This is a genomic window from Achromobacter ruhlandii, from assembly GCF_002082135.1.
Classification (GTDB): domain Bacteria; phylum Pseudomonadota; class Gammaproteobacteria; order Burkholderiales; family Burkholderiaceae_B; genus Achromobacter; species Achromobacter ruhlandii.
Genome location: NZ_CP017433.1, coordinates 218304 through 272929, shown reverse-complemented (window position 1 = coordinate 272929; position 54626 = coordinate 218304). Strand labels below are relative to the sequence as shown.

Below are 54626 nucleotides of genomic sequence, written 5' to 3'. Positions count from 1 at the left end.
GCGGCCTTGCGGGCGGGCTTGGCGACCGTCTTGGCGGCCTTGGCCGCCGGGGCGGCCGCGGCCTGCGGCCCGCCCGGCTTGGCCTTGGGTTTGTCGGCCGCGGGGGCAGGCTGGCTGCCCGGCATCGATGCGGCCGTGGCCGCCGCGATCTGGTTGAACTGCTGTTGCAGCAGGTCCCACCAGGCCTTGGAGGCCGACTGCGCCGCCGCGCCCATCTGCTCGCTCATGCCGGGCTGGGCACGGGCATCGCCGCCTTCGGCCTCGGACGCCTTGGCCTCGGCCTGCGCCGCGCCCGCCGAATCTTGCGACGCGCCTTTCGGCGCGCTCTTGGCGGCCGGGGCCGGCTTCAGGCCCAGCACCACTTCCAGCGGCGACGCCGCGCCGCTGTCGCGCACCGCGCCCAGGTCCAGGTTGGCGGCCGAATCGACAAACGCGCGCAGCGTGCTGATGGTGGAGCGCTGCACTTCCATGCCCTGGATCGTGCTGGACAGCATCGACAGGTTCATGCGCAGCCAGTTCTCCACGGAGCGCAGCTCGGCGATACGGCGATCCAGGTCTTCCAGGTTCATGGGCGGCGCCATCGGCAGGCTGCACGCCAGCCCGCCCGGCCCGGTCAGGCCTGCCCAGGCCTGGCGCATCATTTCCATGCTGGCCAGCAGCGGGTTGCCCGACAGGTCGGAATTCTGGCCCATGCCGGGCAGGACGAACGGGTTGGTGTGTTGATCGCTCATTCCTGTCTTCCCATAGATCCCAAAACGCTGCCGGCCGGCACGGTCATCCCGGCAGCAGCTGATTATTCTCCACGCGCACGTGGTCGCCGGACGCAAAGGCGAACGGCTGCGCGCTGCGGAACTGGCGCGTGCTGCCGTCGTTCATGCGTACCGTGAGCTCGTAGTGCGTCACCGTTTGTTGCTGCCTGATATTACGCTCAACTTCACGGCCTGCCAAAGCACCGCCCACCGCGCCCAGCACGGTCAGCGCCGTCTTGCCGTTGCCGCCGCCAAACTGGTTGCCGACCACGCCCCCGGCGACGCCGCCGGCGATAGTGCCGACCAGATGGTCGCTATTGTCCTTGACCGGCACCTGCACCTGGCGAATGGTTTCCACCACGCCGCAAGTGCGGCAGCCCTGCGCGGCCGGCGCCGGCGCGGGCGCTGGCCGGCCCTGCGCCTGGGCGGGAGCCTGGGCCTGGGCCGCCGGCGGTCGCGCGCCCGGCGCCTGCGGCTGGCCGGGGGCTCCAAGCTGGGCCGGGGCCAGGTTGGCGCCCTCGGGACCGGCCTGGACCAGCGCCGGATCCTCGGGGTGCGGCGTGGCCGACGGCGTCGGCAGCCAGCCCATCACGGCGGCCACGCCGACCGAGCACATGATGATCACGGCAATGGCGGCGGCCGCGAACAGGGGATGCAGGCCACGGCGGGGAGATTCGGTAGGGGCGGGATAATTCATGACGATGCTCCATCGTTACTAACCGGCAGTGGTATAGCACCCGGATGCGGTTTCGGCATGTTGCGATGGTGACGCTTCATTGCTGCACGCGTGCGGTTGGACAGGCCGCGCCATTCGTGGAAAATAGGACCATGAATGTCATCACCATGCCTCAGATCGAAGCGGCCATCAACTATTGGCGCAATCTCTCGCCCTCGACCGGCGACGAATCCCGCCTGTGCCCCGAGGCGGCCGCGCTGGCGGCGCCCTATGCCTTGATGATCATGTCGCACCGCCGCGAAATCCCGGCCGGGGAACTCGGCGACAAGGCGCGCGCCGCGCTGGCGGGCTGGATCGCCGCCGGCGGCGCCTGAAAACCGCGCCGGGCGCGGCCCCCGGCCGCTGGTTCAGCCCTTGAGCAGGGCCTGGATGTCGTGCACCAGGGCATCGACCCCGATGTTGTTGTTGGCCAGCACCCGCGATTCACCCTTGCCGTCCAGCAGGTAGAAGGCCGCGGTGTGGTCCATGGTGTAGTTGCCGTCCTTGGTCGGCGCCTTGGCGTAATAGGCCTTGAACGAGGCCGCCGCCTTCTTCACCTGGTCCGGCGTGCCGGTCAAACCCAGAAAACGCGGGTCGAACGCGGTTACGTATTGCTTGAGCACTTCCGGCGTGTCACGCTCGGGATCCACCGTGATCAGCAGCACCTGGACGCGGTCGGCGTCCGGGCCCAGCTTCTTCATCACTTCGGTCAGTTCGGCCAGCGAGGTCGGGCAGACGTCCGGGCATTGCGTGAAACCGAAGAACACCACCACCGCCTTGCCGGCGAAGTCCTGCAACGTACGCGTCTTGCCGTTGTAGTCGGACAGCTCCAGGCCGCGGCCCAGCTGGGTGCCGCTGATGTCGCTGCCCTTGAATTGGGGCGCATTGTCGCCGCAGGCGGCCAGGGCGGCGGTGAACGCGGCGGCCGTGGCCAGGCGCAGGGCCAGGCGCCGGCTGGCGGAAAATACGGACATCGACTCTCTCCAGGGGGTCAGATCAGCGCGACCCAGTGGTCCACCAGCAGGGCGCCGAACAGCAGCGCCAGGTAGAGAATGGAAAAACGGAACATGCTGCGCGCCAGCTCGTCGCTGTAGTTGCGGTACAGCCGCCAGGCGTACGACACGAACATGCCGCCCAGCACCAGCGCCGACGCCAGGTACAGCGCGCCGCTCATGCGGATCGCGGTGGGCAGCAGCGTGGTGGCGACCAGCGCGATGCTGTAGAGCAGGATCTGCAGGCGGGTGAACTGCTGGCCATGCGTCACCGGCAGCATCGGCAGGCCGGCCTTGACGTAGTCATGGTTGCGATACAGGGCCAGCGCCCAGAAATGCGGCGGCGTCCAGATGAAGATGATCAGCACCAGCAGCCAGGCCTCGGCCGGCACGGAATCGGCCACCGCCGCCCAGCCCAGCGCCGGCGGCATGGCGCCCGACAGGCCGCCGATGACGATGTTCTGCGGCGTGCGCGGCTTCAGGATGATGGTGTAGATGACCGCGTAACCGACGAAGGTGGCGAAGGTCAGCCACATGGTCAGCGGGTTGACCAGCGTGTACAGCACGAACATGCCGGCGCCGCCCAGCAGGCCCGACAGGCTCAGCACCTGGAAGGCGGAAATGGTGCCGCGCGCGGTGGCGCGCCGCGCCGTGCGCAGCATGCGGGCGTCGACTTCCTGCTCGATCAGGCAGTTGATGGCGAAGGCGGCGGCCGCCAGCAGCCAGATGCCGAGGGTGCCGAACAGCACGCGACGCATGTCCGGCACGCCCGGCACGGCCAGGAACATGCCGATCACCGCGCAGAACACCGCCAATTGGGTGACGCGCGGCTTGGTGAGAACGAAATACTGGCGGAGCAATCCGGATTGGGGAGCGGCAAGACTGGTCATCATGCACCCTATTTTAAACGCGCACCGAATTGGGGCCGTAGCCCCCGGCCGGCGCCCCGCCCGCGGTGGACAGGCGCACCATCAGGACCACCGCGGCCAGCGTCAGGCCGGCGGCCCCGCCATTGTGCAACACCGCGATCAACAAAGGCCACTGGAAGAAGATCGTCGTCAGGCCGGTCAGCAGTTGGGCCCCCAGCAGCGCCAGCATCAGCGTGGCCGGCCCGCGCAGGCCGCGGTCGGCCCGCAGGCGCCAGGCCAGCACGCCCAGGTACGCGAACACGACGAAAGCGAAATTGCGGTGCACCCAGTGGATCGCCGTCAGCGCCGGCTGCGAAATCATTTCCCCGGACGGCAGTTCGCCCAGCCCGCGGATGATGGAATAGCCGCCATGGAAGTCCATGTCCGGCACCCACTTGCCGTGGCACATGGGGAAATCCATGCAGGCCAGCGCCGCGTAGTTGGTGCTGACCCAGCCGCCCAGCGTCACCTGGATCAGCAGCAGCACGAAGCCGCCGATCACCCACGGTTTGAAGCGCCGCGCCGCGGCCGCCACGGCATGGTGCGGACGCTCGCGCGCCGACAGCCAGGTCATCAGCGCCAGCACCGACAGGCCGAACACCAGGTGCGCCGTGACCACGGCGGGCATCAGCTTGTGGGTCACGGTCCAGGCGCCGAACGCGCCCTGCACGCATACGGCCACCAGCGTCGTCACCGCCAGGGCCGGCGAGCGGCCCAGTTCGCGGCGGTAGCGCCAGGCCATGTAGACGATGCCGATGATCAGCATGCCCAGGATCGAGCCGACGTAGCGGTGGATCATCTCGATCCAGGCCTTGGACAAGGTCACCGGCCCGAACGGCATGGCCTGCGAGGCCTCGTGGATATCGCCCATCGCCCCCAGCGGCGTGACGCTGCCGTAGCAGCCGGGCCAGTCCGGGCAGCCCAGGCCCGAGTCCGTCAGGCGCACGAAGGCGCCGAACATGATCAGGTCCAGCGTCAGGAACCAGGTGAAGAATACGAGTTTGCGATACCGCGCTTTGATGCGTTCCATGGAAATCAACGAAATACCGATTCAACCGATGCGCGAGTTATAGACCAGCTTGCTGATGTCCTTGCGCACCTTCACGCCGTCGGCGTCGGCGGGATACTGCATCATCAGGTTGCCCAGGGGATCGATCACCCAGATCGGCTGCGCCAGGCCGGGCTGGCCGGCCGCGGCATCGCGCGCCAGCAGGAAGCGCGCCAGCTGGTCCGGATCGGCGCGCAGCATGATCGTGCCCTGGTAGGCCTCCAACACCTTGTCCGGCACCGGGCCGTCGTCGGTGATGAACCAGACGCGCGCCAGGCGATCGACGTTCTTGCCCTGGCTGGCGTGGGTATTGCGGGTGATGTAGAGCTTGCGGGCGCAGCTTTCCGGGCAGGCCGCGCCGTCGGCCGCGACCAGCAGCCACTTGCCCTTCAGGCTCTGCAGGTCGAACGGCTTGCCGTCCAGCGTGGTCAGCTTGAGCGCCTCGGGCGCGGGCACGGGCCGCTGCGGCTCGACCAGCCGGCCGTAGTTGCTGGCGTCCGCCGGCCACCATTGCGGGTTCATGTAGACCACGAAGGCCGCCACGATCGGCGCCAGCGTGCACAGGAACACCAGCACCATCGGCGTCAGCGAGCGCCGGGCGGGTTGGGAAGCAGTCATGTCGCGAGCCACGTTGATTCGAAATCCTGTTGTCGGGAAGGCCGCCGTTCAGGCCGCCGGGTCGTTGGCCGCGCGTTGGCGCATGCGCTTGATGGCGCCCCCCAGCACCACCAGCCACGCAATCGCGGCGAACAAGGCAAAAGAGAACCACTCTACCGCGTAGATCGTGTTCTGCTGGAAATTCACCGACGGCTGCGGCCAGTCGTGCACCAGCCCGTCGTCCTCGCCCAGGCCAAACTGGCTCACCACCGTGGGCAGCAGGGTCAGGCCGGTGGCGCGCGCAAGGGCGTCCAGCGGCAAGTTCTGCACCTGCGGCACGACGCCACCGGCGGCCGGCAGCGTGGCAGGCAGGCTGGAGGCGTCCTGGCCGCCCAGCGACCACAGCTCGAACATGCGCGGCACGCGCGGCGACAGCTCGCCCTTGATGGTCTGTACGCCTTCAGGCGCGGCGGGCAGCACCGGAGCGCCCTGGCCCTGGATCACCCGCGGCAGCCAGCCGCGCAGCACCAGCACCGCCGTGCGCTTTTCCGCATCCAGCAGCAGCGGCGTGGCCAGCCAGTAGCCCGGCTTGCCATCGTGGTTGCGGTTGTCCAGCAGTACACTGAATTCAGGCAGCCAGGTGCCGCTGGCCTGCGCCACGCGCCACGGCTTCAGGTCGGCCGGCGCGGTCGACGGCGCCAGCACCAGCGGCGCTTGCTTGCGGCCGGCCTCGATAGCCGCCAGAATGTCGCGTCGCTCGTCGGCCCGCCGCAGTTGCCATTGGCCCAGCGAGGCCAGGATCACCACGGCGATCCCCAGCAGGAGCAAAGCGGCTACCGTGTAGCGGGTTGAATGCGGTCGGGCCATCTGTATTGAATCAATCGATTTTGTCCGGAGACCATCATGCGCGTTTTCGTCGTACTGGCCTTCATCGGTATCCTGGCCAGTCTGGCATCCGCCCTGGTCTACCTGATGCGGGACAAAGGCAGCACCAACCGCACGGTCAACGCGCTGACGGTGCGCATCGGCCTGTCGGTGGCCCTGTTTCTGTTCGTGCTGTTCGCCCACCACATGGGCTGGATCGAAAGCACCGGGCTTAGATAGCCCCGCTGGCCGCCGGTTCCCGGCGCGCGTCCAGCCGCCTATTGGAACACGGACCGCCGTCGAGCGAAGGGCGAGGCCCGCGGCGCCGGTTTCCCGGCGGCCCGCCAGCCTCGCCCCGTCCAGCCGCCGGCCCGGCAGCGCCGGGCTCGCGCCTCAGAACCAGTAGACGAACAGGTACAGGCCCAGCCACACCACGTCCACGAAGTGCCAGTACCAGGCGGCGCCTTCGAAGCCGAAGTGGTGATCGGGCCGGAAATGGCCGCGCATCAGGCGGATCAGGATGACCGTCAGCATCGTGGCGCCCAGGATCACGTGGAAGCCGTGGAAGCCGGTCAGCATATAGAACAGCGAACCGTAGGCGCCCGAATTGAACTTCAGGTTCAGCTCGGTGTACGCATGGTGGTATTCGGCGGCCTGGCAGGCCACGAAGATGAAACCCAGGATGACCGTGGCGGCCAGCCAGAACATGGTCTTGCCGCGATGGTTCTCGCGCAGCGCGTGGTGGGCGATGGTCAGCGTCACGCCCGAGCTCAGCAGCAGCGCGGTGTTGATCGTCGGCAGCCAGAAGGGGCCCACGGTCTGGAAGTGCTCGACCACGCCGGCCGGGCCGAAGTTGGGCCACACCGCCTGGAAATCGGGCCACAGCATCAGGCGGTGGTCCATGTCGCCCAGCCACGGCGTGGTGATGGTGCGCACGTACCACAGGGCGCCGAAGAACGCCGCGAAGAACATCACTTCCGAGAAGATGAACCAGCTCATGCCCCAACGGTACGACCCGTCGATGCGCTTGCTGTTCATGCCGGCCTCGGATTCCTGGATAGCGTCGCCGAACCAGTAGTACAGCACCACGATCAGCGCGATGAAGCCGGCCAGCACCGACCACTTGGCCCAGCTCACGCCGTTGATCCAGCCGGCCGCGCCCAGGCCCATGAGCAGCAGCGCCACCGCCGTGCGCACGGGATGCCCCGAATCGGCGGGCACGTAGTAATAGGGTGCCTCTTTACCTTGAACCGAGTGGCTTGCACTCATGGCTTTCTCCCTGGTACTGATTTATAGAATTAAGTGATTCAAGTCAGGCTGGAAACCGCCCAACGCACAATTAACACCAGCACGGTCACGAAGATCGCCGCCGCCAACAGTCCCGCCACGATCACGTGCACGGGATTGAGCCTGGCGCTGTCCTCGCGGTAGCCCGCGCCCTTGCGGACGCCGAAAAACCCCCACGCCACCGCCTTCATCGTCTGAAGAAAACTCAGCTTGCGCTGGGCGGATTCACGCAGGTCGTCGCTCATGGTTCGCTAGCCGCCGATGGCCTTGCCCGTCAACAGCGCCGAACCGCGGAATACGGTCCAGGCGAACACGGCAATGACGAATACCAGCAGAATCAGTCCTGCGATCTTGTTGCGTCGGCGCTGCTCGGGGGTCATTGCCATGCTGCCTGTTGCGGGGTTGGAATCGGCGCTCACTTGACTTCGGGCGGCGTCTCGAAGGTGTGGAACGGCGCGGGCGACGGCACCGTCCATTCCAGGCCTTCGGCGCCTTCCCACGGCTTGGCGGTGGCCTTCTCGCCCTTGCCCATGTAGCAGCGCAGCACCGCCCACAGGAAGATCAGCTGCGACAGGCCGAACCAGAAGGCGCCAATGGTGGCGATCTGGTGGAACGTCGTGAACTGCGCGGCGTAGTCGGCATAGCGGCGCGGCATGCCGGCCAGGCCCAGGAAGTGCATCGGGAAGAAAGTCACGTTGAACGAGATCAGCGTCGACCAGAAATGCAGCTTGCCCAGCTTTTCGCTGTACATGCGGCCGGTCCACTTGGGCAGCCAGTAGTAGGTGCCGGCGAACAGCGCGAACAGCGAACCGGCCACCAGCACGTAGTGGAAGTGGGCCACCACGTAATACGTGTCGTGCACCTGGATGTCGATCGGCGCCACCGACAGGATCAGGCCGGTGAAGCCGCCCATGGTGAACACGAAGATGAAGCCGATCGAGAACAGCATCGGCGTCTCGAACGTCATCGAGCCGCGCCACATGGTGGCGACCCAGTTGAACACCTTCACCCCGGTCGGGATGGAGATGAGCATGGTGGCGTACATGAAGTACAGCTGGCCGGTCACCGGCATGCCCGTCGTGAACATGTGGTGGGCCCAGACGATGAACGACAGCACGGCGATCGAGGCGGTGGCGTACACCATCGAGGCGTAGCCGAACAGCTTCTTGCGGGCGAACGCGGGCACGATAGCCGACACGATGCCGAACGCCGGCAGGATCATGATGTAGACCTCGGGGTGCCCGAAGAACCAGAACACGTGCTGGTACAGCACCGGGTCGCCGCCGGCGGCGGCGTTGAAGAAGCCGGTGCCGAAGTGGCGGTCGGTCAGCACCATGGTGATGGCGGCGGCCAGCACCGGCATCACGGCCAGCAGCAGGAAGGCGGTGATCAGCCAGGTCCAGCAGAACAGCGGCATCTTCATCAGCGTCATGCCCGGCGCGCGCATGTTCAGCACGGTCACGATGATGTTGATAGCGCCCATGATCGAGGACGCGCCCATGATGTGCATGGCGAAGATGGCCAGGTCCATGCCCGGGCCCATCTGCAGCGACAGCGGCGCGTACAGCGTCCAGCCGGCGGCGGTGGCGCCGCCCGGCACGAAGAACGAGGCCGTCAGCATGATCGCGGCCACCGGCAGCAGCCAGAAGCTGAAGTTGTTCATGCGGGCGAAGGCCATGTCGGACGCGCCGATCTGCATCGGGATCATCCAGTTCGCGAAGCCCACGAACGCCGGCATGATGGCGCCGAACACCATGATCAGGCCGTGCATGGTGGTGAACTGGTTGAACAGCTCGGGGCGGAAGAACTGCAGGCCCGGCTCGAACAGCTCGGTACGCAGCAGCAGCGCCAGCGTGCCGCCTTCGAGCAGCATGACGAACGAGAAGATGAGATACATCGTCCCGATGTCTTTGTGGTTGGTGGCGAAAAGCCAGCGGCGCCAGCCGGTGGGGGTGGCGTGGTGGTGGTCATCGTGACCGTGGCCGTGGCCCGGCGACACGTGGTCTACAGTGACGCTGCTCATGATGGACTCCTTCCTGCTGAGTGCCGGCTCCGTTCCACGGAACCGGCAGGGTATCTCTGACTAAACGGAACCAGCTCTGCGTTGGGAAGCGGACGCGATCAACGCGCGGCCGCCACGTCCTTCGGCATCACTGTCGGGTCCTGCCCCTTGCCGGCGTTGCTCCAGGCATGGCGCGTATAGCTGATGACCGCGGCGATCTCGACATCATTGAGCTGGGGACCGAACGCCGCCATGGCGGTGCCGGGCTTGCCCTTCAGCACGGTGTTGATCTGGGCGGCTTTCGGGCCCAGCACAACCTTGTCTCCATCGAGGGCGGGGAAGCTGCCCGGGATGCCCTTGCCGTTGGCCTGGTGACAGGCCACGCAATTGGCGGCGAAGACCTTCTCGCCACGGGCAACCAGTTCGGCTTCCGTCCACTCTTTATTGGGATCGTCGGCGTTTGCCGCCATCTTCTTCTTTTGGTCCTCAACCCACTTATCGTAGTCCGCTTGCGCCAGGACTTCCACGACGATGGGCATGAAGGCGTGGTCCTTGCCGCACAGTTCGGCGCACTGGCCGCGGTAGATACCGGGCTTTTCGGCGCGGAACCAGGCGTCGCGCAGGAAACCGGGGATCGCGTCCTGCTTGACGCCGAAGTCCGGGATCATCCAGGAGTGGATGACGTCGGCGGCGGTCAGGACGACGCGCACCTTCTTGTCCACGGGCACCACCATGTGGTTGTCCGTTTCCATCAGGTAGAACTGGCCCTTGGGCTCGCGGCCTTCGATCTGGGCGCGCGGCGTGGACAGGGTGGCGAGGAACTTGACGCCAGCGGCGGGGCCGTCGAGGTATTCGTAGCCCCACTTCCACTGGTAGCCGGTGACCTTGATGGTCAGGTCGGCGCTGGAAGTGTCTTTCATGGCGACGACCGTCTTGGTGGCCGGCAGCGCCATGGCGATGACGATGATGAAGGGGATGACCGTCCAGGCCACTTCCACGCCGAGGTGTTCGTGGAAGGTCGCGGCCTTGTGTCCGCGGGATTTCCGGTGCGCCCAGATGGAGTAGAACATCACTCCGAAGACGCCCACGAAAATCACAATACAGATCGTGAGCAGTAGCCAGTGCAACCACATGACATCACGCGTGATCTGCGTAACGCCTTCATGCAGGTTCAGCTGATTGACCTTCGGGCCGCCGGGCATGTCTTGCACCTGGGCAATGGCCGCGCTGCCAATCAGCAGCGCACAAGCGCCCAGTATCCCTCTCCACTTCTTCATGCTTACCTCGAAACACGGCGCGAGGGCCCTTGTCGCCTGTTGGCACGGATGTCACTGCAACAGGACTACGCGCAATTATTAGATGGCAGGGTTAGGCAGGGGGAGATAGAGCGGCCCCCGCGTTCCCACTCGAAATCACAAAGAAACTGGCGGATTATAGCGGACGCGCAAATGGATGTAAGTTTGTGCTCTTGAATTCATACCGCCCGCCCCCATCTGCGCGCGTTCGTTCACGACCCAGGGTAAACAGGGGTGGCATAAAATCGCGGACAGTCTTATTAACACCGCCTCACGATGCCCAAACAGTTGTCCGATCTGTATGCCGCCCTGAGCGCACGGGCCCAGGAGCCCGCCCCGGTTGGCGCGCACGCGCTCTATATAGCGGGGCGCCGCTGCGGCTGGGCCACGCATGCCGCCTGCGATGCCTTGCAGGGCGCCGCCCATATCGAGTCCGATGCCGACGCCTTGCACATCGGCGCGAGGCTGTCGCCCGGCCCGGCCCTGGACGCGGCGCTCGAACAGGTCGCGCAACTGTTGCGCCAAGCCAACTGCCTGCGCGGCTGGCGCGATGAACTGCTGGATGTGCTGGATGGCGATACCGCGCTGGGCGTCATCGAGCGCGCCGCGGTGCGGCCGCTGGGCCTGCTGACCAAGGCCGTGCACCTGAACGCCTGGACCCCGGATGGCCGCATCTGGATCGCCCGGCGCGCGCTCAGCAAGTCCACCGACCCCGGCATGTGGGACACCCTGGTGGGCGGACTGGCCGGCAGCGGTGAATCCCTGGAAACCGCGCTGGTGCGCGAATGCGGGGAGGAAGCCGGCCTGGACGCGCCGGACCTGACGCGGCGCACGCCGCTGCGCACCATCCTGCGCATCCATCGCCGCCTGCCCGAGGGCTACCAGGTCGAGGACGTGCTCACCAGCACCTGTGTGCTGGCGGCCGACGCCCGGCCGGCGAACCGCGATGGCGAAGTCATGGAAATCGACGCGGCCGACGTCGACACGGTCGTGCGCCGCGTGACCGAAGGCGAGTTCACGCTGGAAGCGGCGCTGGTGATCCTCGAAGACATCATGCGGCGCCGCGCGGCCGGCGAAATCTGAACCGGCGCGCCGCCCGCCGTCAGGCGCTGGCGCCCCCCGGCGCCGCGTCCGATTCACGCGTTTCAACCTGGCGCGTCTCGACCTGCCGCGGCGTGACCGACGGCGTTTCGGCCGGCTGCGTCTCGACCTGCCGCGGCGTGGCGGCATGGGTCTCGACCTGCTGCGGCACGGCCGGCCGCGCCTCGGACGCGCGGGGCGCGCCCGGTTCGGCCGCCCGCAGCGCCTGCACCGCCCGCGTATCCAGTTCGCTGTCGGCACCCGCGGCCTCGGCCGCTTCCGCCGCCTGCGCCGGCGAGGGCACCGGCGCCTGGATGGGCGCCTGCGCCTGCGCCGCATTGGCCTGCGAGAACTGCTTCCACACCTCGATGGCGCGCAGGCGCTGCTTGGCCACCACCTGGATGCGCTCGCGCAGATGTTCGTCGCGCGCCAGCAGGGCATGGAAATCGCGCGACGACAGCATCAGCAGCTTGCTGTAGCCCAGCGAGGTCACCTCAGGCGCGATCTGCTGTTCGCCCAACAGCCCGAGTTCCCCGAAGAACTCGCCGCTGCCCAGTTCGATCATGGTGTTGTCCGGCAGGTGCACCGCCACCGCGCCCGACGCCACGAAACACATCTCTTCGCCATGCCGGCCCTTGGTCAGCACGCGCTGGTCGGGCAACGACAGGCGCGGCTTGAGCAGTTTGCTGATGGCGCGCAGCGAATCGGCCGACAGCCCCTCGAACAGCGGCACGCGCTTGATCAGGTCGGCCGCGCTCATCTCGATGTCCAGCGGCGGATGCGTGTCGATGTGCGCCCAGCGGCTCTTCAACTGCGCCATCAGGTCGGCGTAGACCTCGCCGCTGATCAGGAACTGTTCCAGCATGTCGCGGTAGCGGATCCGCTCCAGCTCGCGCGCCACCCGGCCCAGATAGCTTTCCTGCAACCACTGCGCGTACGACGGATATTGCAGGTTCAGCGCCTGCATGGCGTTCTCGATCAGGTCCAGGCGGCGCTGGTGCAGCGCCACGATGCGCTGTGTGGCGGTCTCGCCCAGCAGCGGCGTGATCTGTTCGCGCGCGAACACGATCAGGCGCTGCGCCACCGACCGCTTGCTCATCAGGTTGGCGAAACGCTGGCCAAGTTCGCGCGCCAGCCAGCCCTGGAAACCGAACAGGTAGTGCACCCGCAGGGCCAGCCGGAAGCCGGTGGAATAGCGCACGTCGGCGACGATGGCGCGCTCGAAGCCCGGCACCCCGCCCATGCGGATCGCGTCCTCCAGCCGTTCGGCCCGCGCCAGCAGCGTTTCCGCCATGCGCCAGTCGACGATCTGCGCCTTGAGGATGTCGAAGAACATTTCCTCCTCGCGCTGCGCCACGATCGCCAGCCCGACGGCCACGCGCTGCTCGTCGCTCATCTGGCTGACCTGGCCGTCGTGCACGCTGGTCAGGCTGGCGTCGAACACCGCGCGGATGCGGTCGCGCACCTCGCTGCCGATATGCTCGGTCTTGGCCACTTCCTCGGTCTTGCCCTGCAGGTCCTCCAGCGCCACCGCCAGCGCCTGGTTGCGGATAGTGCGCTCGACCGGCGACAGCTGGTTCAGCCCCAGCATGCGGATCAGCGGGCGCAGGCTGATGCCATTGACGAACAGCGTCAGCAGCACGAAGCCGGTGGTGGCCACCGCGATGAACTGGCGCGCCTCTTCGGCCACGCCGGTCTGCTCGGTCACGGCCAGCGCCAGCGCCAGCGACACCGCGCCACGCAGGCCGCCCCATAGCATCACCACCTTGTAGGGATTGCTGACCTTGGTGCCCAACTTGGTCAGCCCCAGCAACGGCAGCAGCCCGAACACCACGATGGCCCGCGCCACCAGCGTCGCCACGAACACCACCGCCACCAGCACCAGTTCCTGCCAGTCGGCCGCCGCCATCAGCTTGGGGATCAGCATGGCCGCGAACAGGAAGATGAGGGAGTTGGCCCAGAAGCCGAATTGTTCCCAGGCGCTCGACAGGTACTCGAAGGTGGTGGGCGACATGCGGGTGCGGCCGGTCGACCCCACCACCAGGCCGGCGATCACCGTGGCGACCACGCCCGACACGTTCAGGTAGTGCTCGGAGATGAAGAAGGACAGATAGGCCAGCGTCAGCGTCAGCGTGATCTCGGCCGTGGGAAAGCCGCGCAGCCAGGCGAACAGGAAACAGGCCAGGCGCCCCATGGCGAAACCGGCGATGCCGCCGCCGATGAAGTGCACGATGAAATCATTGAAGATGCCGCTGGCGGTCAACTCGCCATGGCCGCCCAGCACCGCCAGCAGCACCGAGTACAAGGCGATGGACGCGGCGTCGTTGAACAGGCTTTCGCCTTCGACCAGCGTGGTCAGGCGCTTGGGCGCGCCCACCTCGCGGAAGATACCCACCACCGCCACCGGATCGGTGGTCGCCACGATGGCGCCCAGCAGCAGGCAGACCACCAGGCCATAAGGCGAGATCGCGTTCAGCGTCACGCCCACCACCACGGTGCACACCACCACGGCCACGATCGCCATCATCAGGATCGGGCCGATGTCGTCCATCAGGCGCCGCACGTTCATGGACAGCGCGGTCTCGAACAGCAGCACCGGCAGGAACACCATCAGGAAGGTCTCGGAGGAAATCTCGAATCGTTCCAGCGAGTCGAGGAAATCGCCGATCCAGCTCGGCGCCCAGCCATGGACGTGCACGATGATGCCCAGCAGGCAGCCGACGATCGCCAGCAGCACCGAGTACGGCAGCTTGAGGCGACCGGCCAGCGGCGGCATGAAGCACACCAGGGTCAACAGCCCGGCCAGGCCGAATACGAGAAAACCTACATCCATGGATAGCGCCGCGTCCCGATCATGAAGCTTGTGAGAAGTTCGACAAGAATAGCGGGTTTTCCGGTCGATTCCGGCGAACAGATTGTTCGGACGCACGTTTCGTTACCCCGATCGGGCCACGCGATACGCGCCGCGACGCGATTTTTCGGTAAGGTAGGGGGCCGTGCAGAAACTTCGCAGGAGCCGCACTTGGCACGCGTCCACACCCTGGCCCGGCGCAACGATGCCCCGGCCATGCTTGTCCAATTGACCGATTGCCATCTGTTCGGCGAGCCCGACACCGTGATGCTGGGCGTCAATACCGACGCCAGCCTGCGTGCCGTGCTGCGCCAGATCGAAGCCGACGGCAAGCACCCCGACCTGCTCCTGGCCACCGGAGACCTGTCCCAGGATGGGGAGCCCGCCGCCTACCGACGCCTGGCCGCGCTGCTGGAGGCCGCGCCCGCGCTGGAGCGCGCCCGCATCCGCTGCCTGCCCGGCAACCACGACCTGCCGTCCGCGATGCGCCAGGAACTGCCCGAATGGTCGACGCCGGTGAGCGACGTCGGCGCCTGGCGCGTGATCTCACTGGACACCACGGTGCCCGGCTCGAACGCCGGCCACCTGCCCGACAGCGAACTGGACATGCTGGAGGCTGCCCTGGCCGAAGCCCCGGGACGCCATACGCTGCTGGCCATGCACCACAACCCGATGCAGATCGACAGCCACTGGCACGACTCGATGATGATCGACAACCCGCAGGCGCTGTTCAAGCGGTTGACCCGCTGGCCGCAGGTGCGGGTACTGCTGTGGGGCCACGTGCACCACGAATTCGATCGCCGCCGCCATAACTTGCGCCTGCTGGCCACGCCGTCCACCTGCTTCCAGTTCAGCATCCGCGACGGCAAGCATGTGGTCGACAACCTCGCGCCCGGCTACCGCTGGATCAAGCTCTACCAGGACGGCTCCATGGCGACCGGCGTGCGACGCGTGCAGGACGCGCTGTGGCATGCGGCGCAGGCCGGGCCGGACAGTGCGCAGGCGGCCTGAACCGGCCGCGCGCGTTTCGCGCGCGCAATAAAAAACGGGGCACCATATGCGTGGTGCCCCGCAAGCATCCGTCTCATAGGGGAGGGGAAAGAGGAGAAGCCGAGACGGATGACAAGACTGCTAACCGAAGTTCGCGGTCTACGTGAAGTTAGGCGGCCCGAACTTCATTAAGTTTCTGAAATTGCGCGTTAATTCGAGGCGAATTTGTATCAATTTATTGGCGCGCCAGGATAGCCCCGCCTCGACGTCCAATCCGGGCGCCATGCGGCCGTCGCAAGAAAAAGGGCCGCGAATTCGCGGCCCTTTTCATGCTTGCGGCGGGGAGATTCAGGCGGCCAGGTTGCCACGCATCTTCTTCAACGCGGCGGCCTCGATCTGGCGGATGCGTTCGGCCGACACGCCGAATTCCTGCGCCAGTTCGTGCAGGGTGGCGCCACCGTCGTCCTGCAACCAACGGGCCTCGACGATGCGGCGCGAACGCGGGTCGAGCGCTTCCAGCGCGCTCGACAGCCCCGAGCTCTGCAACTGGTCGCGGGCGGCGCGCTCCAGCACGCGGGTCGGTTCCTGGCGGCCTTCGTCGGACAGGTAGGCGATGGGCGCGTAGCTGTCGTCATCGTCGTCCTGGTTCTCGAGCGACATGTCGCGGCCGGACAGACGCACTTCCATTTCGCTGACGTCTTCGCGGCGCACGTTGAGTTCGCGCGCGATGTGGTCCACCTGTTCCGGATCCAGCGTCTGGCCGTCCGGGCGCATGCTGCGCAGGTTGAAGAACAGCTTGCGCTGCGCCTTGGTGGTGGCCACCTTGACCAGGCGCCAGTTGCGGATGATGTATTCGTGGATCTCGGCCTTGATCCAGTGCACGGCGAACGACACCAGGCGCACGCCGCGCTCGGGGTCGAACCGCTTGACGGCCTTCATCAGGCCGACGTTGCCTTCCTGGATCAGGTCGGCGTGGGGCAATCCATAGCCCAGGTACTGGCGCGCCACCGACACCACCAGGCGCAGGTGCGACAGCACCAGTTCGCGCGCGGCGCCCAGGTCTTCGCTGTCGCGCAGGCGGCGACCGAGTTCGGTTTCACGTTCGGCCGACAGGACCGGCAGGCGGTTCACGGCCGAGATGTAGGCGTCGATGGTGCCGAGCGCGCCCGGATTGGCGATGGCCAACGCCAGGGCGTTGCCGGACGTGGCCAACGAGGTACTGGGTTGCTTCATTGCGGCGGTCTCCGGAAGGCGAAGGGGTAAAGACATGGATTCGATGTTAGCACTCTAGTAAAGGGAGTGCTAATTCGACTATTGCGGCGCGTCAAAGTTTCCTCCACGCAATGCGACCCCATTTTAATTTCCGACTTGTTCCCAGGGCTATGCCGCCTTCGCCGGGCGGGTCCGCCACGGAGCTGGACGCCGCTGGCTACCACCCCAGGCGCTTCAATCCCGCCGCGGTGGCTTCGCCGTCCGGGCGCACGAACAGCGCGCCGCGGGGATCCATGAACACCTGGTACTTGGCGCCGTCGAACAGGGGCATGTAGGCCGCGCTGCCGAATTGGACATCGACGAAGGGGAACCAGTTCGGGAAACTCTGCTTGAGCGAGCCCAGGTCAGGCGCCGGCCAGTCATCCAGGGCATGGACCGAGCGCGTGGCCGCGGCTTCGCGCGCGGCGTCGCTATAGCGGCCGGACAGGCGTTCCAGGCGGTACAGCGGCGGCGCGCCGGCCATCAGGGCGGGCAGGCGCCAGCGCACCACGCGAGCGTCGATCTGCCATTGGTCGCCGTACAGCACATATTGCTTGGCGCCGACCCCGGGCGCGGTGGCGTTGACCTGGTATTGGCCCTCGGCCTGCTGGCGCACCTCGATACGGGCCACGGGCTCGTCGGTGGTCAAGCGGAAGAATTGCACCAGCGACAGGGCCAGCAGCCCCGACACGCCGCCCAGCAGCAACAGCATCAGGCCGAACAGGCGCCGCACCGGGCGGAACTGGAAGGTCCGCCGGCCGCGCTCGTCGCGCGGGCCGCCCCGGCCCAGCAGCATCGCCAGGCCCGGCAGGAACACGATCACCGCGGCCAGCAGGATCCAGACGAAGGGAGCGATTCCGTTGATCAAATCAGGCGATCCTATGCAGGGAACGCCGTGGCCTGGCACCGGGCCTGCCACGACAGGCCGCCCAGTATAGAAGCGGGGCGTCAGGCGGCCGGTTTTCCAAGCCGTTCGACGTGAAACCGGATGTGATCCTCGATAAACGTCGAGATGAAGTAATAGCCATGGTCGTAACCATCCTGGCGGCGCAGTTCCAGCGGCTGGCCGGCGGTGGCGCAGGCGGCCTCGAATACCTCGGGATACAACTGCTCGGCCAGGAACTGGTCGGCCGTGCCCTGGTCGACCAGGATGCCTGCCGGAAACGGCTGGCGCAGGCCGCGCATCAGCGCCGAGGCGTCGTAGGCGGCCCAATCGTCGGGGTTGTCGCCCAGGTAGGCGCCGAACGCCTTCTTGCCCCAAGGGCACAGGCTGGGCGCCGCGATCGGGGCAAAGGCCGAGACCGAGCGGTACTTGCCCGGGTTGCGCAACGCCAGCACCAGCGCGCCGTGGCCGCCCATCGAATGCCCGAAGATGCCGACCCGGTCGGCGTCGCCGGGCAGGGCGCTGGTAACGAGGGCGTGCAGCTCGCGCGTCACGTAGCTGTCCATGCGGTAATGGGCGCGCCACGGGCCGATGGTGGCGTCCAGGTAGAAACCGGCGCCGGTGCCCAGGTCCCAGCTTTCATCTTCGCCGGGCACGTTGGCCCCCCGCGGGCTGGTGTCGGGCGCCACCAGCATCACCCCCAGCTCGGCGGCCAGGCGCTGGGCACCCGCCTTGATCATGAAGGTTTCCTCGGTGCAGGTCAGGCCGGCCAGGTAGAACAGCACCGGCACCTTGCCCTGTTCGGCCTGCGGCGGCACGAACACGGAAAAGCGCATCGGCAGGCCGATCTCGGCCGACTCGTGGCGGTAATAGCGCTGCGAGCCCCCGAAACAGCGATGCTGGGAAATGAGTTCCAGGGCGGCGGGCATGGCGGGGGTCTCCGGGTCTGAAAGTGAAGAAAATTCGGGCGGGATTAGGGTATATCCACGTTACGACGATCCGTCGCCGAATGTTAACCTGCCCGAAACGGAGTCCTTCCCACAAAAAGTATCGATTCCGTGCCCATATTGTGATCACGGGGCTTGACCAGCGTCCACCGTGGCACTATTTATATACGTGAGAGAAGACAACCCGTTCTTCTGGAAGCGCAAGCCCTGACACTATGGCCCGTCTGCCCCGTCTGTACGCCCCTGGGCTGCCCCAACTGGTGCAGGCCAACTTCATTCAGCCGCTGGCGGCGCCGTCCCAGCCCGCCCCGGCCGATATCCTCAACCAACTGGCCGCGTGGCTCGGCGAATCCGCCCAGCGGCATCGGGTGTCGGTGCACGGCTGGCTGCTGGCCAACGACCGCATCCTGCTGCTGGCCACCCCGGCCGACGAGGAAGGCCTGCCGCGCCTGATGCAGACGCTGGGCCGCAACCTGGCCGCGCGCCTGCGGGGCGGCCGCGTGTTTGCCGGCCGCTACCGCTCGGCCCTGCTCGAGCCCGGCGCGTGGGTGCTGCCGGCGCTGGTCTGGCTGGAAACCTACCCGGTGCGCAGCGGCGCTTCCCAAGACCCCGATTCCTGGCCCTGGTCGTCGGCCTCCAGCCATACCGGCAACACCACCGCCGCTCCGGCGCAGTGGCAGTCCGACCACGCCGACTACTGGGCCTGCGGCAATACGCCGTTCGACCGCCAGGCCAACTATCGCAAGCGCCTGCAGGACGGCCTGTCGCGCGAGGAAACCCAGCGCATCGATCAAGCCGTCTCGGGCCAATGGGCGCTGGGCGGCCCGAGCTTCATCGCCAGCCTGGCCCACACCGCCAGCCGGCGCGTGGCCCCTGGCCAGCGCGGACGCCCGCGCAAGAAGCCCGCCGCGCCGGCCACGGCCGACACCGATCAGGCGGCTCCGCCCTCACCGGCCCCATCGCCGGCGCCGACCAGCCCTGGCAATGGGCCCGGTACCGGCTCCGGGACCGGCAACCCCGGCTCCACTTCCTGACAGAGCGCCTTCGGGCGCTTTTTTCATGCCCGCTTCGCGCGAGCCTGCGCGAGGTGATGGCACGGCCAGCGCCCGCGGGCGGCCGTTCCTTGGTCAGCCAAAAAACATCAAAATAAATGGGGACATAAAATAGGAAAAATAGGGGTTTTACTACCCTCGGCACCCGATCTCCACACTACGCCACCGGGAAAGCCTTTATTGGCGCGGCCGTTGTTTTGTCCCCATATTTATGCTCTATGATGGTGCGCCAATTTATTTAGGGTCGCACCCCTTATATTCCTATTGCACCCTACTGCGCGCGGGGGTATTGTCCGTTCCTGCACTGCAACATTAGAACGCAGTCTTACTGCGGAGCGCGCCATGCCCCAAATCACCCCGAACGAATCCTGTCCCACCCCCAAGGCGACCCCGATCGATGCCAGCCGCATCGGCCTGCCGCCGGCCCAGGGCCTGTACCACCCCAAGAACGAGCATGACGCCTGTGGCGTGGGCTTCGTGGCGCACATCAAGGGCAAGAAAAGCCACGCCATCATCCAGCAGGGCCTGAAGATCCTGGAAAACCTCGATCACCGCGGCGCGGTGGGCGCGGACAAGCTGATGGGCGACGGCGCCGGCATCCTGATCCAGATCCCCGACACGCTCTACCGCGACGAGTTCGCCCAGCACGGCATCACCCTGCCGCCGCCCGGCGAATACGGCGTGGCCATGGTGTTCCTGCCCAAGGAAACCGCCTCGCGCCTGGCCTGCGAACAGGAACTGGAGCGCTCGGTGCGCGCCGAGGGCCAGGTCGTGCTGGGCTGGCGCAACGTGCCCGTGGACGTCGACATGCCCATGTCGCCCACCGTGCGCGACTGCGAACCCGTGATCCGCCAGCTGTTCATCGGCCGCGGCGCCGATGTGATGGTGCCCGACGCGCTCGAACGCAAGCTGTACGTGATCCGCAAGACCGCCAGCCACGCCATCCAGAACATGCATCTGGCGCACGGCAAGGAATACTTCGTGCCCTCGGCTTCGGTGCGCACCGTGGTCTACAAGGGCCTGCTGCTGGCCGACCAGGTCGGCCGCTACTACCGCGACCTGGCCGATCCGCGCACCGTGTCGGCGCTGGCGCTGGTGCACCAACGCTTCTCGACCAACACCTTCCCGGCCTGGCCGCTGGCCCACCCGTACCGCATGATCGCCCACAACGGCGAAATCAACACGGTCAAGGGCAACTTCAACTGGCTGCGCGCCCGCGAAGGCATGATGCAGTCGGCCGTGCTGGGCGACGACCTGAAAAAGCTCTACCCCATCGTCTATGAAGGCCAGTCGGACACCGCCACGTTCGACAACTGCCTGGAACTGCTGGTGAACTCGGGCTACTCGCTGGCCCACGCCATGATGATGATGATCCCGGAAGCCTGGGAACAGCACACGCAGATGGACGAAAGCCGCCGCGCTTTCTATGAATACCACGCCGCCATGATGGAGCCGTGGGACGGCCCCGCCGCGGTCGCGTTCACCGACGGCCGCCAGATCGGCGCCACGCTCGACCGCAATGGCCTGCGCCCGGCGCGCTACCTGGTGACCGACGACGACATGGTCATCCTGGCCTCGGAAGCCGGCACCCTGTCGATCCCCGAGAACCGCATCGTCAAGAAGTGGCGCCTGCAGCCGGGCAAGATGTTCCTGATCGACCTGGAACAGGGCCGCATCATCGACGACGCCGAGATCAAGCTGCAACTGGCCAACAGCCGTCCGTACCGCCAGTGGATCGAACGCCTGCAGATCAAGCTGGAATCGCTGCCGGCCCCGCGCCAGGCCGCCGTCGCCACGCAATCGTCGGTGTCGCTGCTGGATCGCCAGCAGGCCTTCGGCTGGACCCAGGAAGACTACAAGTTCATCCTGGAACCCATGGCCTCGACCGGCGAGGAAGTGATCGGCTCGATGGGCAACGACGCCCCGCTGGCCGTGCTGTCCGACCGCGCCAAGCCGTTCTACAACTATTTCCGCCAGCTGTTCGCCCAGGTCACCAACCCGCCGATCGACCCGATCCGCGAGCAGATGGTGATGTCGCTGGTGTCGTTCATCGGCCCCAAGCCCAACCTGCTGGACATCAACAACGTCAACCCGCCGCTGCGCCTGGAAGTGTCGCAGCCGGTGCTGGACTTCGCCGCCATGGCGCAGATCCGCGACATCGAGCAGGTGACGGGCAAGAAATTCCGCAGCTTCGAGCTGGACATCACCTACCCAGCCGCCTGGGGGCCCGAGGGCATCGAAGCCCGCGTGGCCGCGCTGTGCGCGCGCGCCGTGGACGCGGTGCAAAGCGGCTACAACATCCTGATCGTGTCGGACCGCCTGGTCGACAGCGAGCGCGTGGCCATCCCCGCGCTGCTGGCCACCTCGGCGGTGCACCAGCACCTGATCCGCGCCGGCCTGCGCACCAACACCGGCCTGGTGGTGGAAACCGGCTCGGCCCGCGAAGTGCACCACTTCGCGCTGCTCGGCGGCTATGGCGCCGAAGCCATCCACCCCTACCTGGCGCTGGAATCGCTGGGCAAGATGAGCGACCCGGAAAAGGCCGTCAAGAATTTCATCAAGGCGATCGGCAAGGGCCTGAACAAGGTGATGTCCAAGATGGGCATCTCCACCTACATGTCCTACACCGGCGCCCAGATCTTCGAAGCGGTCGGCCTGCAGAGCAGCCTGGTGAACAAGTACTTCACCGGCACCGCCTCCAACATCGAAGGCATCGGCATCTTCCAGGTGGCCGAGGAAGCGCTGCGCCAGCACCGCGCCGCCTTCGGCAGCGACCCGGTCCTGGCGAACGACCTCGAAGCGGGCGGCGAGTACGCCTACCGCGTGCGGGGCGAAGAGCACATGTGGACGCCCGACTCCATCGCCAAGCTGCAGCATGCCTCGCGCGCCAACAACTACCGCACGTACAAGGAGTACGCGCAGATCATCAACGACCAGAGCCGCCGTCACATGACGCTGCGCGGCCTGTTCGAGTTCCGCTTCGATCCGTCGCGCGCCATCCCGCTCGATGACGTCGAGCCGGCCAAGGACATCGTCAAGCGCTTCGCCACCGGCGCCATGTCGCTGGGCTCGATCTCGACCGAGGCTCACTCGGTGCTGGCCGTGGCCATGAACCGCATCGGCGGCAAGTCCAACACCGGCGAAGGCGGCGAAGACGAACTGCGCTACCGCGCCGAAATGCGCGAGGGCCGCAGCACCATCAAGGACGGCGACACGCTGGCCTCGGTGCTCGGTTCCGATCGCATCGAAGCCGACGTCGCGCTCAAGAAGGGCGACTCGCTGCGCTCGAAGATCAAGCAGGTGGCCTCCGGCCGCTTCGGCGTCACCGCCGAGTACCTGTCGTCGGCCGACCAGATCCAGATCAAGATGGCGCAGGGCGCCAAGCCCGGCGAAGGCGGCCAGTTGCCCGGCCACAAGGTCTCCGAATACATCGCCAAGCTGCGCTACTCGGTGCCGGGCGTGGGCCTGATCTCGCCGCCGCCGCACCACGACATCTACTCGATCGAAGACCTGGCGCAGCTGATCCACGACCTGAAGAACGTCAACGCCAAGGCCTCGATCTCGGTCAAGCTGGTGTCGGAAGTCGGCGTCGGCACGGTGGCCGCGGGCGTGGCCAAGGCCAAGGCCGACCACGTCGTGATCGCCGGCCATGACGGCGGCACGGGCGCCTCGCCGGTCTCGTCCATCAAGCACGTCGGCACGCCCTGGGAACTGGGCCTGGCCGAAACCCAGCAGACGCTGGTGCTGAACCGCCTGCGCAGCCGCATCCGCGTGCAGGCCGACGGCCAGATGAAGACCGGCCGCGACGTCGTCATCGGCGCGCTGCTGGGCGCGGACGAATTCGGTTTCGCCACGGCGCCGCTGGTTGTCGAAGGCTGCATCATGATGCGCAAGTGCCACCTGAACACCTGCCCGGTGGGCGTGGCCACGCAGGATCCGGTGCTGCGCAAGAAGTTCCAGGGCAAGCCCGAGCACGTCGTCAACTTCTTCTTCTTCATTGCCGAGGAAGTGCGCGAGATCATGGCCCAGCTGGGCATCCGCAAGTTCGACGACCTGATCGGCCGCGCCGACCTGCTGGACATGCGCTCGGGCGTCGAGCACTGGAAGGCGCAGGGCCTGGACTTCACCCGCGTGTTCCACCAGACGCAGTCCGACGCCGAAGTGCGCCAGACCGAAGAACAGGATCACGGCCTGGCCGGCGCGCTCGATCACCAGCTGATCGAGCGCAGCAAGCCGGCGCTGGAGCGCGGCGAGAAGGTCTCGTTCATCGTGCCGGTGCGCAACCGCAACCGCACCATCGGCGCCATGCTGTCGGGCGCCGTGGCCGCGCGCTACGGCCACGACGGCCTGCCGGACGACACCATCCACATCCAGTGCAACGGCACCGCCGGCCAGAGTTTCGGCGCGTTCCTGGCCCATGGCATCACCATGGACCTGGTGGGCGAAGGCAACGACTACGTCGGCAAGGGCCTGTCGGGCGGCCGCATCATCGTGCGCTCGCCCAATGACTTCCGCGGCTTCGGCCCCGACCACATCATCGCCGGCAATACCGTCCTGTACGGCGCGCTGGCGGGCGAGGCCTTCTTCAACGGCGTGGCCGGCGAACGCTTCGCGGTGCGCAACTCGGGCGCCGCCACGGTCGTGGAAGGCACCGGCGACCACGGCTGCGAATACATGACGGGCGGCACCGTGGTGGTGCTGGGCGCCACCGGCCGCAACTTCGCCGCCGGCATGTCGGGCGGCGTGGCCTATGTGTGGGATCCGGAACGCACGCTCAAGCAGCGCGCCAACCTGTCGATGGTCGAACTGGAAGCCGTGCTGCCGCACGCGGAACAGCAGGCCCAGAACAACATCGACGTCTGGCACAGCGCGCAGCGCGGCGGCGAGCGCGAGACGGATGAAGCCATCCTGCGCCGCCTGGTGGAAGACCACTTCCGCTACACCGGCAGCTTCCGCGCCCGCGAAATCCTGGGCGACTGGGAAGCCTCGCGCGGCAAATTCGTAAAGGTCATGCCGACGGACTACCGCCGCGCATTGGGTGAAATGTGGCGTGCAGCCAACCCGCAACAACTGGCTGCGTGAGGGATACCATGGGAAAGATTACCGGCTTTATGGAATACCAGCGCCTGCAGGAGGCCGCCGAGGCCCCGCAGAAGCGGCTGAAGAACTGGCGCGAATTCGTGCTGCACCTGACCGACGACCAGGCCAAGCAGCAGGCGGCGCGCTGCATGGACTGCGGCATCCCGTTCTGCAACAACGGCTGCCCGGTCAACAACATCATCCCCGACTGGAATGACCTGGTGTACAAGCAGGACTGGCGCCGCGCGCTGGACGTGCTGCACTCCACCAACAACTTCCCGGAATTCACCGGCCGCATCTGCCCGGCGCCGTGCGAGGCCGCCTGTACCTTGAACATCAACAGCGACGCCGTGGGCATCAAGTCCATCGAGCACGCCATCATCGACAAGGGCTGGGCCGAGGGCTGGGTCACGCCGCAAGTGCCGGCGCGCAAGACCGGCAAGAAGGTCGCCGTGGTGGGCTCCGGCCCCGCCGGCCTGGCCTGCGCGCAGCAACTGGCGCGCGCCGGCCACTCGGTGACGCTGTTCGAGAAGAGCGACCGCATCGGCGGGCTGCTGCGCTACGGCATCCCCGACTTCAAGCTGGAAAAGCACCAGATCGACCGCCGCATCTCGCAGATGGAAGCCGAAGGCGTGGAATTCGCGCCCTCCACCTACGTCGGCAACCCGTCCGACCCGGTGGCCGACGGCCTGACCGTGCGCACCCCCGACTCGCTGCTGGCCGAATTCGACGCCGTGGTGATGAGCGGCGGTTCGGAAACCCCGCGCGACCTGCCGGTGCCGGGCCGCGAGTTGTCGGGCGTCTATTTCGCCATGGACTTCCTGCGCCAGCAGAACAAGGCCGTGGCGGGCGACCGCCTCACCAACCAGACGCTGGCCAAGGGCAAGCATGTGGTGGTGATCGGCGGCGGCGACACCGGTTCCGACTGCGTCGGCACCAGCAACCGCCATGGCGCCGCCTCGGTCACCCAGTTCGAACTGCTGCCGCAGCCGCCCGAGTCCGAGAACAAGGCCATGACCTGGCCCTACTGGCCGCTGAAGATGCGCACCTCGTCCTCGCACGAGGAAGGCTGCGAACGCGACTGGTCGGTGACCACCAAGCTGCTCAAGGGCAGCAACGGCAAGGTCGAGAAGCTGGTCGGCGCCCGCGTCGAGTGGTTCAAGGATGAATCGACCGGCCAGATGAAGATGCGCGAGGTCGAGGGCTCGGAATTCGAGATCAAGGCCGACCTGGTGCTGCTGGCCATGGGCTTCGTGTCGCCGGTGCAGGCCGTGCTGGATGCCTTCGGCGTCGACCGCGACGCGCGCGGCAACGTGCGCGCCAACACCGACGACTACCGCACCAACGTGGAAAAGGTCTTCACCGCCGGCGACATGCGTCGCGGCCAGTCGCTGGTGGTCTGGGCCATCCGCGAAGGCCGCCAGTGCGCGCGCTCGGTGGACGCCTACCTGATGGGGTCGAGCGACTTGCCGCGCTGAGCGCGCCGCGCCGCCGCGCCGGTCGCCGACCGGCCCCCGCTTTCGCCGCCCGGCACGTCGTGCCCGGCGGCGAAATTCTTTCAGCCAGCCGACATTTCGCATTGCGTAAGATGCGGTCATCGCCCCATCGCGCTGCCTGCCATGTCCTCCGCTGACCCCGCCGTTGCCGCCCCGCCGACACTGCCGCAGATTTTCCTGGCCTTCGCCAAGGTCGGCCTGACCAGCTTCGGCGGCGGCCTGAGCGGCTGGATGATGCGCGAATTCGTGCAGCAGCGGCGCTGGCTGTCCGAAGCCGATTTCCTCAGCGGCCTGGCGCTGGCGCAGTCGTTCCCGGGGGTGAACGTGGTGAACCTGGCCATCTGGATCGGCTTTCGCCTGCGCGGCGGCGCCGGCGCGCTGCTGGGCGGACTGGGCATCACCGTGCCGCCCATGCTGGTGGCGATCGGCGCGGCCGCGCTGTTCGCCAGCATGGCGCAGTCGCAGGGCCTGCACGTGGCCATGGCGGGCGTGGCGGCGGCGGCGGTCGGGGTGTCGCTGCAGACCGGCCTGCGCGCCGCCCGGCGCGCGTTGCAGGGCTGGGTGCCGGCCGCCGTCATGGGCGTGACCTTCGCCGCCATCTTCCTGCTGCGCCTGCCGCTGCTGTGGGTGGTGGGCGCGATGGCGCCCCTGTCGATCGGCATCGCCTACGCGCGACTGCGGCGCCGGGAGCGGCAACCATGAACCTGGCCACGCTGCACGACCTGTTCTCGGTGTTCACGCCGCTGTCGTTCCTGACGGTCGGAGGCGGCCAGAGCATCCTGCCCGACATCCACCGCCAGGCGGTGGACAGCTATGGCTGGATCAGCGAATCGCAGTTCCTGGATTACTTTGCGTTGTCCCGCATCACGCCGGGCCCGGCGTCGCTGCTGGTGACGCTGATCGGCTGGCAGGTGGGCGGGTGGCTGGGCGCGATGGCCGCCTCGATCGCGATCTTCCTGCCCTGCTCGCTGCTGATCTACGCGCTGGCGCGGGTCTGGGCGCGCTACCGCCACGCCACCTGCGTCCGCGCCATCGAGGCGGGCCTGGTGCCAGTGGCCGCCGGCATGATCCTGGCCTCGTCGTGCACGGTACTGCGGGCCGCCGAAGGCGGGGCCTGGGCCTGGGGCATGGCCGCGGCCTCCACGCTGGCGCTGGTCTATACCCGCGTCAGCCCGTTTCTGATGCTGGCATTGGGCGCGCTCGTATTCCTGGCCGCGCTGGCCTGAGCCGGCGCCCCAACCAGCGCCGGACGCCGCGCGGCTAGGCGCCGCCGCGCTGCATGCGCGGCCCCGAGACCGCCGCCTGCCCCAGCCAGTACACCGCGCCCGCCACCACAAAGCTGGCCGGCGCCGCGAAGGTCGCGGCGATGCCGTTCAGGTGCATCAGCACCAGGCCGCTGGCCGCGCCCGCGAACCAGGCGCCCAGGCCGCGGCGGTTGTAGGCGCTGCCCCCGCCTGGCGCCGGCGCGGCTTCGTCCACCGCCAGGATGTGCACCAGCGCCACGGCGACCCACGCCACCACGAAGATGCCCTGGTAGGCCAGCGCCTGCAGCAGATAGGCGAACACGTCGAACAGCATCAGCGCGTATGACACCGCGCCCACGATCACCGCCCAGGCGGCCTTGGACAGGCGCGCCTGGCCGAAGCGCGCGAAGAAGGCCTGCATGTTGATGGTGGCCAGGTAGTAGTTGGCGGTGTTGATGCGGGTCTGCGTCACCCAGACGAAGAACAGGCCGCCCAGCCCCATCAGCTTGAGCAGCGCCAGCACCACCGACACCTCGCTCAGGGCGCCGTCGCCGGGAATGATGGCGACCAGGTAGATGCCGGCCACGCCGTTGAGCAGGAAGGTCACCAGGTAGAACGGCATGCCGAAGTTGTAGCGGCCGTGGTAGCGCGCGTCTTCGCGACGGCCGAAGCGCGCGTAGTCGAAGGTGAACATCATCAGGATCCACACGCCCATGTAGTACACGTAGGCGTCCCACCAGCCGCCCGCCACCGGCCCGCCAGCCGGGCCGAACGCCAGCCAGGCGTCGCTGTAGCCGTACTCGCGCGTGGCCAGCGCCACCGCCAGCAGCAGGCCGCCCAGGTAGAACGGCAGCAGCACGCCGTTGAACTTGTCGAGCCAGCGCTGCACGCTGCCGAAGATCAGCAGCACGCTGTAGACGACCACCAGCAGCGCGAAGGCCCAATAGGGCACGGCCGGAAACATGTGGTGCGCGGCGACCGCCATCACCGAGCCCTCGAACACGGCGTAGTAGATGGCGGTGGCAAAGAAGATCAGGGTGGCCAGCGCCGCGCCCGAGGTGCCGAACACGCTGCGAGAGAACAGCGCCACCGACTGGCCGGTGCGGATGGCGTAACGCGAGATCACGGCGTTGATCAGGCCATAGGAAATCACCGACAGCACCATGCCGATGATGGCGTTGCGGGCGCCGTAGTTGAGCGCCAGCGTGGCGCCGACCACGATGTAGAAGATGGCGCTGCACACGGCCCACCAGGCCATGGTGAGCGGGAATCGGCCCATGCGGTCGGCATCGGCCACGGTGGCTAGGGAAGTGTCCCGGTCGGAGGACGAGGAGCTGGAAGCAAGGTTGGCCATGGAGGCTCTCCTGACGTGCTGAAGAACCGCGGAATGCGGACGGGTACGGCGTGCAGCGTGTGAAACTCAAATGCACAGGCGCGAGCGCGCCCGTCCGGCCCGTCGGAACGGGCCGGAAGGAAAACAGCAATCAACGGGAAAGCGGGGCGGGGATCAGCCCAGGGCGGCGCGCAGCCGCTCGAGGCGGGCGCGGTAGTCCTTGCGGGCCTGCAAAGCCGTCTCCAGCGTGACCCGCTCGAACCGGGCCTGCTGGTTGGGCTGCATCTGGCCGACCTTGTCGAGATCCGCGCTGATCACGGTGCCGATCATGGCGTAGCCGCCGCCGGACACGGCATCGCGATGCAGGATGATGGGTTCCACCCCCGCCGGCACCTGGATCGAACCAATGGGATAGCAGGCGTCGACGATGTTGGACGGATCGGCGCCAGCGCCGAACGGCTGTTCGCGCGGCTGGAACTTCAGCGCGCGGCCCTTCTTGTAGCGGTAGCCGATGCGGTCGGCTTCCGAGGTCACGCTCCAGGCGTCCTCGTAGAACGAGGCGGCCGATTCCGGCATCAGGCGATGGTCGTACAGGCCCGGCACCACGCGCAGCACCTGTTCCTTGGGACACTCGCTGGCGAGCGCCGCCGGCAGCGCGCGGCCGACCCGCGTCCCGGGGCGCGGCGCGCCCACGCGCAGGCGGTCGCCGGCCTGCAGGCGGCGGCCTTCGAAGCCACCAATGGCGCCCAGCGTGTAGGTCGAACGGCTCCCCAGCACCTCGGGCACGTCGATCCCGCCGGCGATCGCCAGGCAGGCGCGCGCGCCGGCCTGCACGAAATCGAACGACAGCCGGGCGCCGGCCGGCACCGCCAGCGCGGTGTTGCAGGCCTGTGCCTGGCCATCGATCTTGGGCGTCATGGTGGCGCCGGTGACGGCAATCACCGCGGCGCGGGTGAAGCGCAATTCGGGGCCCATCAGCGTGCATTCCAGCACCGCCGCGTCCTCGGGATTGCCCACCAGCAGATTGGCGGCGGCCAGCGCGTACTGGTCCAGCGCGCCCGAGGGCGGAATGCCCAGGTGGTAGTAGCCCTGGCGGCCACGATCCTGGACCGACGTCGCCAGCCCGGGCTTGATTACTTCGATGAGCGGTTCGTCATGCGACATGGAGCGTCTCCAGAAGGCGGGCGTTGTACTGTTCGGGCGCCGCCATGAATTCGGACAGCGAGAACGACACGGGACGGATGTCGAGCTGGAAGGTGCCGGCCTCGACCCGCGCCACTGCGGCGTCGTACTCGGCGCGGCTGATCGGCTTGAACTTGACGATGTCCCCGGGACGGAAGAACACCATCGAGTCGCGCAGGTGCGCCGGGCGCTGCGCGGGCTCGAAGATCGGCGCGGGCGTCACGCCGAACATCTGGTAGCCGCCCGCGCCGCGCACGGAATAGATGCAGGCGAAGCAACCGCCATGTCCCACCGTGTGCTTGGGCGTGTCGGTGCGCGGCCGCAGGTACTTGGGCACTTCCAGCTGGCGTTCGCGCTCGACCATCTGGAACATGAACGGCAGCCCGGCCACGAAACCGACCATCGACACGAACCACGGCGCACTGGAATGCGCGGCGATGAATGCATCGGTATCGGCAAAGCCGTTGATGCGCGCGGCGTATTCCAGGTCGGTCGAGTCCGGGTCCTGGTGGCGCTCGCGAAAGCGCATCAGCGTCTCGTGGGTCCAGGGGTCGTTGTAGAGCACCGGCACCTGGATGACGCGGGTGTCGAGCCGCAGGTTGTCCAGATCGATGGTGGCCTCGATCTCGCGCAGGATGGCCAGCATGGCCTCGGGTGCGACCTGCTCGGGGTCGTAGCGGATCTGGTACGAAGCGTTGGCCGGGCAGATCTCGCTGACACCGGGCACGGCGCGTTCGCGCAGCGCGCGCGTGATCGCCATGCCCTTGAAGAACGCCGCCAGCGACATCGATTCGCTGATCTCGGCGAAGATGAATTCATCGCCGCCATGGGTGTAGCGCACCGTCATTGGGTCCCCTCCCGCTGCTGCATCCAGCTTTCCAGATAGTTGGTGTGATAGTCGCCGGCCAGCACGCCCGCATCGGCCACCAGGGCGCGGTGCAGGGCCAGCGTCGACGGCACGCCTTCGAATTCGGTTTCATCCAGCGCGCGCGCCATCCGCGCCAGCGCGGCGCCGCGATCCTCGTCCCATACGATCAACTTGGCCAGCAGCGAATCGTAGTAGGGCGGCACCACGCTGCCGGCATACACCATCGAGTCGATGCGCACCCCCGGACCGGCCGGCCAGCGCACGTGCGACACGGTGCCGGGGCCCGGCGCGAAATTGCGTGCCGGGTCTTCGGCGTTCAGGCGGCATTCGATGGCGGCGCCGCGCATGGCGATGTCCGCTTGCTTGAGACGCAGAGGCTCGCCGTCGGCGATGCGCAGCATCTCGCGCACCAGGTCGATGCCGGTGATGGCCTCGGTGATGGGATGCTCGACCTGGATGCGCGTGTTCATTTCGATGAAGTAGAACTCGCCGCGGGTCTCGTCGTACAGGTATTCCAGCGTGCCGGCACCGCGATAGCCCACCGATTCGGTCAGGCGCAGCGCCGATTCGCACAGCGCCTGGCGCAGCGCGGGGCTCAGCGCCGGCGACGGCGCTTCCTCGAACACCTTCTGGCGGCGGCGCTGCAGCGAGCATTCGCGCTCAAACAGGTGCACCGCGCGCTCGCCGTCGCCCAGCACCTGCACCTCGATATGGCGGGCGCGCGGCAGGTAGCGCTCCAGGTAGACGCCGCCATCGCCGAACGCGGCGCGCGCCTCGGCCTGGGCCATGGGAATGGCCTCGCGCAGCTGCGCCTCGTCGGCCGCCACGCGGATGCCACGGCCGCCGCCGCCGGCACTCGCCTTGATCATCAGGGGATAACCGATCTGCGCCGCGTGGCTCAGGGCCTCGTCCAGCGAGCCGACCACGCCCTCGCTGCCCGGCACCGTCGGCACGCCCGCCGCCTTGGCGCAGGCGCGCGCCGCGGCCTTGTCGCCCATGCTGCGGATGGTGCGGGCATCGGGCCCGACGAACACCAGGCCGGCGTCGGTCACGGCCTGCGAGAAGTCGGCGTTCTCGGCCAGGAAGCCGTAGCCCGGGTGGATCGCGTCGGCGCCGCTGTCGCGCGCCGCCGCCAGCAGGGCCTCGGCGTTCAGATAGCTGCGCGTGGCGTGCGCCGGTCCGATGTGCACCGCCGCGTCGGCCAGGCGCACCGCCAGCGCGTCGCGGTCGGCGTCGCTGTAGACCGCCACCGTGCGCATGCCGAGTTCGCGCGCGGCGCGGATCACGCGCAGCGCGATCTCGCCGCGGTTGGCGACCAGCAGGGTGTGGATGCGGCGCGGCCGGTAGAAGGAATGCACGCCCATGCCTCAGCCCTCGATCCGCAGCAGGGCCTGGCCCGGTTCGACCGGGTCGCCATCGGCCACCAGGATCTCGGCGACCACGCCGCCGATCTCGGCCTCGATCTGGTTGAACTGCTTCATCACCTCGACGATGCCGACCACGTCGCCGGGCTGGATGGCGGCGCCCACCTCGACGAACGGCGCGGCGTCGGGACTGGGACGGCGATAGAAGGTGCCGGGCAGGGGGCTCTGGATTTCTTGCTGCGACATGGGTTTTCTCCTTGGAATGTATGGGAATGATGGGCGGATCAGGACAGCCGCGGCGGCGCGATGCGGATGCCGTGCGCCTCCAGGCGGGCGCGGGTGGCCTGCACCAGCGCGAGCGCGCCGGGGGTGTCGCTGTGGATGCAGACGGAGTCGAAGCCGATTGGAATGTCGCGGCCGTCCACGGTGCGCACCTTGCCGTCGGTGCACGCGCGCAGCACCTTGTCGGCCACCTGCTCCGGATCGAGCGCCTGGGTGTAGCGCGTGAACACGATCGAGCCGCTGGCGTCGTAGTCGCGGTCCGCGTAGAACTCGCGCACCACCGGCAGGCCCAGCTCGCGCGCCACCTTGCAGGTCAGCGAGTTCTCCATGCAATACAGCATCAGCGTGGGCTCCAGGTCGCGCAGCGTCTGCACCAGGCGGCGCGACAGGGTTTCATCGCGCGCGGCGCGCATGTAGAGCGCGCCATGCGGCTTGACGTGCTGCAGCCGCAGGCCATAGAGGCGGGCGAATTCGCGCAGCGCGCCGACCTGGTAGACGATGTCGTTGACCAGGCCCTCGGCGTTCTCGTTCAGGTCGCGGCGGCCGAAGCCGACCAGGTCGCGAAAGCCGGGATGCGCGCCGATGCCGATGCCATGCTCGCGCGCCATCACCACGGTGCGGTTCATGATGTTGGGATCGCCGGCGTGAAAGCCGGTGGCGATGTTGGCCGAGCTGATCAGCGGCATGATGGCGTCGTCCACGTCATCGCCGATCTTCCAGGAACCAAAGCCCTCGCCCATATCGGAGTTCAGGTCTATCGTCGCCTTGCTCATGAAACAGGATCTCCTTCCGTTTGCGGGCCGGTGGCCCGCGCAATGCCTGCACAGTAGCGAAGCGCCCGGGGGATAAAAAGTTCTTTTTTCGGATCAATGGTTATCTGAATTTTTGATGCCCCGCGTTACGCACCAAATCAGGGCGATTACCGGATTCCTATGAAATTTCAGGGATTTCCCTGAGATTCGGCGCACTCCCATGGCGCGGATAAACAGATATTCTGGTGGCTGACTATCTATTAATCAGATATTGCCGCCATGTCGCTCACCCTCCGGCAGCTCAAATATTTCGTCGCGGCCGCCGAACTCGGGCAGATCTCGCAGGCGGCGATCCAGCTGGCCATCTCACAATCCGCCGTCACCACCGCCATCCGCGAACTGGAAGAGATCGTGGGCTCGCCGCTGTTCCAGCGCAGCGCCAGCGGCGTGGCGCTGACCGAGACCGGGCGCGGCTTCCTCAACCACGCCTACAACATCCTGTCGTCGGTCGACGAGGCGCTGCGCATGCCCAGCGCCGACGGGCGCGAGAGCGGACGCTTGCTGCTGGCGGCGTCCTATACCGTGATCGGCTACTTCCTGCCGTACCACCTGCAGCGCCTGTCGCAGCTCTATCCCAACCTGGACATCCAGCTGCACGAGCTCAACCGCAACGCCATCGAGGAAGGCCTGATCGCGCACCGCTACGACATGGCGGTGCTGCTGACCTCGAACGTGGTGAACCCGGAACTGGCGGTCGAGCACTTCTTCGGTTCGCCGCGGCGGCTGTGGGTGCCGGCGCGCCATCCGCTGCTGGCGCGCGACACCGTCACGCTGGAAGACGTGGCGCATGAACCGTTCATCATGCTGACCGTCGACGAGGCCGCGCACACCGCGCTGCGGTACTGGAGCGAGACGCCGTTCCGCCCCGACGTGCGCCTGCGCACCTCGTCGGTGGAAGCGGTGCGCAGCATGGTGGCCAACGGCGGCGGCGTGGCGGTGCTATCGGACATGGTCTATCGGCCGTGGTCGCTGGAAGGCCGGCGCATCGAGACCATCCAGTTGAAGGACCCGATCCCGCCGATGAACGTGGGGCTGGCGTGGCGCAAGGGCGCGGACATCACCGGCCCGATGCGCGCGGTGCGCGATTATTTCCGCCACGCCTATGCCGTGCCGCGCGGCACCGACAACTTGCGTTGAGTCCGATTCGTACGTAGTTGTGGCGCCGCTACCACGCGCCGCGTTGCCGCTTGATACACGTCAAGGCCCGCTTTTCCCGCCTCTGCGAACCTGAATGCCTGCATTCACGCAATACACGGAGAGAGGAAAATGTTCGCGATGTCTCGGCGCCTGCGCGCCCTTGCCCTGGCCACTGCCTGCGGCGCCCCCCTGATGCTTGCCGCCCCCGCCCATGCCCACGAAGCCGGCGACATCCTGTTCCGGGTCGGCGCGACCCAGGTACGCCCCGCGTCCAACAACGGCACGGTGCTCGATGGCACCGTCAAGCTCGACGCCAACAACAACGTGCGCCCCAGCTTCACGCTGGCCTACATGGCCACGCGCAACATCGGCATCGAACTGCTGGGCGCCTGGCCGTTCCAGCACGACGTACGCGGCAGCGGCCTGGGCAAGATCGGCTCCAGCAAGCAATTGCCGCCGACCCTCAGCCTGCAATGGCACATCCTGCCCGACAGCATGGTGCAGCCCTACATCGGCGTCGGCATCAACTACACCAAGTTCTTCGACACCAAGGCCGAAGGCGCGCTCAAGGGTTCCGACCTGAAGATGGGCGATTCCTGGGGCGTGGCCGCGCAACTGGGCGCGGACATCAAGATCAGCGAACGCTGGTTCATGAACGCCGACATCCGCTACATCGACATCAAGTCCAAGGTGAAGCTCAACGGCGAACACATCGGCACCGCCCGCATCAACCCGTGGGTCGCCACGCTGGGCGTCGGCTACCGCTTCTGATACCCACGCCCCATCGGCTACTGGCGCCGCTGCGCCAGTAGCTGCCGCAACGCCTGCAATGCAGGCGTTTCGTCGTCCGCGCGCCAGATCAATCGCGTCTGCGCGCGGCCATGCCTGCCAGCCAGCGGCGTTACGCGCAGCGACGGCTCCGCGCCCAGCAGCGCCAGCACCGAGCGCGGCACGATCGCCACGCCCGAGCCTGCCGCCACGCACGCGACGATGGCGTGGTACGACGCGAATTCCATCACCTTGCCCGGCGCCACGCCTTCCTGGCCGAACCAGGATTCCAGGATGCGGCGGTACGAGCAGCCCGCCGCGAACGCGATGACACTGCGATCGCCGACGTCTTTGGGGCCATGGATCTCGGGCCAGGCCAGCGGCGAGATCAGCGCCAGTTCTTCCTCGAAAGCCGGTTGCTGCGCCAGACCCTGCGCGTCGAAGGGCTGCGCCACGAAGGCGGCCTCGATCTCGTAGTTGCGCACCATGGCCGCCAACGCGCCCGACGTGCCCGTGACCAGTTCGATCCGCACCTTCGGCCAGGCCGCGTGATACGCCGCCAGGATAGGGGGCAGGCGCGCCGCGGCCGTGCTTTCCATGGTGCCGATGCGCAGCAGGCCCTGCGGCGCGCCGTCGCGCACGGCCGCCTGGGCCTCGGCCGACAGGCGCAGCATGCGGTCGGCGTAGGACAGCAGCACGCGCCCCTGTTCCGACAGCACCAGGCGCCGGTTCTGGCGGCGAAACAGCGGCGCCTCCAGCGTCGCTTCCAGCTGCTTGAGGCGGGTCGAGACATTCGACTGCACCCGGTTCAGGTGGGCCGCGGCGCGCGCCACACCGCCATGGTCCGCCACCGCCTTGAAGATCTGCAGCGCGTCGAGGTCTAAGTTTCTCATTTCAAGAAATCATGTTCTGAATAATTCACTATTCAAGATATTAGTACAGCCGTAGAGTGGGAGCCATGTCAATAGCCGCCCACCCCGATCCCGCGCCCCCGCGCGGCGCCCTCAGCCTGGCCTTGCCGGCCGCGCTGGCGCTGGCCGCCGCCATGGGCATCGGCCGCTTCGCCTTCACGCCGGTCTGGCCGTTGATGGCGCAGGAAGCCGGCTTGTCGCTGGCTCAGGGCAGTTGGTTGGCGTCGGCCAATTACGCGGGTTACCTGCTGGGCGCGCTGGCGGCGGCGGTGCGGCCGCCGCGCCATCCGCGCGTCATGCTGGCCATCAGCCTGCTGGCCGTGGCCGTCCTGACGCTGGCCATGCCGGCGTTCCACGGCGTCCTGGCCTGGAGCCTGCTGCGGCTGGCGGCGGGCTATGGCAGCGCCAGCGCCTTCATCTGCGTGGCCGCGTCGCGCGCGGTCGCCCCGGGCGACCCGCGCGCGCCAGCGGTGTCGGCCATCACCTACGCCGGCGTCGGCGCGGGCATCGCGCTGACCGGCCTGGCCTGCCTGGGGTTGATGGCCGCCGGCGCTGGCGCCAACGCAAACTGGATCGCGCTGGGCGCGCTGGCGCTGCTGCTGTCGGCCCTGGCCTGGCCCGGGCTGAAGCCCCCCGGGCCGGCCCGCCACCTGGCCGCCGCGCCCGCGCCCGGGCGCCTGCCGCCAGGCATCGGCCGCCTGGCGCTGCATTACGGCGTGTTCGGCGCCGGCTACATCATTCCCGCCACCTTCCTGCCCGCCATGGCGCGCGAGATCATCCCCGATCCCGCGGTGTTCGGCTGGGCCTGGCCGCTGTTCGGCCTGGCCGCCGCGCTCTCCTGCCTGGTGGCGCCGCGCGTGGCGCAGGCCCGCGACGACAAGACGGTGTGGCGCGGCGCGCAGGCGCTGATGGCGCTGGGCATGCTGGCGGTGGCGCTGTGGCACGACATCGCCGCGATCATCGTCGCCGCGCTGCTGGTGGGCGGCACCTTCATGGTCATCACGCAATCGGGCATGCTGGTGGCGCAGCGGCTGGCCGGCAATGCCGCGCCGCGCGCCGCGGCCGTCATGACCTCGGCCTTTGCCGCCGGCCAGATCGTGGGGCCGCTGCTGGCCTCCGCCGCCGCGCGCTGGGGCGCCACGCTGCCGCAAGTGCTGGCGGCAGGCGCGGCGTTGCTGGCGCTGTCGGCCTGGCGCTTGGGGAAAATCAGCACCACGGGCGGCAACGCTGGGCATAATGCGATCGGTTCCCGGGAACCATCACATTAAGAGAAAGAGGAGTCACCCAGCATGAAATCGCTACGCCCCCTGGTCGCCGCCCTGGCCGCCTTTGCCACCCTGAGCGGCACCGCCCACGCCCAGGCCGCCGACTGGCCCGCCAAGCCCATCACCATGATCGTGCCCTACGCCCCGGGCGGCTTTGCCGATACCCGCGTGCGCCTGCTGGCGCGCAAGCTGGGCGAATCGCTGGGCCAGCCGATCGTGGTCGAGAACAAGGCGGGCGCGGGCGGCGTGGTCGGCACCAACCTGATCGCCAAGGCGGCGCCCGACGGCTACACCATCGGCACCGGCAACCTGGCGCCGATGGCGGTCAACCCGTCGCTGATGAAGGACATGCCGTACAACCCGCAAAAGGATCTGGCGCCGGTCATCCTGATCGAGAACAGCCCGCTGGTGCTGAGCGTGAACAACGAACTGCCGGTCAAGACCCTGGCCGACCTGATCGCCATGGCCAAGAAGCAGCCGGGCAAGCTGTCGTTCGGCTCGTCCGGCGTGGGCGGCGCCCATCACCTGTCCGGCGAGATGTTCCGCGAGCAGGCCAAGATCGACATCGTGCACGTGCCCTACAAAGGCGGCAGCCTGGCCGCGACCGACCTGATGGGCGGCCATATCTCGATGATGTTCGAGATGGGCTACTCGGCGCTGCCGGCCATCCAGGGCCAGAAGATCCACCCGATCGCGGTGACCTCCGCCAAGCGCCTCGCGGTGCTGCCGGACGTGCCGACCATGGCCGAATCCGGCCTGCCGGGCTTCGAGTCGTACAACTGGCAGGGCATCGTCGCCCCCGCCGGGACCCCCGCGCCCATCATCGCCAAGCTCAATGCCGAGTTCAACCGCATCCTGAAGGAACCCGACGTGCAGAAGGCCATCGCCGACACCGGCAGCCAGGCCGGCGGCGGCACGCCCGAGGAATTCGGCGCCTTCATCAAGAGCGAAACGGCCAAGTGGGCGCACGTCATCCAGGCTGGAAACATCCAGCTGCAATAAGCCAACCAGGAGGTTTCCCCATGACATCCCGCCTTTCCGATCTGCTCAAGCTTGACCACCCCATCATCCAGGCGCCCATGGCGGGCGGCGCGACGACGGTGGAACTGGTGTCGGAGGCCTCCAAGGCGGGTGTCCTGGGTTCGCTGGGCGCGGCCTACCTGACGCCCGAGCAGATCGAGACGGCGGCCGCCGGGATCCGCGCGCGCACCGACCGGGCGTTCGGCATCAACCTGTTCGCGGCGGTGCCCGAGCAACCGTACCAGGGCGACGCCAGCCGCATGCTGGCGCTGCTGGCGCGCTACCACGCCCAGCTGGGCCTGCCGGCGCCCGTCGCGCCCGGCCCGCAGGCCGACCCGCTGCCCGGCCAGATCGAGGCCGTGCTGCGCGTGAAACCGGCGGTCCTGAGTTTCACCTTCGGCCGCCTGCCGGCGGACGTGCTGGCGCGCTGCCGCGAACTGGGCATCCTGACGGTCGGCACCGCCACCACCGTGCGCGAAGCCGTGGCCCTGGAGCAGGACGGCGTCGACGCCGTCGTGGCCCAGGGGGCCGAGGCGGGCGGACATCGCGGCACCTTCCTGGACGATTTCGAGCATTCGCTGATCGGCACCATGGCCCTGGTGCCCCAGGTGGCCGACGCGGTGTCGATCCCGGTGATCGCCTCCGGCGGCATCATGGATGGCCGCGGCATCGCCGCCGCGCTGACCCTGGGCGCGGATGCCGCACAAATGGGGACGGCCTTCCTGGCCACGGACGAAGCCGGCATCGGCGATGCCTACAAGGCGGCACTGCCGGCGTCCCGGCCGGAACAATCGCGCATCACCCGGGCCTTTTCCGGCCGGCCGGCGCGCGGCATCGTGAATGCCTTCATGCGCGACGCCGACCAACTTTCGGACGATATCCTGCCGTACCCGTTGCAGAACGCGCTGACCCGCCCCATGCGCACGGCGGGCGGCAAGGCCGGCAACATCGCCGTCCTGTCGCTATGGGCCGGCCAGGGCGCGCCGCTCGCCCGGCGCGAAAGCACGGCCGCGCTGGTGGCGCGGCTGGCGCGCGAGACCGCCGCCGCACGCGGCCGGGGCTGACGCCCGGCCTTCCCGGGGAGGATCCGGAGCGTCCCCGGATTGTTCCCCCAGGCGAAAACACTGTTCCACGGACAGCCATATCCCACTGCGGTGACAATTCATCGGGCTACAATGGCCCCTCGCCGCCGGGTACGACGGGTCTTTTCACGTCCCCGGCTTATGAGTAACAGGGCGCTTCCCGACGCAGCCCGCCTCGCTCGCGCCGGCCGGTTCCCCGCCCGCGCATGAGCGTGGCGGCGGGGCATCCGCCACCGAAACACCCTTTTGTTGCCCATGCCCGATCAAACCCGCAGCACCTCGGAATTCGCCCTGCGCCTGGAAGGTGTGGCGCTAGGCTACGGTGATTTCACCGTCTTGCGCGACATTTCCATGGAAGCGCGTCCGGGCCAGGTGGTCGCCATCATGGGCGGCTCGGGCTCGGGCAAGACCACGCTGCTGCGGGCCGCCACCGGCCAGCTCACGGCGCAGCAGGGCACCGTGCTGGCGTTCGGCCAGGACATCGCCCGCGCCACGCCCGCCGAACTGCAATCGCTGCGCAAGCGCATGGGCGTGCTGTTCCAGCAGGGCGCGCTGTTCACCGACCTGAACGTATTCGAGAACGTCGCCTTCCCGCTGCGCGAACACACCCAGCTGGCCGAACCCGAGATCACCGCCCGCGTGCTGGACAAACTCGACGCCGTCGGCCTGCGCGCCGCCGCCCACCTGAAGGTGGCCGAGATCTCGGGCGGCATGTCGCGCCGGGTGGCGCTGGCCCGCGCGGTGGTGCTGGAACCCGAACTGATCCTGTACGATGAACCCTTCGCCGGGCTCGATCCGATCTCGCTGGGCATCACCGCCCGCCTGATCCGCAACCTGGCCGACCGCCTGGGCTGCGCCTCGGTGCTGATCACCCACGACGTGCACGAATCGTTCGCGATCGCCGACCAGGTCTACCTGGTCGGTCAGGGCCAGCTCAAGGCCGCCGGCACGCCCGACAGCCTGTCGGCGTCGCAGGACCCGTACGTGCAGCAGTTCCTCAAGGGCGAACCCGACGGCCCGGTCGCGTTCCAGTATCCCGAAACGCCGGCTTTCCAGAAGTGGCTTTCGCAACAACAAGGGCGCAAGGCATGAGCGGATCCAACAACGCCATCGGCGCGCTGGGCGGCTGGGTGCGCACCCGCATCGCCGGCATCGGCTACTTCACCCGTTTCTTCGGCGCCATGCTGGCGCGCAGCGGCATCGCCCTGTCGCGGCCGCGGCTGGTGTCGCAGCAGATCCATTTCATCGGCAACTACTCGCTGCTGATCATCGCCGTGTCCGGCATGTTCGTGGGCTTCGTGCTGGGCCTGCAGGGCTACTACACGCTGAACCGCTATGGCGCCGAGGAATCGCTCGGCCTGCTGGTGGCGCTGTCGCTGGTGCGCGAACTGGGGCCGGTGGTGACGGCGCTGCTGTTCGCCGGCCGCGCCGGCACGTCGCTGACCGCCGAGATCGGGCTGATGAAGGCCGGCGAGCAACTGTCGGCCATGGAAGTCATGGCGGTCGACCCGATGCGCCGCGTGCTGGTGCCGCGGCTGTGGGGCGGCATCATCGCCATGCCGATCCTGGCCGCCGTGTTCTCCATGGTGGGCATCCTGGGCGGCTGGGTGGTCGGGGTGCTGATGATCGGCGTGGACGCCGGCGCCTTCTGGTCGCAGATGCAGGGCGGCGTGGATGTCTGGAGCGACGTCGTCAACGGCGTCATCAAGAGCCTGGTGTTCGGTGTCACGGTGACGCTGGTGGCGCTTTACGAAGGCTGGCAGGCCAAGCCCACGCCCGAAGGCGTCGCCCGCGCCACCACCCGCACGGTCGTGGTGGGTTCGCTGGCGGTGCTGGGGCTGGACTTCCTGCTGACCGCCTTGATGTTTGGAAACTGATTACGGATCGATCATGTCTCGTGAAAAAACCGATTTCTGGGTAGGCCTGTTCGTCTTGCTGGGCGCGGCCGCGCTGGCGTTCCTGGCGTTGCGCGCCGGCAACTTGAGCACCTTTTCTTTCGCGCCCACCTATACGCTGACGGCCAATTTCGATAACGTAGGCGGCCTCAAGGTGCGCGCCCCGGTGAAAAGCGCCGGGGTCGTGGTGGGCCGGATCGCCAAGATTTCCTTTGACGACAAGACCTTCCAGGCCGTCGTCGCGATCAACCTGGAAACCGCCTACCAGTTCCCCAAGGACTCGTCCGCGGCGATCCTGACGTCCGGCCTGCTGGGCGAGCAGTACCTGGGCCTGACCCCGGGCAGCGAAGAGGACAACCTGGCCGACGGCGGCAAGATCCGCTACACCCAGAGCGCCGTGGTGCTGGAACAGCTGATCAGCAAGTTCCTGTATGGCTCGGCGGAAAAAGAAGGCTCGAACGCGGCTGGCGCGCCGGAAACGAAAGCCCCGGCAAATTAAAGAGGATGCGTCACCCCCGGCAACAATCGGACGCTTGACGCACGCTGCAATAAGAATACAAATCTGTTGATAGGGATGCCCTGATCATGAACAAGAAAGCTCTCTCCCGAATCGCCACCGTGGCCGCCGCCGGCGCGCTGATGGCGGGTTGCGCCGCGCCGCAACACCCGGATCCGCGCGATCCCTGGGAAGGCTTCAACCGCGGCGTCTACAAGTTCAACGACACCGTCGACCGCGCCGTCTTCAAGCCGGTGGCGCAGGCCTACACCTACGTCACGCCGGAACCGGTGCGCAGCTGCGTGCACAACATCTTCAGCAACGTCGGCGACCTCTGGTCGGGCACCAACAGCTTCCTGCAGGGCCGCGGCCACGACTTCGTCAATACGCTCGGCCGCTTCCTGTTCAACACCACCATGGGCGTGGGCGGCTGCTTCGATGTCGCCTCGGCCAATGGCGCGCGCAAGATCCCCAACGACTTCGGCACCACGCTGGGCGTGTGGGGCTTCGGCCAGGGCCCGTACCTGGTGCTGCCGTTCTTCGGTTCGGCCAGCGTGCGCGACGGCGTCGGCCTGGTGGGCGACTGGCAGGGCCGCATGCACGGCTACATGGGCGTGAGCGCCATCGACAACGTGGCGCTGCGCAACTCGCTGTGGGGCCTGGAAGTGGTCGATACCCGCGCCAGCCTGCTCAACGCCACCGACACCGTCGACCGCGTCGCGCTGGATCCGTACAGCTTCGTGCGCGATGCCTACCTGCAGCGCCGCGCCGCCATGGTCGCCGGCCAGCGCGTGGATGACGAATCCAGCCTGCCCAACTACGAAGACGACGAGGACGACGCCGCCAAGGCCAAGGGCGCGCCCGCTCCGGTCGCCAACCCCGCAACCAAGTAAGCTGTCGGATTGCGTTTTCAGTACAGCAAGGAGTTTCCATGCGGTTTTCTTTTTTCCCCCTGCTCCAACGCCTGGCCTTTGCCGGGCTGCTGGGACTGGCGGCAACGCCCGCCGTGCAGGCGCAACCCAATGCGAACGGCACGCCCAACGAGTTCGTGCTGGCCGCCGCCAATGAGGCGCTGGACGTCCTGAAGGCCGACGGCGCCGTCAAGGCCGGCAACACGGCCCGCATCAACCAGGTCGTGAACGAGCACATCCTGCCCTACGTCAACTTCCAGAAGACCACGCGCCTGGCCGCCGGGCGCTACTGGCGCCAGGCCACCGAGCAGCAGAAGACGGCGCTGGCCGACGCCTTCCGCGGCACCCTGGTGCGCACCTACAGCGGCGCGCTGACCCGCGTCACGTCCGGCACCACCATTACGGCCCTGCCGTTCCGCGGCGACCCCAAGGCCGATGACGCGGTCGTGCGCACGCTCATCAGCCAGCCCAACGGCCAGCCGGTCGGCGTCGACTACCGCCTGGAAAAGACGCCCCAGGGCTGGAAGATCTACGACATGAACGTCGAAGGCATCTGGCTGATCGAGAACTACCGCAACCAGTTCGCCCAGCAGATCAACCAGAACGGCATCGACGGCCTGATCCAGGCGCTGAACCAGCGCAACAAGTAACGATCCCGTTCCGCTTGTCCCGGCCCGGCGCGCCCCTGCGGTCCGCCGGGCCTGTCATTTTTGGGGACAGGTCATCGCGCCACGCCCCCACGGCCGCCGGGGCTATCGGCGCCTCGCGTAACGGGGCGCTTATATAATGATCAATTCGCTCTTTGCCGGGCACCCTCGCCGCCGTCATGTCTGCCGTCAGTCTTGAGAACGTCTCCAAAATCTACTCGCCGCGCCGCAGCGGCTGGGGCAGGCTCACCGGGCGCGCGCCTGGCGCCGGCTTCCAGGCGCTGGACAATGTCAGCCTGAATATCGAGCACGGCGAGTTCTTCGGCCTGCTCGGCCCCAACGGCGCCGGCAAGACCACCCTGATTTCCATCCTGGCCGGACTGGCGCACGCCACCGCCGGCCGCGCCACCGTCTGTGGCTACGACGTCGTGGCCGACTACAAGTCGGCACGGCGGGCGCTGGGCGTCGTGCCCCAGGAACTGGTCTACGACCCGTTCTTCACCGTGCGCGAGACGCTGCGCATCCAGTCGGGCTACTTCGGCCTGCGCAAGAACGACGACTGGATCGACGAGATCCTCTTCAACCTGGGCCTGGCCGACAAGGCCAACTCGAACATGCGCGCGCTGTCCGGCGGCATGAAGCGCCGCGTGCTGGTGGCGCAGGCGCTGGTGCACCGCCCGCCGGTGATCGTGCTGGACGAACCCACCGCCGGCGTCGACGTCGACCTGCGCCGCACCCTGTGGGAATTCATCTCGCGCCTGAACAAGGCCGGCCACACCATCATGCTGACCACCCACTACCTGGAAGAAGCGGAAGCCCTGTGCGGCCGCATCGCCATGCTCAAGGGCGGGCGCATCGTGGCGCTGGACACCACCCAGGCGCTGCTGGCCCGCGTCGGAGGCGTCGACCTCGAGGACGCCTTCGTGCGCATCATGCACCAGGACGACGCTCCGCAACCCGAAGAGATTCCGCAATGACGCAGCCCGCCGCCAATGCCAGCCAGCCGCTGGTGCAGCCCCGCCTGGACGCGGGCTCGGGCTTTCCGACCCTGCTGCGCAAGGAATTGCTGCGCTTCTGGAAGGTCAGCTTCCAGACCATCGCCGCGCCCGTCATCACCGCACTGCTGTACCTGCTGGTGTTCGCCCACGTGCTGGAAGGACGCGTCATGGTCTACGGCAGCGTGCCGTACACCGCGTTCCTGATCCCCGGGCTCATGATGATGAGCATGCTGCAGAACGCCTTCGCCAACCCGTCGTCGTCACTGATCCAGAGCCGCATCACCGGCAACCTGGTGTTCATGCTGCTGCCGCCGCTGTCGCACCGCGACATCTTCGCCGCCTACGTGCTGGCGGCCGTGGTGCGCGGCCTGGCCGTGGGCCTGTGCGTGTGGGTGGTGGCGCTGTTCTTCGTCTCGCTGGTGCCGTCCAACCCGCTGTGGCTGCTGGTGTTCGCGGTGCTGGCCTGCGGCATCATGGGCGTGCTGGGCCTGATCGCCGGCCTGTGGTCCGAGAAATTCGACCAGCTGGCGGCGTTCCAGAACTTCCTCATCATGCCGGCCACCTTCCTGTCCGGCGTGTTCTATTCCATCCATACGCTCCCGGCCTTCTGGCAGGGCGTGTCCCACTGGAACCCCATCTTCTACACCATCGACGGTTTCCGCTACGGATTCTTCTCGGTGTCGGACGTCTCCCCCTGGCGCAGCCTGGCGGTGGTGACGGGGGTGTTCCTCGCGCTTTCGATCTATGCGCTGCGGCTCCTGGCCAGCGGCTACAAACTCAGGAACTGACGTCCATGCTTCCCACTCCCGCGCAAGTCCGCCAATACATCGCGGACGGCCTGCCCTGTGAACACCTCGACGTACAGGGCGACGGCTCGCATTTCGACGCGGTCATCGTCAGCACCGCCTTCGAAGGCAAGCGCCTGATCCAGCGCCACCAACTGGTCTACGCGGCGCTGGGCGACCGCATGAAGGCCGAGATCCACGCCCTGTCGATGCGCACCCTGACCCCCGCCGAATACGCCCAGGCGGGCAAGTGACCATGGACAAGCTACGCATTACCGGCGGTGCGCGCCTGCACGGCGAAGTCACCATCTCCGGCGCCAAGAACTCGGCCCTGCCGATCCTGTGCGCCGGCCTGCTGACGGCGGACCCGCTGACCATCGCCAACGTGCCGCACCTGAATGACACCGCCACCATGCTGCGCCTCTTGGGGCGCATGGGCGTGCGCGCCGAACGCGCCAACGACGGCATCGTGACCCTGCAGGCCGACCGCGTCGACAGCCTTGAAGCGCCGTACGACCTGGTCAAGACCATGCGCGCCTCGATCCTGGTGCTGGGCCCCCTGGTGGCGCGCTTCGGCGAAGCCCGCGTCAGCCTGCCGGGCGGCTGCACCATCGGCCAGCGGCCGGTGGACCAGCACATCAAGGGCCTGGCCGCCCTGGGCGCCGACATCAGCATCGAGCACGGCTTCGTGGTGGCGCGCGCCAAACGCCTGAAGGGCGCCTCGATCCGCACCGACATGGTCACCGTCACCGGCACCGAGAATCTGCTGATGGCCGCGGTGCTGGCCGAAGGCCGCACCGTGCTGGAAAACGCCGCGCGCGAGCCCGAGGTCGTCGACCTGGCCGAACTGCTCATCAAGATGGGCGCCCGCATCCAGGGCCACGGCACCGACCGCATCGTGATCGACGGCGTCGAGCGCCTGCACGGCGCGGAACACCGCGTGATCTCCGACCGCATCGAGGCCGGCACCTTCCTGTGCGCCGTGGGCGCGGCCGGCGGCGACATCGTACTGCGCAACACCGATGCCGGCATCCTCGGCGCCACGCTCGACAAGCTGGCCGAGGCCGGCCTGACCATCGAGACCGGCCCCGACTGGATCCGCGGCGCCATGTCGAAACGCCCCAAGGCCGTGGGCTTCCGGACGCATGAATACCCGGGCTTCGCCACCGACATGCAGGCCCAGCTGATGACCCTGAACACCGTGGCCGAGGGCACCTCGGTCATCGTCGAAACGATTTTCGAGAACCGCTACATGCACGTGCAGGAACTGCGCCGCATGGGCGCGGACATCGACATCGACGGCCACACCGCCGTCGTCCGCGGCATCGCCCGCCTGTCGGGCGCGACCGTGATGGCCACCGACCTGCGGGCCTCGGCCAGCCTGGTGATCGCCGGCCTCGCCGCCGATGGCGACACGCTGGTCGACCGCATCTACCATCTGGATCGCGGCTACGATCGGATGGAAGTCAAGCTGCGCGCCCTGGGCGCCAATATTCAACGCGTCGTTGAACGCACTAGCGGTAAGGAATTGGCATGAGCAATGCCCCGCTCCCCCCCCTGACCCTGGCTCTGTCCAAAGGGCGCATCTTCGAAGAAACCATGCCTCTGCTGGCGGAAGCCGGCATCGAGGTGCCCGAGAACCCGGAAAGCTCGCGCAAGCTGATCCTGCCGACCAGCGATCCCGGCCTGCGCCTGATCATCGTGCGCGCTTCCGACGTGCCGACCTACGTGCAGTACGGCGCGGCCGACCTCGGCATCGCCGGCAAGGACATGCTGATCGAGCACGCCGCGCAGCAGCCCGGCGGCCTGTACCAGCCGATCGACCTGAACATCGCCAAGTGCCGCCTGGCCGTGGCCGTGCGCAACGGCTTCGACTACGAAGCCGCGGTGCACCAGGGCGCGCGCCTGCGCGTGGCCACCAAGTACGTGCAGTCAGCCCGTGAACACTTCGCCTCCAAGGGTGTGTACGTCGACATCATCAAGCTGTATGGTTCGATGGAACTGGCGCCGCTGGTGGGCCTGGCCGACTGCATCGTGGACCTGGTGTCGACCGGCGGCACGCTGCGCGCCAACGACCTGGTCGCGGTCGAGGACATCATGCCGATCTCCTCGCGCCTGATCGTCAACCAGGCCGCGCTGAAGACCCGCGGCGAACGCCTGCAACCGCTGCTGGACGCCTTCGAGCGCGCCGCTTCCCGCAACGCCTGAAACCGGCTCGCCGCCCCCGCGCGGCGACCGCCACCCGCCTGAACGCCATGGCCCTGATCAATCGTCTCGACTCCCGCGATCCCGGATTCGCATCCGCCCTGTCCAAGCTGCTGGCCTTCGAGGCCACCGAGGACGAGTCCATCGACCGCGCCGCCGCCGGCATCCTGGCCGACGTGCGCGCCCGCGGCGACGCCGCGCTGGTGGAATACACCCAGCGCTTCGACCGCATGCCGCACGCGTCCGCGGACACGCTGGAAATTCCCAAGGCCGACTGGCATGCGGCCCTGGCGGCGCTGCCGGCCGCCCAGCGCGACGCGCTGCAGGCCGCCGCCGAGCGCGTGCGCCGCTACCACGAACGCCAGCGCGCCGAGACCTGGACCTACACCGAAGCCGACGGCACGGTGCTGGGCCAGCAGGTCACGCCGCTGGACCGCGTCGGCCTGTACGTGCCGGGCGGCAAGGCCGCGTATCCGTCGTCCGTCCTGATGAACGCCATTCCGGCCAAGGTCGCCGGCGTGCAGGAACTGGTCATGGTCACGCCCACGCCGGACGGCGCGCGCAACCCGATCGTGCTGGCCGCCGCCGCCATCAGCGGCGTCGACCGCGTGTTCGCCATCGGCGGCGCGCAGGCCGTCGGCGCGCTGGCCTACGGCACCGCCACCGTGCCGGCCGTGGACAAGATCGTCGGCCCGGGCAACGCCTACGTGGCCGCCGCCAAGCGCCGCGTGTTCGGCGTGGTCGGCATCGACATGATCGCCGGCCCCAGCGAAATCCTGGTGATCTGCGACGGCAAGACGCCGGCCGACTGGATCGCCATGGACCTGTTCTCGCAGGCCGAGCACGATGAACTGGCCCAGTCTATCCTGCTGTGCCCGGACGCCGCCTTCATCGCCGAGGTCGAGGCCGCCATCGCGCGCCTGCTGCCGACCATGCCGCGCGCCGACATCCTGCGCACCAGCCTGGCCAACCGCGGCGCGCTGATCCAGGTGCGCGACCTGGACGAAGCCTGCCGCATCGCCAACGACATCGCCCCGGAACACCTGGAGATCTCCACCGAGCAACCGGAAATCTGGACCGCCAGGATCCGCCACGCCGGCGCCATCTTCATGGGCCGTTTCAGTTCGGAGGCCCTGGGCGATTACTGCGCCGGCCCCAACCACGTGCTGCCGACCTCGCGCACGGCCCGTTTCTCGTCGCCGCTGGGCGTCTATGACTTCCAGAAGCGCTCCAGCCTGATCCAGGTCTCGCACCAGGGCGCCCAGACGCTCGGCCGCATCGCCGCCGAACTGGCGCTGGGCGAAGGCCTGCAGGCCCACGCCGCCAGCGCCCAGTACCGGATCGACCAGCCATGAGCGAGGTCGCCGGCCGCATCGCCGGCACCATCCGGCCCGATATCCGTGAACTGACCGCGTATCCGGTGGCGCACGCCGAAGGCTGCATCAAGCTGGATGCGATGGAATCGCCCTACGAACTGCCCGAGGCGGTGCGCGACGACCTGGCCCGGGTGCTGCGCGATACGCCGCTGAACCGCTACCCGGCCGCCGACCTGTCCGAACTGCGCCAGGCCGTGAAAGCGGCCTTCGGCGTGCCGGCTGACGCCGGCGTGCTGTTCGGCAACGGCTCGGACGAGTTGATCCACATCGTGGTGCAGGCCTGCTGCAACCCGGGCGAGGTGGTGCTGGCGCCGTGGCCGTCGTTCGTCTATTTCGACATGGCGGCGCGCTTCGACCACGCCCGCTTCGTCGGCGTGCCGCTCACGGAAGATCTGTCCCTGGATCTTCCGGCGATGCTGGCGGCGATCCGCGAGCACCAGCCCAAGGTGGTGTTCCTGGCGGTGCCCAACAACCCCACCGGCGGCGCCTGGTCGGACGCCGACATGGCCGCCATCATCGCAGCCGCCCCCGGCCTGGTGGTGGTGGACGAGGCCTACCAGCCCTTCACCGACCGCAGCTGGATGCCGCGCCTGCTGGACGCGCCCAACGTGGTGGTGATGCGCACGGTGTCCAAGATCGGCCTGGCGGGCCTGCGCTTCGGCTACCTGGCCGGCCATCCCGACTGGGTCGCCGAGCTGGACAAGGTGCGCCCGCCCTACAACCTGGACGTGCTGACCCAGGCCGCGCTGCTGACCGTGCTGCGCCACAAGCCGGTGCTGGACCAGCAGGCCGCCCGCCTGCGCGCCGACCGCGAGCCGCTGGCCGCGGCCCTGGCGGCGCTGCCCGGCGTCAGGGTATTCCCGTCCGCCGCCAACTTCGTCCTCGCCCGCTTTTCCGGCAAGCTGGACGGCAACGCCGTGCATCTTGCCCTGAAACAGCGCAAAATATTGGTTCGTAACTTCTCCAACGCCCATCCGCTCCTGGCCGGCTGCCTCCGCATCTCGGTAGGTTCCCCGGACGAGAACGCCGCTTTGCTATCGGCACTGCAAGACATCCTGAGTGCCTAATCGAGTCCTGACATGCGTACCGCAGAGATCACCCGCAACACCAACGAAACCCGCATCCGCGTGGCCATCAACCTGGATGGCACCGGCAAGCAGACGATCGACACGGGCGTGCCCTTCCTGGACCACATGCTGGACCAGATCGCGCGCCACGGCCTGATCGACCTCGACATCAAGGCCGAGGGCGACCTGCACATCGATGCGCATCACACGGTGGAAGACGTGGGCATCACGCTGGGCATGGCCATCGCCAAGGCGGTCGGCACCAAGGCCGGCCTGCGCCGCTACGGCCACGCCTACGTGCCGCTGGACGAAGCGCTGTCGCGCGTGGTGGTCGATTTCTCGGGCCGTCCCGGCCTGGAATACCACATCCCGTTCACCCGTTCGCACATCGGCGCCTTCGACGTCGACCTGACGCGCGAATTCTTCCAGGGCCTGGTCAACCATGCGCTGATCACCCTGCACATCGACAACCTGCGCGGCACCAACGCCCACCACCAATGCGAAACGGTCTTCAAGGCCTGTGGCCGCGCGCTGCGCATGGCCATCGAAGTCGACCCGCGCATGGGCGACGTCGTCCCCTCGACCAAGGGCGTGCTGTAAGCTGCGCGACCTCCCGCCACGCATCAGGTAAACCGAAGTGACCACTATCGCCATCGTCGACTACGGAATGGGCAACTTCCACTCCGTCGCGCGCGCGCTCAAGTACGCCGCCCCGGACGCGGACATCCGCATCTGCAACCAGCCCCATGAAATCGACGCGGCCGACCGCGTGGTGTTCCCGGGCCAGGGCGCCATGGCCGACTGCATGCGCACCCTGAACGAATCCGGCCTGCGCGAAGCGGTCGTCAAGGCCGCCCGCGCCAAGCCGCTGCTGGGCGTCTGCGTCGGCGAACAGATGCTGTTCGATTCCAGCGAAGAGGGCGCCACCCCGTGCCTGGGCCTGTTCCCCGGCGTGGTGCGCCGCTTTGCCGGTCCGCGCTTCGCCGACCCGGTCGCGGCCGACGACGCGGCCTGCGAGGCCGACACCGGCACGGCCGGCCCGGTCGATGTCCGCCCCGAGCGCCTGAAAGTCCCGCACATGGGATGGAACAAAGTGCGCCAGACGCGCTCTCACCCTATCTGGGACGGCATTCCGGACGACACGCATTTCTATTTCGTCCATAGTTATTACGCCGACCCGGCCGATACGAGCCTGACCGTTGGTGAAACCGATTATGGCGTCGCCTTTACCTGCGCGGTGGCGGCAGCTAACATTTTCGCGGTGCAGTTCCACCCCGAGAAGAGCGCCGAGCACGGTTTGCGCCTGTATCGCAATTTTGTAGACTGGCAGCCGTAAGCCGATCCGGCCGACGCGCGCCAGCCCGTTCAACCCCATATTTTCCCGCTGCCCACCATGCTGCTGATCCCCGCCATCGATCTCAAAGACGGACGCTGCGTGCGTCTGCGCCAGGGCGACCTGGACGATGCAACGGTGTTCTCCGAAGACCCCGCCTCCATGGCCTCCAAATGGCTCGAACAGGGCGCCCGCCGCCTGCACCTGGTCGACCTGAACGGCGCCGTCGCCGGCAAACCGAAGAACGAAGCGCCCATCAAGGCCATCCTGGACGCCGTCGGCGACGACATCCCCGTCCAGATCGGCGGCGGCATCCGCGACCTCGACACCATCGAGCGCTACCTCGACGCCGGCATCTCCTACGTGATCATCGGCACCGCCGCGGTCAAGAACCCGGGCTTCCTGCAGGACGCCTGCGGCGCCTTCCCCGGCCAGATCATCGTCGGCCTGGACGCCCGCGACGGCAAGATCGCCACCGACGGCTGGAGCAAGCTGACCCGCCACGACGTGCTCGACCTGGCCAAGAAGTTCGAGGACTACGGCTGCGAAGCCATCATCTATACCGACATCGGCCGCGACGGCATGCTGTCGGGCGTGAACGTCGAGGCCACCGTGCGCCTGGCGCAGCACGTGCGCATCCCCGTGTACGCCTCGGGCGGCATCGCCGGCATCCAGGACATCGAGGCGCTGTGCGCCGTCGAGGAAGAGGGCGTCGAAGGCGCCATCCTGGGCCGCAGCATCTACGAAGGCACGCTCAACTTCCAGGCGGCGCAGGCCCGCGCCGACGAATTGGCCAAATGACCACCTCCAGCAGTACCTCCGGGGCGGGCGCGCCCGCCCAGAGCGCGCTGACCCGCCGCATCATTCCCTGCCTTGACGTCACCGCCGGCCGGGTCGTCAAGGGCGTCAACTTCGTCAACCTGGCCGACGCCGGCGACCCCGTCGAGATCGCCCGCCGCTACAACGAGCAGGGCGCCGACGAGCTCACCTTCCTGGACATCACCGCCACCAGCGATGGCCGCGACCTGATCCTGCCCATCATCGAGCAGGTCGCCTCGCAGGTCTTCATCCCCCTGACGGTGGGCGGCGGCGTGCGCCAGGTGTCCGACATCCAGCGCCTGCTGAACGCCGGCGCCGACAAGATCAGCATCAACAGCGCCGCCGTGGCCAATCCGGAACTGGTGCGCGCGGCCTCCGACTACCACGGCTCGCAATGCGTGGTGGTGGCGATCGACGCGCGCCGGGTCTCGGCCGCGGGCGAAGCGCCGCGCTGGGAAGTCTTCACCCACGGCGGCCGCAAGGCCACCGGCCTGGACGCCGTGGCCTGGGCCCGCCGCATGGCCGCCTACGGCGCCGGCGAGATCCTGCTGACCAGCATGGACCGCGACGGCACCAAATCCGGCTTCGACCTGGAACTGACCCGCACCGTGTCGGATGCCGTGCCGGTGCCGGTCATCGCCTCGGGCGGCGTCGGCACCCTGCAGCACCTGGCCGACGGCGTCACCACCGGCCGCGCCAGCGCCGTGCTGGCCGCCAGCATCTTCCACTTCGGCCAGCACACGGTCGGGGAATGCAAGCGCTTCATGGCCGAGCAGGGCATCGAAGTAAGGATATGACGATGAGCAACGAACCCAGCTGGATGGCCGACGTCGTCTTCGACGAGAACGGCCTGATCCCCGCCATCGCGCAGGACGCCGACAACGGCCAGATCATGATGGTGGCCTGGATGAACCGCGAATCGCTGGCCGAGACCGCCGCCACCGGCCGCGCGGTGTACTGGTCGCGCTCGCGCCAGCGCCTATGGCGCAAGGGCGAGGAATCCGGCCACGTGCAGCAGGTGCACGAGCTGCGCCTGGACTGCGACGGCGACGTGGTGCTGCTCAAGGTGCACCAGGAAGGCGGCATCGCCTGCCACACGGGCCGCGCCAGCTGCTTCTACCGCCGCCTGGAAGGGCAGACCGACCAGGCCGCCTGGGTTACCGTGGACCCGGTGCTGAAAGACCCCGAACTGATCTACAAATGACCGACTCGCCCCTGACCGCCCACGACGTCCTGGCCCGCATCGCCGACACGCTGGAGACCCGCCGCCCCGAGAATGGCGGCGACCCCAAGGCCTCGTACGCGGCCAAGCTGCTGTCCAAGGGCCCCGACGCCTTCCTCAAGAAGATCGGCGAGGAAGCCACCGAGCTGGTCATGGCCGCCAAGGATGGCGTGCCCGAACGCATCGTCAGCGAAACCGCCGACCTGTGGTTTCATTGCCTGGTGGCGCTGACGCACTTCAACCTGCGCCCCGACGACGTGCTGGCCGAACTGGCCCGCCGCGAAGGGCTGTCGGGCCTGGCCGAGAAGGCCAGCCGTCCCCAGGACTGACACGGAACCGGAAAAATGAGCGCCAACTGTATTTTCTGCAAGATCGCCGCCGGCGAGATCCCGTCCAAGAAGGTCTACGAGGACGAGGACTTTGTTGCATTCCACGATATCAACCCGGCCGCGCCGGTGCATTTATTGCTGATCCCTCGACGTCATGTCACATCCATGCAGGATATTACGGCCGAGGACGCAGGTTGGTTGGGTAGAATGATGGCATTGGCGCCGCGGCTTGCCGCTGAAAACGGTTGCACCCCGGGCCCTGATGGCGGGTTTCGCATCATGATCAATTCTGGCGTCGAAGGCGGCCAGGAAGTCCCGCATCTGCATTTCCACATCATCGGCGGTCAGCGACCCTGGAAAGGGCGCATGGCCCCCACTGCGTAATACGGAGAACCATCATGGGTAGCTTTAGCATTTGGCATTGGCTGGTCGTTCTGGTCATTGTGGCGCTGATCTTCGGCACCAAGAAACTGCGCAACATCGGCTCGGACCTGGGCGGCGCCGTCAAGGGCTTCAAGGAAGGCATGAAGGACGCCAACAGCGACAAGCCGGCCGAACCCATCGCCCAACAGCGCGTGGCCGGCGACACCATCGACGTGCAGGCCAAGGAAAAGTCCAACTCCTGAGCGCCTGCGCGCCCCCGGGCCCGGCCTGCACCGGCCGGCCCTCATAGCCTCAATTCCCGAGCGGCCGTCGAATGTTTGATGTCAGCCTCACTGAACTGATGGTGATCGGCGTCGTCGCGCTGATCGTCATCGGCCCCGAACGCCTGCCCAAGGTCGCCCGCACGGTCGGCCACCTGCTGGGCCGCGCGCAGCGTTACGTCAATGACGTGAAATCCGATATCCAGCGCGAGATCGAGCTGGACGAGCTGCGCAAATTCAAGAGCGAAATGGAGACCGCGGCACAGGATGTGCACCAGTCGCTGAACGATACCCACAACGCCTTGCAGGAGCCGGTGCAGCAATTCCGCGCCGAACTCGACGAAGTCGCCCGTGAAGCCAGCGGCAAGCCCGCGCTGACGGCCGGCGCCGAAACCACCGCCGCCGCCGACCCGCACGCCTCGCCCGCCAATACGGCTGGCGCCGGCGCCGCGCCGGCCTCGTCGGCCGAACCGCTGATGACGCCGCACGCGGCCCAGCCGGCCGAGCCGCCGCGCACCATCGCGCCGCCCAACCCGAACCTGAGC

At 67.7% G+C, this 54626-nt stretch carries 58 protein-coding genes (1 of these 58 only partly in view); 35 read left to right on the top strand and 23 right to left on the bottom strand.

Annotated elements, in window-relative coordinates; all coding sequences use genetic code 11:
- Window positions 1-731: the 5' portion of a PhaM family polyhydroxyalkanoate granule multifunctional regulatory protein gene (locus AruCF_RS01220; RefSeq protein WP_083036495.1), read on the bottom strand. It extends 61 nt beyond the left edge of the window; only the first 731 of its 792 coding nucleotides appear in the window; the start codon lies at window positions 729-731; its stop codon lies beyond the left edge, outside the window.
- Window positions 732-774: 43 nt separating this feature from the next.
- Window positions 775-1446, bottom strand: a complete 672-nt coding sequence (locus AruCF_RS01215) for an outer membrane lipoprotein (RefSeq protein ID WP_049070646.1) — start codon at window positions 1444-1446, stop codon at window positions 775-777.
- A gap of 131 nt (window positions 1447-1577) precedes the next feature.
- Between AruCF_RS01215 and AruCF_RS01210 the strand changes: the two genes are divergently transcribed.
- Window positions 1578-1799, top strand: coding sequence for a DUF3717 domain-containing protein (locus AruCF_RS01210; RefSeq protein ID WP_049070645.1), 222 nt, complete (start codon window positions 1578-1580; stop codon window positions 1797-1799).
- A gap of 33 nt (window positions 1800-1832) precedes the next feature.
- Here the strand turns inward: AruCF_RS01210 and AruCF_RS01205 are convergent, their stop codons facing one another.
- Genes AruCF_RS01205 through AruCF_RS01185 form a run of 5 tightly spaced genes read right to left on the bottom strand, consistent with a single transcriptional unit; the run spans window position 1833 to window position 5876 of the window.
- Window positions 1833-2438: an SCO family protein gene (locus AruCF_RS01205; protein ID WP_049070643.1), complete on the bottom strand. Its 606-nt coding sequence runs from the start codon at window positions 2436-2438 to the stop codon at window positions 1833-1835.
- Window positions 2439-2455: 17 nt separating this feature from the next.
- Window positions 2456-3346, bottom strand: a complete 891-nt coding sequence (gene cyoE / locus AruCF_RS01200) for a heme o synthase (RefSeq protein WP_006392377.1) — start codon at window positions 3344-3346, stop codon at window positions 2456-2458.
- 13 nt (window positions 3347-3359) lie between these two features.
- Entirely contained in the window at window positions 3360-4394 is a 1035-nt protein-coding gene (locus AruCF_RS01195; RefSeq protein WP_049070642.1) for a COX15/CtaA family protein, read from the bottom strand.
- Between the two features lie 21 nt (window positions 4395-4415).
- Window positions 4416-5030: an SCO family protein gene (locus AruCF_RS01190; protein WP_049070640.1), complete on the bottom strand. Its 615-nt coding sequence runs from the start codon at window positions 5028-5030 to the stop codon at window positions 4416-4418.
- Between the two features lie 48 nt (window positions 5031-5078).
- Window positions 5079-5876 (bottom strand): SURF1 family protein, encoded by a 798-nt coding sequence (locus AruCF_RS01185; protein WP_049070638.1) that lies wholly within the window; start codon window positions 5874-5876, stop codon window positions 5079-5081.
- Between the two features lie 36 nt (window positions 5877-5912).
- Here AruCF_RS01185 and AruCF_RS01180 point away from each other — a divergent pair, with 36 nt between their 5' ends.
- Window positions 5913-6113 (top strand): twin transmembrane helix small protein, encoded by a 201-nt coding sequence (locus tag AruCF_RS01180; RefSeq protein ID WP_006392373.1) that lies wholly within the window; start codon window positions 5913-5915, stop codon window positions 6111-6113.
- Between the two features lie 153 nt (window positions 6114-6266).
- Here the strand turns inward: AruCF_RS01180 and AruCF_RS01175 are convergent, their stop codons facing one another.
- The 5 genes from AruCF_RS01175 to coxB all read right to left on the bottom strand — a co-directional run bounded on the left by AruCF_RS01175 (window position 6267) and on the right by coxB (window position 10439).
- A complete protein-coding gene (locus AruCF_RS01175; protein WP_024067442.1) occupies window positions 6267-7142 on the bottom strand; it encodes a cytochrome c oxidase subunit 3 in 876 nt (291 codons plus the stop codon).
- A 38-nt stretch (window positions 7143-7180) separates the two neighbouring features.
- Window positions 7181-7405 carry a DUF2970 domain-containing protein gene (locus tag AruCF_RS01170; RefSeq protein ID WP_006392371.1) on the bottom strand — a complete coding sequence of 75 codons (225 nt, stop codon included), beginning with the start codon at window positions 7403-7405 and terminating at the stop codon, window positions 7181-7183.
- A 6-nt stretch (window positions 7406-7411) separates the two neighbouring features.
- Window positions 7412-7540: a cytochrome oxidase small assembly protein gene (locus AruCF_RS29670; RefSeq protein WP_006392370.1), complete on the bottom strand. Its 129-nt coding sequence runs from the start codon at window positions 7538-7540 to the stop codon at window positions 7412-7414.
- Window positions 7541-7575: 35 nt separating this feature from the next.
- The gene (ctaD, locus tag AruCF_RS01165; protein WP_049070636.1) at window positions 7576-9183 is read right to left on the bottom strand and encodes a cytochrome c oxidase subunit I; all 1608 of its coding nucleotides are present in this window, start codon (window positions 9181-9183) and stop codon (window positions 7576-7578) included.
- Window positions 9184-9281: 98 nt separating this feature from the next.
- Window positions 9282-10439: a cytochrome c oxidase subunit II gene (gene coxB, locus AruCF_RS01160; protein WP_049070634.1), complete on the bottom strand. Its 1158-nt coding sequence runs from the start codon at window positions 10437-10439 to the stop codon at window positions 9282-9284.
- A 294-nt stretch (window positions 10440-10733) separates the two neighbouring features.
- On the opposite strand from coxB, the gene AruCF_RS01155 reads away from it, so the two are divergent.
- The gene (locus AruCF_RS01155) at window positions 10734-11540 is read left to right on the top strand and encodes an NUDIX hydrolase (protein ID WP_049070632.1); all 807 of its coding nucleotides are present in this window, start codon (window positions 10734-10736) and stop codon (window positions 11538-11540) included.
- Window positions 11541-11559: 19 nt separating this feature from the next.
- Here AruCF_RS01155 and AruCF_RS01150 read toward each other — a convergent pair whose 3' ends face one another.
- Window positions 11560-14370 (bottom strand): cation:proton antiporter, encoded by a 2811-nt coding sequence (locus AruCF_RS01150; RefSeq protein ID WP_049070630.1) that lies wholly within the window; start codon window positions 14368-14370, stop codon window positions 11560-11562.
- Window positions 14371-14604: 234 nt separating this feature from the next.
- Here AruCF_RS01150 and AruCF_RS01145 point away from each other — a divergent pair, with 234 nt between their 5' ends.
- Window positions 14605-15399, top strand: coding sequence for a metallophosphoesterase (locus tag AruCF_RS01145; RefSeq protein WP_495525001.1), 795 nt, complete (start codon window positions 14605-14607; stop codon window positions 15397-15399).
- 327 nt (window positions 15400-15726) lie between these two features.
- Here AruCF_RS01145 and rpoH read toward each other — a convergent pair whose 3' ends face one another.
- The 3 genes from rpoH to fghA form a co-directional block, all read right to left on the bottom strand.
- Complete coding sequence (rpoH, locus tag AruCF_RS01140) at window positions 15727-16611, bottom strand: RNA polymerase sigma factor RpoH (protein ID WP_006388088.1); 885 nt, start codon at window positions 16609-16611, stop codon at window positions 15727-15729.
- Window positions 16612-16807: 196 nt separating this feature from the next.
- The gene (locus tag AruCF_RS01135; RefSeq protein ID WP_049070626.1) at window positions 16808-17497 is read right to left on the bottom strand and encodes a membrane protein; all 690 of its coding nucleotides are present in this window, start codon (window positions 17495-17497) and stop codon (window positions 16808-16810) included.
- An 80-nt stretch (window positions 17498-17577) separates the two neighbouring features.
- Window positions 17578-18441, bottom strand: a complete 864-nt coding sequence (gene fghA, locus AruCF_RS01130; protein WP_049070623.1) for an S-formylglutathione hydrolase — start codon at window positions 18439-18441, stop codon at window positions 17578-17580.
- A gap of 233 nt (window positions 18442-18674) precedes the next feature.
- Here fghA and AruCF_RS01125 point away from each other — a divergent pair, with 233 nt between their 5' ends.
- The 5 genes from AruCF_RS01125 (at window position 18675) to AruCF_RS01105 (ending at window position 27312) form a co-directional block, all read left to right on the top strand.
- Window positions 18675-19493, top strand: coding sequence for a hypothetical protein (locus AruCF_RS01125; RefSeq protein ID WP_049070621.1), 819 nt, complete (start codon window positions 18675-18677; stop codon window positions 19491-19493).
- Window positions 19494-19853: 360 nt separating this feature from the next.
- Complete coding sequence (locus AruCF_RS01120) at window positions 19854-24593, top strand: glutamate synthase-related protein (protein ID WP_049070619.1); 4740 nt, start codon at window positions 19854-19856, stop codon at window positions 24591-24593.
- A gap of 8 nt (window positions 24594-24601) precedes the next feature.
- The gene (locus AruCF_RS01115) at window positions 24602-26068 is read left to right on the top strand and encodes a glutamate synthase subunit beta (RefSeq protein WP_049070617.1); all 1467 of its coding nucleotides are present in this window, start codon (window positions 24602-24604) and stop codon (window positions 26066-26068) included.
- Between the two features lie 141 nt (window positions 26069-26209).
- Window positions 26210-26788 carry a chromate transporter gene (locus AruCF_RS01110; RefSeq protein WP_049070615.1) on the top strand — a complete coding sequence of 193 codons (579 nt, stop codon included), beginning with the start codon at window positions 26210-26212 and terminating at the stop codon, window positions 26786-26788.
- Window positions 26785-27312 (top strand): chromate transporter, encoded by a 528-nt coding sequence (locus tag AruCF_RS01105; RefSeq protein WP_049070613.1) that lies wholly within the window; start codon window positions 26785-26787, stop codon window positions 27310-27312. Before AruCF_RS01110 ends, AruCF_RS01105 begins: the two co-directional genes overlap by 4 nt.
- A 34-nt stretch (window positions 27313-27346) precedes the next feature.
- On the opposite strand, the gene AruCF_RS01100 is transcribed toward AruCF_RS01105, so the two are convergent.
- The 6 genes from AruCF_RS01100 to AruCF_RS01075 all read right to left on the bottom strand — a co-directional run bounded on the left by AruCF_RS01100 (window position 27347) and on the right by AruCF_RS01075 (window position 33132).
- Window positions 27347-28684, bottom strand: coding sequence for a purine-cytosine permease family protein (locus AruCF_RS01100; protein ID WP_049070611.1), 1338 nt, complete (start codon window positions 28682-28684; stop codon window positions 27347-27349).
- Between the two features lie 153 nt (window positions 28685-28837).
- Window positions 28838-29827, bottom strand: coding sequence for a 5-oxoprolinase subunit C family protein (locus AruCF_RS01095; protein WP_049070609.1), 990 nt, complete (start codon window positions 29825-29827; stop codon window positions 28838-28840).
- The gene (locus tag AruCF_RS01090) at window positions 29817-30692 is read right to left on the bottom strand and encodes a 5-oxoprolinase subunit B family protein (RefSeq protein WP_049070607.1); all 876 of its coding nucleotides are present in this window, start codon (window positions 30690-30692) and stop codon (window positions 29817-29819) included. The genes AruCF_RS01095 and AruCF_RS01090 overlap by 11 nt, the downstream gene beginning before the upstream one ends.
- A complete protein-coding gene (locus AruCF_RS01085; RefSeq protein WP_049070605.1) occupies window positions 30689-32077 on the bottom strand; it encodes an acetyl-CoA carboxylase biotin carboxylase subunit in 1389 nt (462 codons plus the stop codon). The genes AruCF_RS01090 and AruCF_RS01085 overlap by 4 nt, the downstream gene beginning before the upstream one ends.
- A 3-nt stretch (window positions 32078-32080) precedes the next feature.
- Window positions 32081-32323, bottom strand: coding sequence for an acetyl-CoA carboxylase (locus tag AruCF_RS01080; protein WP_049070603.1), 243 nt, complete (start codon window positions 32321-32323; stop codon window positions 32081-32083).
- A 38-nt stretch (window positions 32324-32361) separates the two neighbouring features.
- The gene (locus AruCF_RS01075) at window positions 32362-33132 is read right to left on the bottom strand and encodes a 5-oxoprolinase subunit PxpA (protein WP_049070601.1); all 771 of its coding nucleotides are present in this window, start codon (window positions 33130-33132) and stop codon (window positions 32362-32364) included.
- A gap of 258 nt (window positions 33133-33390) precedes the next feature.
- Between AruCF_RS01075 and AruCF_RS01070 the strand changes: the two genes are divergently transcribed.
- A complete protein-coding gene (locus AruCF_RS01070; RefSeq protein ID WP_049070599.1) occupies window positions 33391-34308 on the top strand; it encodes a LysR family transcriptional regulator in 918 nt (305 codons plus the stop codon).
- 129 nt (window positions 34309-34437) lie between these two features.
- Window positions 34438-35079 carry an OmpW/AlkL family protein gene (locus AruCF_RS01065; protein ID WP_049070597.1) on the top strand — a complete coding sequence of 214 codons (642 nt, stop codon included), beginning with the start codon at window positions 34438-34440 and terminating at the stop codon, window positions 35077-35079.
- A gap of 17 nt (window positions 35080-35096) precedes the next feature.
- On the opposite strand, the gene AruCF_RS01060 is transcribed toward AruCF_RS01065, so the two are convergent.
- Window positions 35097-35969, bottom strand: coding sequence for a LysR family transcriptional regulator (locus AruCF_RS01060; RefSeq protein ID WP_049070595.1), 873 nt, complete (start codon window positions 35967-35969; stop codon window positions 35097-35099).
- Between the two features lie 65 nt (window positions 35970-36034).
- On the opposite strand from AruCF_RS01060, the gene AruCF_RS01055 reads away from it, so the two are divergent.
- The 24 genes from AruCF_RS01055 to tatB form a co-directional block, all read left to right on the top strand.
- Window positions 36035-37255, top strand: coding sequence for a YbfB/YjiJ family MFS transporter (locus AruCF_RS01055; RefSeq protein WP_049070592.1), 1221 nt, complete (start codon window positions 36035-36037; stop codon window positions 37253-37255).
- Between the two features lie 21 nt (window positions 37256-37276).
- Window positions 37277-38254 (top strand): Bug family tripartite tricarboxylate transporter substrate binding protein, encoded by a 978-nt coding sequence (locus AruCF_RS01050; protein ID WP_049070590.1) that lies wholly within the window; start codon window positions 37277-37279, stop codon window positions 38252-38254.
- A 20-nt stretch (window positions 38255-38274) separates the two neighbouring features.
- The gene (locus AruCF_RS01045) at window positions 38275-39336 is read left to right on the top strand and encodes an NAD(P)H-dependent flavin oxidoreductase (protein ID WP_049070588.1); all 1062 of its coding nucleotides are present in this window, start codon (window positions 38275-38277) and stop codon (window positions 39334-39336) included.
- Between the two features lie 273 nt (window positions 39337-39609).
- Window positions 39610-40446: an ABC transporter ATP-binding protein gene (locus tag AruCF_RS01040; protein WP_049070585.1), complete on the top strand. Its 837-nt coding sequence runs from the start codon at window positions 39610-39612 to the stop codon at window positions 40444-40446.
- Complete coding sequence (mlaE, locus tag AruCF_RS01035; RefSeq protein ID WP_049070583.1) at window positions 40443-41231, top strand: lipid asymmetry maintenance ABC transporter permease subunit MlaE; 789 nt, start codon at window positions 40443-40445, stop codon at window positions 41229-41231. The genes AruCF_RS01040 and mlaE overlap by 4 nt, the downstream gene beginning before the upstream one ends.
- Window positions 41232-41244: 13 nt before the next feature.
- Window positions 41245-41748, top strand: coding sequence for an outer membrane lipid asymmetry maintenance protein MlaD (gene mlaD / locus AruCF_RS01030; protein WP_049070581.1), 504 nt, complete (start codon window positions 41245-41247; stop codon window positions 41746-41748).
- 86 nt (window positions 41749-41834) lie between these two features.
- A complete protein-coding gene (locus AruCF_RS01025) occupies window positions 41835-42638 on the top strand; it encodes an MlaA family lipoprotein (RefSeq protein ID WP_049070579.1) in 804 nt (267 codons plus the stop codon).
- Between the two features lie 38 nt (window positions 42639-42676).
- Complete coding sequence (locus tag AruCF_RS01020) at window positions 42677-43306, top strand: MlaC/ttg2D family ABC transporter substrate-binding protein (RefSeq protein ID WP_049070577.1); 630 nt, start codon at window positions 42677-42679, stop codon at window positions 43304-43306.
- Between the two features lie 176 nt (window positions 43307-43482).
- A complete protein-coding gene (locus AruCF_RS01015) occupies window positions 43483-44280 on the top strand; it encodes an ABC transporter ATP-binding protein (protein ID WP_049077371.1) in 798 nt (265 codons plus the stop codon).
- Entirely contained in the window at window positions 44277-45089 is an 813-nt protein-coding gene (locus AruCF_RS01010) for an ABC transporter permease (protein WP_006388063.1), read from the top strand. The genes AruCF_RS01015 and AruCF_RS01010 overlap by 4 nt, the downstream gene beginning before the upstream one ends.
- A gap of 5 nt (window positions 45090-45094) precedes the next feature.
- Window positions 45095-45340 (top strand): BolA family protein, encoded by a 246-nt coding sequence (locus AruCF_RS01005; RefSeq protein ID WP_049070574.1) that lies wholly within the window; start codon window positions 45095-45097, stop codon window positions 45338-45340.
- A gap of 2 nt (window positions 45341-45342) precedes the next feature.
- Window positions 45343-46623 (top strand): UDP-N-acetylglucosamine 1-carboxyvinyltransferase, encoded by a 1281-nt coding sequence (gene murA, locus AruCF_RS01000; RefSeq protein WP_049070573.1) that lies wholly within the window; start codon window positions 45343-45345, stop codon window positions 46621-46623.
- Entirely contained in the window at window positions 46620-47294 is a 675-nt protein-coding gene (hisG, locus tag AruCF_RS00995; protein WP_049070571.1) for an ATP phosphoribosyltransferase, read from the top strand. Before murA ends, hisG begins: the two co-directional genes overlap by 4 nt.
- Before the next feature lie 47 nt (window positions 47295-47341).
- Window positions 47342-48646 carry a histidinol dehydrogenase gene (gene hisD / locus AruCF_RS00990; RefSeq protein ID WP_020925617.1) on the top strand — a complete coding sequence of 435 codons (1305 nt, stop codon included), beginning with the start codon at window positions 47342-47344 and terminating at the stop codon, window positions 48644-48646.
- Entirely contained in the window at window positions 48643-49734 is a 1092-nt protein-coding gene (gene hisC, locus AruCF_RS00985) for a histidinol-phosphate transaminase (RefSeq protein WP_049070568.1), read from the top strand. The genes hisD and hisC overlap by 4 nt, the downstream gene beginning before the upstream one ends.
- 12 nt (window positions 49735-49746) lie before the next feature.
- Window positions 49747-50334 carry an imidazoleglycerol-phosphate dehydratase HisB gene (gene hisB / locus AruCF_RS00980; RefSeq protein ID WP_006388056.1) on the top strand — a complete coding sequence of 196 codons (588 nt, stop codon included), beginning with the start codon at window positions 49747-49749 and terminating at the stop codon, window positions 50332-50334.
- A gap of 37 nt (window positions 50335-50371) precedes the next feature.
- The gene (gene hisH, locus AruCF_RS00975) at window positions 50372-51070 is read left to right on the top strand and encodes an imidazole glycerol phosphate synthase subunit HisH (RefSeq protein ID WP_049070566.1); all 699 of its coding nucleotides are present in this window, start codon (window positions 50372-50374) and stop codon (window positions 51068-51070) included.
- A 57-nt stretch (window positions 51071-51127) separates the two neighbouring features.
- Entirely contained in the window at window positions 51128-51868 is a 741-nt protein-coding gene (gene hisA, locus AruCF_RS00970) for a 1-(5-phosphoribosyl)-5-[(5-phosphoribosylamino)methylideneamino]imidazole-4-carboxamide isomerase (RefSeq protein ID WP_049070564.1), read from the top strand.
- Window positions 51865-52683: an imidazole glycerol phosphate synthase subunit HisF gene (gene hisF / locus AruCF_RS00965; protein WP_006388053.1), complete on the top strand. Its 819-nt coding sequence runs from the start codon at window positions 51865-51867 to the stop codon at window positions 52681-52683. Before hisA ends, hisF begins: the two co-directional genes overlap by 4 nt.
- A 2-nt stretch (window positions 52684-52685) precedes the next feature.
- Complete coding sequence (hisI, locus tag AruCF_RS00960; protein WP_025139940.1) at window positions 52686-53090, top strand: phosphoribosyl-AMP cyclohydrolase; 405 nt, start codon at window positions 52686-52688, stop codon at window positions 53088-53090.
- Entirely contained in the window at window positions 53087-53437 is a 351-nt protein-coding gene (locus AruCF_RS00955; RefSeq protein WP_006392326.1) for a phosphoribosyl-ATP diphosphatase, read from the top strand. Before hisI ends, AruCF_RS00955 begins: the two co-directional genes overlap by 4 nt.
- Before the next feature lie 15 nt (window positions 53438-53452).
- Window positions 53453-53821, top strand: a complete 369-nt coding sequence (locus tag AruCF_RS00950) for a histidine triad nucleotide-binding protein (RefSeq protein WP_049070563.1) — start codon at window positions 53453-53455, stop codon at window positions 53819-53821.
- 14 nt (window positions 53822-53835) lie between these two features.
- Window positions 53836-54063: a Sec-independent protein translocase subunit TatA gene (tatA, locus tag AruCF_RS00945; RefSeq protein ID WP_049070561.1), complete on the top strand. Its 228-nt coding sequence runs from the start codon at window positions 53836-53838 to the stop codon at window positions 54061-54063.
- A 71-nt stretch (window positions 54064-54134) separates the two neighbouring features.
- Window positions 54135-54626: Sec-independent protein translocase protein TatB (gene tatB, locus AruCF_RS00940; protein WP_254431163.1), on the top strand; the 492-nt coding region annotated here is incomplete at its 3' end.

Excerpts from the sequence above, each read along its gene's own strand:
- AruCF_RS01210 (WP_049070645.1), top strand. The coding sequence starts at position 1,578 with ATGAATGTCATCACCATGCCTCAGATCGAAGCGGCCATCAACTATTGG.
- AruCF_RS01100 (WP_049070611.1), bottom strand. The coding sequence starts at position 28,684 with ATGGCCAACCTTGCTTCCAGCTCCTCGTCCTCCGACCGGGACACTTCC.
- AruCF_RS01005 (WP_049070574.1), top strand. The coding sequence starts at position 45,095 with ATGCTTCCCACTCCCGCGCAAGTCCGCCAATACATCGCGGACGGCCTG.
- AruCF_RS01215 (WP_049070646.1), bottom strand. The coding sequence starts at position 1,446 with ATGAATTATCCCGCCCCTACCGAATCTCCCCGCCGTGGCCTGCATCCC.
- cyoE (WP_006392377.1), bottom strand. The coding sequence starts at position 3,346 with ATGACCAGTCTTGCCGCTCCCCAATCCGGATTGCTCCGCCAGTATTTC.
- ctaD (WP_049070636.1), bottom strand. The coding sequence starts at position 9,183 with ATGAGCAGCGTCACTGTAGACCACGTGTCGCCGGGCCACGGCCACGGT.
- AruCF_RS01190 (WP_049070640.1), bottom strand. The coding sequence starts at position 5,030 with ATGACTGCTTCCCAACCCGCCCGGCGCTCGCTGACGCCGATGGTGCTG.
- AruCF_RS01055 (WP_049070592.1), top strand. The coding sequence starts at position 36,035 with ATGTCAATAGCCGCCCACCCCGATCCCGCGCCCCCGCGCGGCGCCCTC.
- AruCF_RS01110 (WP_049070615.1), top strand. The coding sequence starts at position 26,210 with ATGTCCTCCGCTGACCCCGCCGTTGCCGCCCCGCCGACACTGCCGCAG.
- hisG (WP_049070571.1), top strand. The coding sequence starts at position 46,620 with ATGAGCAATGCCCCGCTCCCCCCCCTGACCCTGGCTCTGTCCAAAGGG.
- AruCF_RS01065 (WP_049070597.1), top strand. The coding sequence starts at position 34,438 with ATGTTCGCGATGTCTCGGCGCCTGCGCGCCCTTGCCCTGGCCACTGCC.
- AruCF_RS00955 (WP_006392326.1), top strand. The coding sequence starts at position 53,087 with ATGACCGACTCGCCCCTGACCGCCCACGACGTCCTGGCCCGCATCGCC.
- AruCF_RS01150 (WP_049070630.1), bottom strand. The coding sequence starts at position 14,370 with ATGGATGTAGGTTTTCTCGTATTCGGCCTGGCCGGGCTGTTGACCCTG.
- AruCF_RS01060 (WP_049070595.1), bottom strand. The coding sequence starts at position 35,969 with ATGAGAAACTTAGACCTCGACGCGCTGCAGATCTTCAAGGCGGTGGCG.
- AruCF_RS01175 (WP_024067442.1), bottom strand. The coding sequence starts at position 7,142 with ATGAGTGCAAGCCACTCGGTTCAAGGTAAAGAGGCACCCTATTACTAC.
- AruCF_RS01080 (WP_049070603.1), bottom strand. The coding sequence starts at position 32,323 with ATGTCGCAGCAAGAAATCCAGAGCCCCCTGCCCGGCACCTTCTATCGC.
- AruCF_RS01095 (WP_049070609.1), bottom strand. The coding sequence starts at position 29,827 with ATGTCGCATGACGAACCGCTCATCGAAGTAATCAAGCCCGGGCTGGCG.
- rpoH (WP_006388088.1), bottom strand. The coding sequence starts at position 16,611 with ATGAAGCAACCCAGTACCTCGTTGGCCACGTCCGGCAACGCCCTGGCG.
- AruCF_RS01120 (WP_049070619.1), top strand. The coding sequence starts at position 19,854 with ATGCCCCAAATCACCCCGAACGAATCCTGTCCCACCCCCAAGGCGACC.
- AruCF_RS01020 (WP_049070577.1), top strand. The coding sequence starts at position 42,677 with ATGCGGTTTTCTTTTTTCCCCCTGCTCCAACGCCTGGCCTTTGCCGGG.
- AruCF_RS01050 (WP_049070590.1), top strand. The coding sequence starts at position 37,277 with ATGAAATCGCTACGCCCCCTGGTCGCCGCCCTGGCCGCCTTTGCCACC.
- hisB (WP_006388056.1), top strand. The coding sequence starts at position 49,747 with ATGCGTACCGCAGAGATCACCCGCAACACCAACGAAACCCGCATCCGC.
- coxB (WP_049070634.1), bottom strand. The coding sequence starts at position 10,439 with ATGAAGAAGTGGAGAGGGATACTGGGCGCTTGTGCGCTGCTGATTGGC.
- mlaD (WP_049070581.1), top strand. The coding sequence starts at position 41,245 with ATGTCTCGTGAAAAAACCGATTTCTGGGTAGGCCTGTTCGTCTTGCTG.
- fghA (WP_049070623.1), bottom strand. The coding sequence starts at position 18,441 with ATGCCCGCCGCCCTGGAACTCATTTCCCAGCATCGCTGTTTCGGGGGC.
- AruCF_RS01125 (WP_049070621.1), top strand. The coding sequence starts at position 18,675 with ATGGCCCGTCTGCCCCGTCTGTACGCCCCTGGGCTGCCCCAACTGGTG.
- AruCF_RS01070 (WP_049070599.1), top strand. The coding sequence starts at position 33,391 with ATGTCGCTCACCCTCCGGCAGCTCAAATATTTCGTCGCGGCCGCCGAA.
- hisD (WP_020925617.1), top strand. The coding sequence starts at position 47,342 with ATGGCCCTGATCAATCGTCTCGACTCCCGCGATCCCGGATTCGCATCC.
- AruCF_RS01105 (WP_049070613.1), top strand. The coding sequence starts at position 26,785 with ATGAACCTGGCCACGCTGCACGACCTGTTCTCGGTGTTCACGCCGCTG.
- AruCF_RS01045 (WP_049070588.1), top strand. The coding sequence starts at position 38,275 with ATGACATCCCGCCTTTCCGATCTGCTCAAGCTTGACCACCCCATCATC.
- AruCF_RS01085 (WP_049070605.1), bottom strand. The coding sequence starts at position 32,077 with ATGGGCGTGCATTCCTTCTACCGGCCGCGCCGCATCCACACCCTGCTG.
- AruCF_RS01075 (WP_049070601.1), bottom strand. The coding sequence starts at position 33,132 with ATGAGCAAGGCGACGATAGACCTGAACTCCGATATGGGCGAGGGCTTT.
- AruCF_RS01090 (WP_049070607.1), bottom strand. The coding sequence starts at position 30,692 with ATGACGGTGCGCTACACCCATGGCGGCGATGAATTCATCTTCGCCGAG.
- AruCF_RS01185 (WP_049070638.1), bottom strand. The coding sequence starts at position 5,876 with ATGGCCCGACCGCATTCAACCCGCTACACGGTAGCCGCTTTGCTCCTG.
- AruCF_RS01145 (WP_495525001.1), top strand. The coding sequence starts at position 14,605 with ATGCTTGTCCAATTGACCGATTGCCATCTGTTCGGCGAGCCCGACACC.
- AruCF_RS01195 (WP_049070642.1), bottom strand. The coding sequence starts at position 4,394 with ATGGAACGCATCAAAGCGCGGTATCGCAAACTCGTATTCTTCACCTGG.
- AruCF_RS01155 (WP_049070632.1), top strand. The coding sequence starts at position 10,734 with ATGCCCAAACAGTTGTCCGATCTGTATGCCGCCCTGAGCGCACGGGCC.
- hisF (WP_006388053.1), top strand. The coding sequence starts at position 51,865 with ATGACCACCTCCAGCAGTACCTCCGGGGCGGGCGCGCCCGCCCAGAGC.
- AruCF_RS01180 (WP_006392373.1), top strand. The coding sequence starts at position 5,913 with ATGCGCGTTTTCGTCGTACTGGCCTTCATCGGTATCCTGGCCAGTCTG.
- murA (WP_049070573.1), top strand. The coding sequence starts at position 45,343 with ATGGACAAGCTACGCATTACCGGCGGTGCGCGCCTGCACGGCGAAGTC.
- AruCF_RS01170 (WP_006392371.1), bottom strand. The coding sequence starts at position 7,405 with ATGAGCGACGACCTGCGTGAATCCGCCCAGCGCAAGCTGAGTTTTCTT.
- AruCF_RS01205 (WP_049070643.1), bottom strand. The coding sequence starts at position 2,438 with ATGTCCGTATTTTCCGCCAGCCGGCGCCTGGCCCTGCGCCTGGCCACG.
- AruCF_RS01025 (WP_049070579.1), top strand. The coding sequence starts at position 41,835 with ATGAACAAGAAAGCTCTCTCCCGAATCGCCACCGTGGCCGCCGCCGGC.
- hisC (WP_049070568.1), top strand. The coding sequence starts at position 48,643 with ATGAGCGAGGTCGCCGGCCGCATCGCCGGCACCATCCGGCCCGATATC.
- mlaE (WP_049070583.1), top strand. The coding sequence starts at position 40,443 with ATGAGCGGATCCAACAACGCCATCGGCGCGCTGGGCGGCTGGGTGCGC.
- hisA (WP_049070564.1), top strand. The coding sequence starts at position 51,128 with ATGCTGCTGATCCCCGCCATCGATCTCAAAGACGGACGCTGCGTGCGT.
- AruCF_RS01010 (WP_006388063.1), top strand. The coding sequence starts at position 44,277 with ATGACGCAGCCCGCCGCCAATGCCAGCCAGCCGCTGGTGCAGCCCCGC.
- AruCF_RS01040 (WP_049070585.1), top strand. The coding sequence starts at position 39,610 with ATGCCCGATCAAACCCGCAGCACCTCGGAATTCGCCCTGCGCCTGGAA.
- AruCF_RS01015 (WP_049077371.1), top strand. The coding sequence starts at position 43,483 with ATGTCTGCCGTCAGTCTTGAGAACGTCTCCAAAATCTACTCGCCGCGC.
- AruCF_RS01115 (WP_049070617.1), top strand. The coding sequence starts at position 24,602 with ATGGGAAAGATTACCGGCTTTATGGAATACCAGCGCCTGCAGGAGGCC.
- AruCF_RS29670 (WP_006392370.1), bottom strand. The coding sequence starts at position 7,540 with ATGACCCCCGAGCAGCGCCGACGCAACAAGATCGCAGGACTGATTCTG.
- AruCF_RS00950 (WP_049070563.1), top strand. The coding sequence starts at position 53,453 with ATGAGCGCCAACTGTATTTTCTGCAAGATCGCCGCCGGCGAGATCCCG.
- tatA (WP_049070561.1), top strand. The coding sequence starts at position 53,836 with ATGGGTAGCTTTAGCATTTGGCATTGGCTGGTCGTTCTGGTCATTGTG.
- hisI (WP_025139940.1), top strand. The coding sequence starts at position 52,686 with ATGAGCAACGAACCCAGCTGGATGGCCGACGTCGTCTTCGACGAGAAC.